Origin of the sequence: Pseudomonas sp. CAM1A (genome assembly GCF_047501685.1) — a bacterium.
Lineage (GTDB): Bacteria > Pseudomonadota > Gammaproteobacteria > Pseudomonadales > Pseudomonadaceae > Aquipseudomonas.
In genome coordinates this window covers 568811-626000 of the sequence record NZ_JBFNXP010000003.1, presented here as the reverse complement: position 1 = coordinate 626000, position 57190 = coordinate 568811, and the positions used below count along the sequence as shown (strand labels likewise).

The window sequence follows — 57190 nt, the reverse complement described above, 5'->3', positions numbered from 1 at the left end:
ACCGTCACGCAGCGCCTCGTCGCCACGCATACGCAATACGCCATGCACCAGGGCCGGCAGGGCCGGTTCGGTAACGTCGTCGCCCTCCGTGGCGACCGTGGCGAAGGCCGGCAACGCCGCCCGCAGGGTGGTGGTGACGGCCGCGTACAACTGGGCCAGTTCGCTCATGCTTGTGCTCCTTGAACGCTCGGTTCGACGAAGGCCCGGCACCCGGCTCAGAAGTGCCAGGTCCAGATGTCGATCGGCTTCTGGTCAGGGTTGATCTTGCGGATATGGCGATAGGTCGGCTGGAAGCCGAAGCGCGCCCACACCGGTTTCTCGTCGAGGATGGCGATGCTGCCGTTGGCCTGCAGGCGCAGCACCGCGCTGGCATGGCCGCCGGTGTGCGCATGCCACAGCACCGCGTTGCCGGCGCCGTACACCACCAGGTTGCCGTCGCCCTGGAACACTGCGCGCACGGCGCCCTTGCCTTGGGTACCGGCGTTCCAGGTGGCCGCGCCGTTCGGGCCATAGGCCACGAGATTGCCGTCGCCCTGGAACACCAGCTTGCTGGCGCCCGCGCCATACACCACGCCCTGTACCAGCTCGGTACCGGGCGCCAGCAGCAGCGAGTCCACCGCACCGGGCACCAGCGGGATGGCCGGCGTGCCGTTCCACAGCGCCAGGGAGTCGACCAGCACGATGTTGCCGTCGTCCTGCAGCACCAGGTGCGTGCGGTTCCACTGGTCGTTGCTGGTGAAGGTGCTGTTGTTGGTCAGCCACACCCGGCGCCGCGAGTAGTCATCGAGGAAGGCGCCGTACTGCACGTAGAAGGCCAGCGGGGCTTTCTTGTTGCGCAGGGGGATGCTCGAACTGAAGGGTTGCTGTTCATTGGCGACCCAGACGGTGGCGCCGTTGTCCTGGATCACCAGGTTGCCATCGCCCTGCAGCAGTAGCTTGAAGCGCTGGTTGGGCGACAGCAGGTACTGGCCCGCCGATAGGGTCTGGTAAGCGGGCAGCACCGAAGTGCCGACGCCGTTGAAAGGAATGCGGGTACGACCTGCCATGGTGTTTCTCCTACTGAATCGATTGAAGGGGAGCCGGGCTCTGCGGCCCGTCCTGATCGCTCGTCGGCACGTTGTCGAGGCCCGTGGCCTTCATGTGGTTCAAGGTCGCGCAACGCGAACACTTGATCTGGACCAGCGCCGACCCGCCGATGCGGGCCAGCAAGCGGTTGCATTTACCGCAGCGAAAATCGTTGAACATCCGCCTCTCTTCCTTGTTGCCATGTTCATTCTTCGTCCTGGCGCACAGCCGCGGGCTGTTCGCCCAATCCCAGCCGTCGAGCGGCCCAGCGCTCATAAAGGCCGATGGCCACGTCGGCGCCGGCCATGGCGGTGAGGCAGCCGAAGGCGCTGGCACTCCAGATCGACATGCCGCTGGCGTACAGCAGCATGACCGTCGACACCCCGCAGGCCATGCAGGCCCCGGAGCGCAGCGCCAGCCGCCTGAGCAGCCCCCAGCCGCGGGCACCGGCCTTGTCGGCGCGCCACATCTCGCCGGAAAGCCCGCCCAGCAATGCCAGGAGGATCACCAGCCAGAGCGGCATCTCCAGCAACGTCTGTTGCTCGTTCGTCACGTTCCTGTCTCCTGTGTGTTACCCGCCGGCGACAGGCCGGCGGATCGTGATTGGCTTGACTCGGCATTCCAAAAAGCCCGCCTTGCAGGCTTTTCAGTAATGCGCGGTGTAACCGCCGGCCACGACTGGTGACGCCGTGCGGTTGCGCTTCAAATTGGTGACTCCGACCGCGGCCGTCTGCCCGTCGGATAACTGATCGTGGTGCTTTACGCTGCACACCCGGGCCAGTTGCCAACCCTCTGAACAGTCGAGGCCTGTTCATCGCTGCCTGTATCTCAACCGGTTTGCGTCCGGCTTGGGATACATTTTATGCATTCATGCATATGCAGTCAATGCACAAATTCAAATTTTTATGCATCAGTTTTTGCTCCTATGCATGGAGGCCTGATCTGACGTGGGTGTAGGGGTTTTCTGAGGGCGAAAAAAAACCCGCCAAGGCGGGTTTTTATCGAGGGCCGGGGATCAACGGGCGTACATGCCCCACCAGAAGACGTGGCCGAGGAGGCTGATCTGCTCTTCCTGCATCTGCTGGAAGCTGTAGTCCTCGTCAGGGTGTTCGTCGCGGTTGAAGCTGCGCAGGCGAATGCCGGTAGGCAGGCGGTACACCTGTTTCACCCGCAGCTGGCCATTGTGGTTGATGGCGTAAAGGTCACCGTCGATGATGTCGCCGATGGTGCTTTTACCGGTATTGACCCCGACCGTGGCGCCATCGCGCAGTACCGGCAGCATGCTGTTGCCACGCACCGTCACGCACTTGGCGTTGTCGAACTGCACGCCATTGTGGCGCAGGCTGCGTTTGCCGAAGCGCAAGCGAGCATTCTCGCTTTCCTCGATGACGAATCTTCCTGATCCTGCTGCCAACTCGACCTCACGAAGAAAAGGAACGGAAACTTCGTCGTCCTCGACGGGGGTTTCATCGTCCCACAGGCTGATATCGCTCAGGGCCGCATGGCCCTGGGCGAGCGGGGCCGCGTCACGGGACTCGCCCAGTTCGACGCGGCCGCGCAACTGGTCGGTGCTCACGCCGAAGTATTCGGCGATCTTCGAAACGTGCTTGTCCGAAGGATCGACGATCTTCTCGCTGAGAATCCGCGACAGGGTGGATTGAGGCACGCCCGTGCGTCTATGCAGCTCTGTCGGGGACAGGCCGTGGCGGGCGAGCAGTTCTCTGAGTACGGAGGCTACGTTGCGTTTTTGCATAATGCGCATAATGCAACCGCGAAAGCGCAAATGCAATGGCCCTGCAACAGGAAAAGAAAGATTGCCCCGCCCCAGGGCCATCGCTATCGTCGCGGTTTCCTAATCAAGGATCGAAACAAGGCATGGACCTTTCGCCTCGACGCCGCTGGCCGACGCAACTGCTGACCTGGTTGATCGTGGTGGTCATGATCGCGTTGAACATCCAGGAATGGCCTTCCTTTGAACGGCCACGACGCGTGTTCACCCGGGGCTTCGTGATGTTCTGCGTGCTGGTCGTGATCATGGAGCTGATGTTCCTGAACCAGTTCTTCGGCCGCCCGCGCTGACCCCCGCCACAGGCAGCCTGCGCAAATCTGCCCCACCCATCCGGCCTGCGCCCACCGAAAAAAGCCTGTACCATTGACGGTTTCGAATTTTGCCACCAGACCACCCGCTGTAAGGCCCTGAATGTCTGATCTCTCCGCACACACCCCGATGATGCAGCAGTACTGGAAGCTGAAAAACCAGCACCCGGACCAGCTGATGTTCTACCGCATGGGCGACTTCTACGAGATCTTCTACGAAGATGCGAAGAAAGCCGCGAAACTGCTGGATATCACCCTGACCGCCCGCGGGCAGTCGGCGGGCCAGTCGATTCCCATGTGCGGGATTCCGTTCCACTCGCTCGAAGGCTACCTGGCCAAGCTGGTCAAGCTCGGCGAGTCGGTGGTGATCTGCGAGCAGATCGGCGACCCGGCCACCAGCAAGGGCCCGGTGGAGCGCCAGGTGGTGCGCATCATCACCCCAGGCACGATCAGCGACGAGGCGTTGCTCGACGAGCGCCGCGACAACCTGATTGCCGCCTTGCTCGGCGATGAGCGGCTGTTTGGCCTGGCGGTGCTGGACATCACCAGCGGCAATTTCACCGTGCAGGAGATCAAGGGCTGGGAGAACCTGCTGGCCGAGCTCGAGCGCATCAACCCAGTGGAGTTGCTGATCCCGGATGACTGGCCACAAGGCCTGCCGGCGGAGAAGCGCCGTGGCGCCCGACGCCGCGCCCCGTGGGACTTCGACCGTGATTCGGCACGCAAGAGCCTTTGCCAGCAGTTCGCCACCCAGGACCTCAAGGGCTTTGGCTGCGACAAGCTGACCCTGGCCATCGGCGCCGCCGGCTGCCTGCTGAGCTATGCCAAGGAAACCCAGCGCACCGCCCTGCCTCACCTGCGCAGCCTGCGCCACGAGCGCCTGGACGACACCGTCATCCTCGATGCCGCCAGCCGCCGCAACCTGGAGCTGGACATCAACCTGGCCGGTGGCCGCGACAACACCCTGCAATCGGTGATCGACCGCTGCCAGACCGCCATGGCCAGCCGTCTGCTGACCCGCTGGCTGAACCGCCCGCTGCGCGACCTGAAGGTGCTCAAGGCACGCCAGGACTCGATCCGCTGCCTGCTCGACGGCTACCGCTTCGAAAAGCTGCAGCCGCAGCTCAAGGAAATCGGCGACATCGAGCGGATCCTTGCGCGTATCGGCCTGCGCAACGCCCGCCCGCGTGACCTGGCGCGCCTGCGCGACGCCCTCGGCGCCTTGCCCGAGCTGCAGAACGCCATGGCCGAGCTGGAGGCGCCGCACCTGGCGCGCCTGGCCGCGATCACCGGTACCTACCCGGAGCTGGCCGGCCTGCTGGAGCGGGCGATCATCGACAACCCGCCGGCGGTGATCCGCGACGGTGGCGTGCTCAAGACCGGCTACGACAGCGAACTGGACGAACTGCTGTCGATCAGCGAGAACGCCGGCCAGTTCCTCATCGACCTGGAAGCCCGCGAGAAGGCCCGCACGGGCCTGGCCAACCTCAAGGTCGGCTACAACCGCGTGCATGGCTATTTCATCGAGCTGCCGACCAAGCAGGCCGAGCAGGCACCCGCCGACTATATCCGCCGGCAGACGCTCAAGGGCGCCGAACGTTTCATCACCCCCGAGCTGAAGACGTTCGAGGACAAGGCGCTGTCGGCCAAGAGCCGTGCCCTGGCCCGCGAGAAGATGCTCTACGATGCCTTGCTCGAAACCCTGATCGGGCACCTGGCGCCCCTGCAGGACAGCGCCGCGGCGCTGGCCGAGCTGGATGTGCTGAGCAACCTGGGCGAACGCGCCCTGAACCTGGACCTGAACTGCCCAAGCTTCGTCGACGAACCGTGCCTGCGCATCGAGCAGGGCCGCCACCCGGTGGTCGAGCAAGTGCTGACCACGCCGTTCGTGGCCAACGACCTGGGCCTGGACGACAGCACGCGCATGCTGATCATCACCGGCCCGAACATGGGCGGTAAGTCCACCTACATGCGCCAGACCGCGCTGATCGTGCTGCTGGCGCATATCGGCAGCTTCGTCCCGGCAGCCGCCTGCGAGCTGTCGCCGGTGGACCGTATCTTCACCCGTATCGGCTCCAGCGACGACCTGGCGGGCGGGCGCTCGACCTTCATGGTCGAGATGAGCGAAACCGCGAACATCCTGCACAACGCCACCGATCGCAGCCTGGTGCTGATGGACGAAGTCGGCCGCGGCACCAGCACCTTCGACGGCCTGTCGCTGGCCTGGGCCGCCGCCGAGCGCCTGGCCCAGTTGCGCGCCTACACATTGTTCGCCACCCACTACTTCGAACTGACTGTGCTGCCGGACAGCGAGCCGCTGGTGGCCAACGTGCACCTGAACGCCACCGAGCACAATGAACGCATTGTGTTCCTGCACCATGTGCTGCCGGGCCCCGCGAGCCAGAGCTACGGCCTGGCCGTGGCGCAACTGGCGGGCGTACCAGCGCCGGTGATCCAGCGTGCCCGCGAGCATCTGGGCCGGCTGGAGACCAGCAGCCTGCCCCATGAAGCGCCGCTTGCAACGCTGCGCGACAATACGCCTCACGTGCCGCACCAGAGCGATCTGTTCGCCAGCCTGCCACACCCGGCCATCGAGAAGCTGGGCAAGCTGGAGCTGGACGACATGACGCCGCGCCAAGCTATCGAAATGCTATATCAACTGAAAAACCTGTTATAACGGCCCACCGCGCAAGCTGGTAGAATCCGGCGCGGTTTGCGAGGGCTGCAGGTTATTAGCCTGGTCTGCAGCCAGCACCGTGAACCGCGCTGCCCTGGAAGGAAGGGCAAGCTGCCGTCGCCTGAGGAGAGAATTAGAAATGACCTTCGTCGTCACCGACAACTGCATCAAATGCAAGTACACCGACTGCGTGGAAGTCTGTCCGGTGGACTGCTTCTACGAAGGCCCGAACTTCCTGGTGATTCACCCGGACGAATGCATCGACTGTGCGCTGTGCGAGCCTGAGTGCCCGGCCCAGGCGATTTTCTCGGAAGACGAAGTGCCGTCCGGCATGGAGAACTTCATCGAGCTGAACGCCGAGCTGGCCGAGATCTGGCCGAACATCACCGAGAAGAAAGACGCCCTGGCGGACGCCGAAGAGTGGGATGGCAAGCCTGGCAAGATCGCCGATCTGGAGCGCTGACAGCGCCCAGGTACGAAAAAGGCCCGCGAGGGCCTTTTTTCATTTTCAGCGGGCAAAAAAAAGGGGCGGTTTGACCCGCCCACATTTTTTCCGTAGTCCCTGTATGTCCCAATCATCGTCCTGATGAATCGCGTCCCGCGATGTCCTTGGCCATCATCCTTGAGAGCCTGTGTCAGTCCGTAGACACAGTTCGAATACTAGCGATTCCCCGCCTTGGGACAAGCAGCGAATATCTCAGGATGATTCAGGCGCAACATCTTTTGATATGTATAAAAATTATATATTTCATGCATTTAGAAAAAGTATGCCACTGGAAACGACATTGATTTACTGATCCCTACAGCGATCACTTACATGATGAGTAAGCGAATGCTTACACGCGATACTACGAGGGTGGCGAAATAAACACTTTGCTGAGGGTGCCATGCACGCCTCCCGCCTCAATGTCGCCCTCGCCAACGGTCCAGCCCCAGCAGCACCAGCCCGATAGCCCAGAACCCGGCCAGCACCCCCACTGCATTCATCAGCACCTGCCCATAGCCAAGCCGCGCCACGTCGACGAACGGATAGGGATAGACGCCGATCTCATGCCCACGCAGCAGCACGAAGGCAAAATACAGCAGCGGATACAGCGCCCAGGCTGCCAGATGCCAGAGCCGCAGCCGCCCCTTGGGTACCTCGAACCACCAGTACAGGATGAACAGCAGCGGCATCACGTCGTGCAACAACTCGTCCGCCAGCCACTGCCAGCCCTGGGGTTGCCACAAGTGGCGCAGCAGCAGGCTGTAGGCCAGCGCCACCAGCACGATGCTGGCTGCTACGCACGAGCTGACCACCGGGGAAAGAAACCAGCGCCTGGCCGCCGAGTCGCGACCGAATGCGGCATGGCTGAGCACCGTGGCCACCAGGGTGTTGCTGAGCACGGTGAAATAGCAGAACAGGTTGACCAGCCCGCCGATCAGGCTGGCCTGTTCCTGCCAGCGCGCCAGCAGTACCAGGTATAGCTGGATCGCCAATCCCGCCCAGCCAACAACGGCCGCCAGGGCAAGCCAAGGCCGGCGCGGCATCAGCCTTTGCGCTGCAGCTTCACGTACAGCTGCTCGACCTTCTCCCGGGCCCAGGGGGTCTTGCGCAGGAAGGTCAGGCTCGACTTGATCGTCGGGTCGCTTTTGAAGCAGCGGATATCGATGCGTTCGGCCAGGCCCTGCCACTGATAGTGCGCTACCAGCTCGGTGAGGATCTGTTCGAGGGTCTTGCCGTGCAGCGCGTTATGGTTGGCCGTGCTCATGCAGTGCTCCAGGTTCGGGAAGGTGCGCACCTTACATGAGTGTAGGAGCGGATTCATCCGCGATGCGTTCGTCGACAAAACTGCGGCGTCCGGACAATCGAGCGCCGCCCACGCGGCGCATCGCGGATGAATCCGCTCCTACCTTCGTTGCAACGTGCCGAACCTGATGGGCCATGGTTGCCCGCCTCGATTCAGGGGCTCCCAAGCGGCACGACCGGCGTACTGGACAAAAACCACTGGCAAGCACGGGAAGCCTTGTGCTGAAATAGTGATGTTATATTGTAACAACACAAAGAATCTGCCAAGGAACGCCACATCGCCATGCGTCACATGCCGCTGCACCTCTCCCCCCTTGCCGTCGCGCTCTGGCTGGCCTCGACTTCCAGCCAGGCCGTGGAACTGCAACCCCAGGTGATCACCGCCAACCCGTTGGGCAACGCCCAGTTGGCCGCCCCCAGCACCGTCCTTGAAGGCGACAACCTGCTGCAGCAGCAACAGGGCAGCCTCGGCGAGACCCTCAACAAACAGCCTGGTGTCGCCTCCACCTGGTTCGGCCCCGGCGCCAGCCGCCCGGTGATCCGCGGCCTGGACGGCGACCGCATCCGCATCCTGCGCAACGGCGTCGGCGCCCTGGACGCCTCGTCGCTGTCCTACGACCACGCCGTGCCGCTGGACCCGGTGACCGTCGAGCGGGTCGAGATCGTCCGCGGCCCGGCCGCCCTGCTCTATGGCGGCAACGCCATCGGCGGGGTGGTCAACACCTTCGACAACCGCATCCCCGACGCGCCCATCGACGGTATCCATGGCGCCGGCGAGCTGCGCTACGGCGGCGCCGACACCACGCGCAGCAGTGCCGGCAAACTGGAGGCCGGCAACGGCGCCTTCGCCCTGCACCTGGATGCCAACAGCCGCCAGTTCAACGACCTGCGCATCCCCGGCTATGCCCGCAGCTCGAAGGTGCGCGACGCCGACGAGCCCGGCAGCAAGCACCGCCTGAAGAACAGCGACGGGCGCCAGGACGGCGGCGCGATCGGCGGTTCCTATCATTGGGATCACGGCTATACCGGCCTGTCCTACAGCCGCTATGACAGCAACTACGGCTCGGTAGCCGAGCCAGGCGTGCGCCTGGACATGCAGCAGGACCACTACGGCTTCGCCTCGGAGCTGCGCGATCTCGACGGACCGTTCAGCTCGGTGAAGGTCGACGCCGGCTACACCGACTACCAGCACCGTGAAATCGAAAGCGGTGAAGTGCACACCACCTTCAAGAACAAGGGCTACGAGGCACGCATCGAGGCCCGTCACCAGCCGCTGGGGCCGGTCGAGGGCGTGATCGGTGCACAGGTCAGCCGCAACGAGTTCTCCGCACTGGGCGAGGAAGCCTTTGTCCCGCACACCGATACCGACAGCCTGGCGCTGTTTCTGCTCGAGCAATGGCAGGCCACCGAGCGCCTGAACCTGAGCCTGGGCGCGCGCATGGAACACACCCGGGTCGATCCGGATGCCAAGGGCAACAAAACCTTTGCCGGCGCCGACAGCGCCAGCAGCTTCAATGCCTTCAGCCTGTCATCGGGTGCGGTGTACCAGCTCGACCCGATCTGGTCGCTGGCCGCCAACCTCGGCTACACCGAGCGTGCGCCTACCTTCTACGAGCTGTATGCCAACGGCGCCCACGTGGCCACCGGCGCTTACGAGATCGGTGACCCGAACCTGAACAAGGAAAAGGCCATCTCCGGCGACCTGGCCCTGCGCTTCGACAATGGCACCCACAAGGGCAGCGTCGGCGTGTTCTACAGCCATTTCCGCAACTATATCGGCCTGATTGGCACCGGCAACCTGCGTGAAGGCCATGATCACGACCATGGCGACGATCATGATCATGACCATGATCACGATCACGGTGATATCCCCGAGTATGCCTACCAGGGTGTGCGCGCACGCTTCTACGGTATCGAGGCCCAGGACCGCTGGAAGTTGCTGGAAAATCGTTACGGTAGCTTCGCCCTGGAACTGTCCGGCGACTACACCCGGGCCAAGAACCTCGACAGCGGCGAGCCGCTGCCGCGTATCGCACCGCTGCGCCTGAACAGCGGCCTGGTCTGGGAACTGGATCGTTGGCAGGCCCGGGTCGATGTGCAGCATGCCGCGTCGCAACGGCGCAAACCGGCCAACGAAACCAGCACCGACGGCTACACCACCCTTGGCGCAAGCGTGGGGTATCGCTTCGATATCGGCCAGAGTGAATGGCTGGCGTTCGTGCGCGGCGAGAACCTCACCGACCAGACCGTGCGCTATGCCAGCTCGATCCTGCGCGATATCGCGCCGGCGCCTGGGCGTAGTGTGCAGGTGGGGTTGCGTACCAGCTTCTGATTGCCGGGGGCGCTTTGCGCCCCTTTCGCCGGCTTTACCTGTAGGCGCCGGGTTACCGACGAATAGGCTGTGAAGCAGCCTCCCGCACCCTTACTGTTACCCCATCGGCAACAATCCCCTGCGACATTTTGTCTTTTTTTCTTACAACTTCCCCTATATCCTCCCCTCCGCAAGCTGAATCGCTTCATCGATCCTCAATCGCAGCCATTTCCCTTCGATGCTCCCAGGCCTCGTTGCGCTTGCCGTTTCTTCAACAATCAAAAGATAGCGCTATCTCATGTTCCAGCTGCCCACTACCCGCTACTCCGGCCTCGCCCTCGCCACCCTGCTCGGTGCCCTGTCCCCTACCACCAGTGCCAGCGAAATGTTCGCCAAGGACTCGAAGTGGATGCTTGGCGACTGGAGCGGTACCCGCAGTGAACTGCTGGAAAAGGGCTACGATTTCACCCTCGGCTACACCGGCGAGATGGGCAGCAACCTGCACGGTGGCTACAGCCATGACCGCGCGGCGCGCTACAGCGACCAGTTCACCTTCGGCGTGAACATGGACCTGCAGAAGATCCTCGGCTGGCGCGACACCGAGGTGCAGCTGACCGTCACCGAACGCCACGGCAACAACATCAGCAACGACCGCATCAACGACCCTCGCGTCGGCGGCTTCACCTCGGCCCAGGAAGTCTGGGGCCGCGGTGAAACCTGGCGGCTGACCCAGATGTGGATCAAGCAGAAGTACTTCGACGGCGCGCTGGACGTGAAATTCGGCCGCTTCGGCGAAGGCGAGGACTTCAACAGCTTCCCCTGCGACTTCCAGAACCTGGCCTTCTGCGGCTCGCAGGTGGGCAACTGGGTGGGCGGCATCTGGTACAACTGGCCCGTCAGCCAGTGGGCCCTGCGCGTGCGCTACAACCTGAATGACGAACTCTACGCCCAGGTCGGCGTGTTCGAGCAGAACCCCTCCAACCTCGAAAGCGGTAACGGCTTCAAGCTCAGCGGCAGCGGCACCCAAGGCGCGGTGATGCCGATCGAACTGGTCTGGAGCCCGCGGGTCAATGGCCTGAAAGGGGAATATCGCGCCGGCTACTACTACAGTAATGCCAAGGCTCAGGATGTACTCAAGGACAGCAACGGTACACCGGCTGCCATCAGCGGCGCCGCCTACCGCAGCAGCTCGAGCAAGCACGGCCTGTGGCTCGGCGCCCAGCAGCAGGTGACCGCCCTGGCCTCCGACCAGTCGCGTGGCCTGAGCCTGTTCGCCAACGCCACGATGCACGACAAGAAGACCAATGCCATCGACAACTATGTGCAGGCAGGTGTGGTTTACAAGGGGCCGTTCGATGCCCGCGCCAAGGACGACATCGGTTTCGCCCTGGCCCGCGTGCACGTCAACCCCGGCTACCGCAAGAACGCCCGCCTCAGCAACCAGGCCAACGGCCTGGACGACTACGACAACCCTGGCTTCCTGCCCGTGCAGGACACCGAGTACAGCGCCGAACTCTATTACGGCATCCACCTGGCCGACTGGCTCACCGTGCGCCCGAACCTGCAGTACATCCGTCATCCGGGCGGCGTGTCGCAGGTCGACGATGCGTTGATCGGCGGCCTGAAGATTCAGAGCAGTTTCTAACCCGACCCTTTCACACTACGGAGAACAGACGATGAGCACTGACGGTGCCAAGAATGGAACCCGCTGGCTACCGCGCCTGATGGGCGTGCTGTTGCTGCTGATGGGCCTGGCCCTGCTGGCCGGCGGCATCAAGCTGAGCCAGCTGGGCGGCTCGCTTTACTACCTGATTGCCGGTATCGGCTTCGCCCTGTCCGGCATCCTGCTGCTGGCCAAGCGGCGCATCGCCCTGGGCCTGTATGGCCTGGTACTGCTGGGCAGCACCGCGTGGGCGCTGCTCGAAGTGGGCCTGGACTGGTGGCAGCTGGTGCCGCGCCTGGCCATCTGGTTCGCCATCGGCGTGGTCCTGCTGCTGCCGTGGGCGCGCCGCCCGCTGGTCGGCCCTGCATCGAAGGTCAACACCGCCCTGCTCAGCGTCGCCGTGGTCGCCTCCGGCGCCACCGCCTTGGCCAGCCAGTTCACTCACCCGGGCGAAATCCGTGGCGAGTTCACCCGCGACAACAGCGAGATGGGCAGCGCCGCCCCGGCCATGCCCGACGGTGAATGGCAGGCTTACGGCCGCACCGAGCACGGCGACCGCTACTCGCCGCTGCGCCAGATCACCCCGCAGAACGCCTACCGCCTGGAAGAGGCCTGGCGCATCCGCACCGGCGACCTGCCGAGCGAGAACGACCCAGTGGAGCTGACCAACCAGAACACCCCGCTGAAGGTCAACGGCATGCTCTATGCCTGCACCGCCCACAGCCGCCTGCTGGCGCTGGACCCGGACACCGGCGCCGAGATCTGGCGCTACGACCCACAGGTCAAGAGCCCCACCGGCACCTTCAAGGGTTTCGCCCACATGACTTGCCGCGGCGTCTCGTACTATGACGAGAACAGCTACGTCAGCCGCGATGGCAGCCCCGCGCCGAAGATCACCGACGCAGGCCAGGCTGTGGCCCAAGCCTGCCCGCGCCGCCTCTACCTGCCTACTGCCGACGCCCGCCTGATCGCCATCAACGCCGACACCGGCAAGGTCTGCGAAGGTTTCGCCAACCAGGGCGTGATCGACCTGACCCGTGGCATCGGCCCGTTCACTGCCGGTGGCTACTACTCCACCTCGCCGGCCGCGATCACCCGCAGCCTGGTGATCATCGGCGGCCACGTCACCGACAACGAGTCGACCAACGAGCCATCCGGCGTGATCCGCGCCTACGACGTGCACGACGGCCACCTGGTGTGGAACTGGGACAGCAACAACCCCGACGACACCAAGCCCCTGGCCGACGGCAAGTTCTACAGCCGCAACTCGGCCAACATGTGGTCGATCGCCAGCGTCGACGAAGACCTCGGCATGATCTACCTGCCGCTGGGCAACCAGACCCCTGACCAGTGGGGCGCCGACCGCACCCCGGGCGCCGAGAAGTACAGCGCCGGCATCGTCGCCCTGGACCTGACCACCGGCAAGGCGCGCTGGAACTACCAGTTCACCCACCACGACCTGTGGGACATGGACGTCGGCAGCCAGCCCACCCTGGTGCACCTGAAGACCGACGACGGCGTCAAGCCGGCGGTCATCGTGCCGACCAAGCAAGGCAGCCTGTACGTGCTCGACCGTCGCGACGGTACGCCGATCGTGCCGATCCGCGAGATCCCGGTACCCCAAGGCGCGGTCAAGGGCGACCACACCGCACCGACCCAGGCCCGTTCCGACCTCAACCTGCTCGGCCCTGACCTGACCGAACAGGCCATGTGGGGCGCCACGCCGTTCGACCAGATGCTCTGCCGCATCCAGTTCCGCAGCCTGCGCTACGAAGGCCAGTACACCCCGCCGTCCGAGCAGGGCAGCCTGGTCTACCCTGGCAACGTCGGCGTGTTCAACTGGGGCAGCGTCTCGGTCGACCCGGTGCGCCAGATCCTCTTCACCTCGCCGAACTACATGGCGTTCGTGTCGAAGATGGTCCCACGTGAGCAGGTCGCTGAAGGCAGCAAGCGCGAGAGCGAGACCAGCGGCGTTCAGCCGAACACCGGTGCGCCGTACGCCGTGACCATGCACCCGTTCATGTCGCCGCTGGGCATTCCGTGCCAAGCGCCGGCCTGGGGCTACGTGGCGGCCATCGACCTGTTCACCAACAAAGTGGTGTGGAAGCACAAGAACGGCACCACCCGTGACAGCACCCCGGTGCCGATCGGCATGCCGGTGGGCGTGCCAAGCATGGGTGGCTCGTTCGTCACCGCCGGCGGCGTCGGCTTCCTCAGCGGCACTCTGGACCAGTACCTGCGCGCCTACGACGTGAAGAACGGCCAGGAGTTGTGGAAAGCCCGCCTGCCGGCCGGCGGCCAGGCCACGCCGATGAGCTACACCGGCAAGGATGGCAAGCAGTACGTGCTGGTGACCGCGGGCGGCCATGGCTCGCTGGGCACGAAAATGGGCGACTACATCATCGCTTACAAATTGGCTGAGTAAGCGTCACGCCTGTCGCAGGGCCGGCCCGCTCCCACTCAGGGAGCGGGCTTGCCCCGCTATTGTTTCCCCCCGCAGTTCTCCCCCCTTCGTCTACCATTGAAACCTGCCAACCACCGCCCCATCTAAGCACCATAGCCATTCACGCAGGTGCCCCATGAGCGACCAGCAGGATTTCCCGGAACATCCCGACGAACACAGCGAAGTCGAACATCTCGATCCACAGGCCGCCCCCGGTCACCATCTCGCCCTGCCCGGCCAGCAGTTGCCGGACAAGGTCTACGTGATCCCGATCCACAACCGCCCGTTCTTCCCCGCGCAAGTGCTGCCGGTGATCGTCAACGAAGAACCCTGGGCCGAAACCCTCGACCTGGTCGCCAAGACCCCGCACCACTCCCTGGCGCTGTTCTTCATGGACACCCCGCCGGAAGACCACCGCCATTTCGACACCAAGGCCCTGCCCGAATACGGCACCCTGGTGAAGGTGCACCACGCCAGCCGCGAAGGCGGCAAGCTGCAGTTCGTCGCCCAGGGCCTGACCCGCGTGCGCATCCGCACCTGGCTCAAGCACCACCGCCCGCCCTACCTGGTGGAGGTCGACTACCCGCGCCAGCCGGCGGAGCCCACCGACGAGGTGAAGGCCTACGGCATGGCCCTGATCAACGCGATCAAGGAGCTGCTGCCGCTCAACCCGCTGTACAGCGAAGAGCTGAAGAACTACCTCAACCGTTTCAGCCCAAACGATCCGTCACCACTGACCGACTTCGCCGCTGCCCTCACCTCAGCCACCGGCAACCAGCTGCAGGAAGTGCTCGACTGCGTGCCCATGCTCAAGCGCATGGAAAAGGTCCTGCCGATGCTGCGCAAGGAGGTCGAGGTCGCCCGCCTGCAGAACGAGATCTCCGCCGAGGTGAACCGCCAGATCGGCGAGCACCAGCGCGAATTCTTCCTCAAGGAACAGCTCAAGGTCATCCAGCAGGAGCTGGGCCTGACCAAGGACGACCGCAGTGCCGACGTGGAGCAGTTCCAGCAGCGCCTGGCGGGCAAGACCCTGCCCGAACAGGCGAAAAAACGCATCGACGAAGAAATGGGCAAGCTGGCGATCCTCGAGACCGGCTCGCCGGAGTATGCCGTCACCCGCAACTACCTGGAGTGGGCCACCGCCCTGCCCTGGGGTGTGTACGGCAAGGACAAGCTCGACCTCAAGCACGCGCGCAAGGTACTCGACCGCCACCACGCCGGGCTCGACGACATTAAGGAACGCATCCTCGAGTTCCTTGCCGTCGGCGCCTGGAAAGGCGAGATCAGCGGTTCCATCGTGCTGCTGGTGGGCCCGCCCGGGGTGGGCAAGACCAGCATCGGCAAGTCGATCGCCGAATCCCTGGGCCGGCCGTTCTACCGCTTCAGTGTCGGCGGCATGCGTGACGAGGCCGAGATCAAGGGCCACCGCCGCACCTACATCGGCGCCCAGCCGGGCAAGCTGGTGCAGGCGCTGAAGGAGGTCGAGGTGATGAACCCGGTGATCATGCTCGACGAGATCGACAAGATGGGCCAGAGCTACCAGGGCGACCCCGCCTCGGCGCTGCTGGAAACCCTCGACCCGGAACAGAACGTCGACTTCCTCGACCACTACCTGGACCTGCGCCTGGACTTGTCCAAGGTGCTGTTCGTCTGCACCGCCAACACCCTGGACTCGATCCCCGGCCCGTTGCTCGACCGCATGGAAGTGATCCGCCTGTCCGGCTATATCACCGAAGAAAAGCTGGCCATCGCCAAGCGCCACCTGTGGCCCAAGCAGCTGGACAAGGCCGGCGTTGCCAAGACCAGCCTGAGCATCAACGACGCCGCGCTGCGTGCGGTGATCGAGGGCTATGCCCGCGAAGCCGGTGTGCGTCAGCTGGAGAAACAGCTGGGCAAGTTGGTGCGCAAGTCGGTGGTCAAACTGCTGGAAGATCCGGACGCCAAGCTCAAGATCGCCGCCAAGGACCTCGAGGCTGCCCTCGGCATGCCGGTGTTCCGCAGCGAGCAGGTGCTGGCCGGCAAGGGCGTGATCACGGGCCTGGCCTGGACCAGCATGGGCGGCGCCACCCTGCCGATCGAGGCCACGCATATCCACAGCCTCAACCGCGGCCTCAAGCTCACCGGGCAACTGGGTGACGTGATGAAGGAATCGGCAGAGATCGCCTACAGCTACATCAGCTCGAACCTCAAGCAGTTCGGTGGCACGCCCGGCTACTTCAACGAGGCGTTCATCCACCTGCACGTACCCGAGGGCGCCACGCCCAAGGACGGCCCCAGCGCCGGGGTGACCATGGCCAGTGCATTGCTGTCGCTGGCCCGCGACCAGGCGCCGAAGAAAGGCGTGGCCATGACCGGCGAGCTGACCCTGACCGGCCAGGTGCTGCCGATCGGCGGGGTGCGCGAGAAAGTGATCGCGGCGCGGCGGCAGAAAATCTTCGAGTTGATCCTGCCCGAGGCCAACCGTGGCGATTTCGCCGAGTTGCCCGACTACCTCAAGGAAGGGCTGACCGTGCACTTCGCCAAGCGCTTTGCCGATGTGGCTAAAGTGTTGTTCTGATTGACCCCAATCGCGGGGCAAGCCCGCTCCCACGTTCTGAGCTGTCCTAAAGGGTTGGATGGGTGTCCAACCTCCAGGGGCAGTCCATTCGGTGTGGGAGCGGGCTTGCCCCGCGATGAGGCCGGCACAAGCGGCACAACTTCGGTTATCCTCAGGCCATTCCAGCCTCCGGAGCCAATATGAGCCTCCCTCGTCTGCTCGTTCCCCTGGGCCTCGCCCTGCTCACCGCCTGCGCCCAGCACCCGCAACGCACCGTCGAACTGGACGGCGAGAGCGAGTGCCCCAAGCGTCTGGTCGTCGGCCAGAGCATGACCCTCACCCTGCCCAGCAACCCCACCACCGGCTACCGCTGGCTGGTGCAGAACCCGGCTTCGGAGATCCTGCGCAGCCTTGGCCCCGAGGTCTACAGCTCTCCGGAGCAAGCCGGCATCGTCGGCAGCGGCGGCCTGTCCAGCTGGCGCTTCCAGGCCAAGGCCGCCGGTGAGGGCCACCTGATCCTGGTCTACCAGCAGCCCTGGGCCCCGGAAGTACGTCCGGTACAGACCTTCGATTGCGCCATTCGGGTCAACTGAGCGAACGGCGCCGGTCAGCCAGTCATGCAAGCTTGCCGTGGTTTGGCTAGAATGCCGCCCCTGTAGATTGCCAGCCGCCTGGACCCACCGTGAGCAAACAACCCGACCGCCTATTCGCCCAACCCCTGGAGCAGGTGCCCGACTTCGTCTTCAACGAAGACGTGGTGCAGGTGTTCCCGGACATGATCAAGCGCTCGGTGCCCGGTTACCCGACCATCGTCGAGAACCTCGGCGTGCTGGCCGCGCGCTTCGCCCAGCCGAACTCCGCGCTGTATGACCTCGGCGCCTCGCTGGGCGCGGTGACCCAAGCCCTGCGCCGCCATGTGCGCACGGACGGCTGCCGGGTGATCGCGGTGGACAACTCCGCGGCCATGGTCGAGCGCTGCCGCCAGTACCTCACCGCCCAGGACTCGATGTTCCAGGAGTTGCTGCCGGTGCAGGTGCTGGAGGCCGACATTCTCGCCCTGCCCTTCGAGCCGGCTTCGGTGGTGGCGATGAACTTCACCCTGCAGTTCGTCGCTCCCGAGCAGCGCCTGGACCTGCTTGCCCGCATCCGCCAGGCACTTTTGCCGGGCGGCGCGTTGATTCTCTCGGAGAAACTGCGCTTCACCGACGCCCAGGAGCAGGACCTGCTCAACGAACTGCACCTGGACTTCAAGCGTGCCAATGGCTACAGCGAACTGGAAATCGCCCAGAAGCGCAGCGCCATCGAGAACGTGATGAAACCCGACACCCTGGAAACCCATGAAGCGCGCCTGCGCGCCGCCGGCTTCTCCAAGGTCGTGCCCTGGTTCCAATGCCTCAACTTCGCCTCGCTGATAGCCCTGCCATGATTGATCTGTCTCCCCTCGTCCGCCGCCTGGCGGGCACGCCCCTTGCCAGCTGGTCCCAAGGCCTGCAGGCGCAACTCGAGAGCAAGCTGGAAAAAGGCCATGGCGACCTCGATCGCTGGCGCGGCGCCCTCGACGCACTGCCGCAGCTGACCCCGAGCGAAATCGACCTGGTCGACGGCCTGCGCCTGGACTGCGCCTGCGACGCCACCACCCGGGCGCAAATGCGCCAGGCGCTGATGGGCCTGTCGCCCTGGCGCAAGGGCCCGTTCGACCTGTTCGGCGTGCATGTGGATACCGAATGGCGCTCGGACTGGAAATGGTCGCGGGTCGGCCCGCACCTGGACCTCAAGGGCAAGCGTGTGCTCGACGTGGGTTGCGGTAACGGCTATTACCAGTGGCGCATGCTCGGCGCCGGCGCCGACATGGTCATCGGCGTCGACCCCAACTGGTTGTTCTTCTGCCAGTTCCAGGCCGTTCAGCAGTACCTGCCGGATTTACCGGCGTGGCACCTGCCGTTCGCCCTCGAAGAGCTGCCGGCCAACCTCGAAGGTTTCGACACCGTATTCTCCATGGGCGTGTTCTACCACCGCCGCTCGCCCATCGAGCATTTGCTGGCGCTGAAGGACTGCCTGGTCAAGGGTGGCGAGCTGGTGCTGGAAACCCTGGTGATCGAGGGCGACGAGAACCAGGTGCTGGTGCCCGAGGACCGCTACGCGCAGATGCGCAACGTCTGGTTCCTGCCGTCGGTGCCGGCCCTGGAGCGCTGGCTGCGCCGCGCCGGTTTCAGCGATGTGCGCTGTGTCGATGTCAGCGTCACCAGCGTCGAGGAACAACGCAGCACCGAGTGGATGCGCTACCAGTCACTGGGCGACTTCCTCGACCCGAACGACCACGGCAAGACCATCGAAGGCCTGCCGGCGCCACGCCGCGCCACATTGCTGGCGCGCAAGTAAAAAAAGGCGCCCGTTTGGGCGCCCAGGCTCACCTGCGCCGAGGAGCTGTGACGACGCAGGTGTGTGGAGCTCAATCCTTGGCCAGCTCGCGGGCCTTCTCTTCGGCCTTGCGCTCACGCTCGACCACGGCCTGCTGCTTGTCGCCATGCAGACGCGCCTGGTCCTCGCGGAAGGCTTGCCAGAACTGCTTCGAACGCTCCGCGCCACCTTCGGCGAAAGCGCTGGTGCTGCCCATGGCGAGGATCGCCAGCAGCAGGTATTTGGTCAGGTTCATCGTGCTTGCCTCGTGATAACCGTTTCGACAGGGCCATCATCGCAAGCGGCAGCTAACGCCAAGGTGAGGCGAACATTACAGTCCTGAAATCCCCGCAGAACCGCGTGGGAGCGGGCTTGCCCCGCGATTGCGACAAGCCTGTCGTCCATATGACCCACAGATTACAAATCAGCAATCCTTCTCTTATCGCCATTCGCATCCAGTAACATCCTCACCGCTTGACCCTGATGTCACTACAGGGTCGAGAATCGCCCCCTTTCCACACAGAGCCCGACCATGCGCCTACTGATCATCGAGGACGAACCCCGTACCGCTGACTACCTGCAGCAAGGCCTGCGCGAGAACGGCTATGTGGTCGACTGCGCCTACACCGGCACCGACGGCCTGCACCTGGCCCGCCAGCAGCCCTACGACCTGGTGATCCTCGACGTCAACCTTCCCGGGCTCGATGGTTGGGGCGTGCTGCAGCGCCTGCGCGCCGAATCGTCCACGCGGATCATGATGCTCACCGCCCACGGCCGTCTCGCCGATCGGGTCAAGGGGCTGGACCTGGGCGCCGACGACTACCTGCTCAAACCGTTCGAATTCCCCGAGCTGCTGGCGCGAATCCGCAGCCTGCTCCGGCGCAACGACCAGCGCCTGCAGCCAAGCACATTGAAGGTCGCCGACCTCGAGCTCGACCCCGGCCGCCACCGCGCCTGGCGCGATGGCCAGCGCATCGACCTGACCGCCAAGGAGTTCGCCCTGCTGCACCTGTTGATGCGCCAGAGCGGCGAGGTGCTGTCACGCACGCAGATCATCTCGCTGGTGTGGGACATGAACTTCGATTGCGACACCAACGTGGTGGAGGTGTCGATCCGCCGCCTGCGGGCGAAGATCGACGACCCCTTCGACGACAAGCTGATCCACACCCTGCGCGGCGTCGGCTACGTGCTCGAGGCGCGGACGTGAAGCGCCCCAGCCTGTCGTTGCGCCTGGGCCTGGGCGTCACCCTGCTGGGCGCGGCGCTGGTGCTGCTGCTGGCGTGCCTGGCGGTATTTGCCCTCGACCATGAACTGGACAGCCGGGCGCGCAAGGACCTGGCGCGCAAGATGCAGCAGGTCGAGCACAACCTGCGGGTGGACCTGCGCAGCGACGACCTCAGCGCCCGCGCCCACCCCCTGCTCGACCTGGTCATGGGCCATGACAACCTCAGCCTCAGCGTGCTGGCCGTCAATGGCCGCCATCCGGCGCTGCTCAGCCTTGGCCCGGCCATGCAGTCCCAGCACTTGCTGAACCTGGAAGCGGACGACCGGCTGACCTTCCATGCCTGGCGCGACGACGGCGATAATCAGATACTCACCGCCAGCCGCTTGATGCGCCTGCGCGACGACACCCCGGTCAAGGTGCTGATGTCGCTCAACCGCAGCGACGACAACAGCCTGCTGCAAGCCTATCTGCACTCGACGCTACTGGCCCTGCCTTTGCTGCTGGTGCTGATCGGCATCGCCGCCTGGAAGCTGGTGCAGCGCGGCCTGCGCCCGCTGCGGCATTTCCGCAGGATCGCCGGGCAGGTCTCGACCCAGGACCTGGAACATCGCCTGCCGGACGAGGGCCTGCCCGCCGAACTGGCAGACCTGGCCCGTGCCATCAACGTCATGCTCGACCGACTCGACCAGGGCGTGCGCCAACTGTCGCAGTTCTCCGACGACCTGGCCCACGAACTGCGCACACCCATCGGCAACCTGATGGGCAAGGCCCAGGTGACCCTGGCCCGCGAGCGTGACGGCGACAAGTACCGCGAAGCCCTCGAAGACAGCGTCGAGGAGCTGACCCGCCTCAACCGCATCATCAACGACATGCTGTTCCTGGCCCAGGTCAGCCAGCCACAGACCCAGGTGGCACTGGCGCCAGTGACGCTGGCGGACGAAGTGGCCCGGGTGAGCGAGCTGTTTGCCTTCAGCGCCGAGCTCAAGGGCATTTCCTTGCACCTGCAGGGTTGGGGAACGGCGCTGGCAGACAAACTGATGTTCCAGCGCGCACTGTCCAATCTGCTGAGTAATGCAATCCGCCATGGTCCGCAGGGCAAGCCGGTGGCCGTGGGTATCGAGCGGCTGGGCGACGAGATTGCCGTGTGGGTGCAGAACCAGGGCACAGGGATAGAGGAAACGCACCTGCCGCACCTGTTCGAACGCTTCTACCGGGCAGGCGCCGGGCGCTCACGGCTGGAGGGCGGAACCGGGCTGGGGTTGGCAATCGTCAAGTCAATCATGCAATTGCATGGTGGGCGGGTCGAGGTGAGGAGCAGCCCTTTGGGTCCTACCAGCTTCACTCTGGTGTTTCGAGCGGAGTAAGTGGTTGATGCCAACGGCCTCATCGCCGGCAAGCCGGCTCCCACACTGATCGCACTGGCCTTGAGTGCTACGCAGTACCTGTGGGAGCCGGCTTGCCGGCGATGAGGCCGGTGCAGGCGGTCAGAGAATCAGCGCGAAGCGGCGATTATCAGCGCCTTCATCTCCGCCACCGCGGCCTTGAAGCCGACGAACAACGCATGGGCCACCAGCGCATGGCCGATGTTCAGCTCGTTGATGCCCTTGATCGCGGCCACGGCCTCGACGTTGTGGTAATGCAGGCCATGACCGGCATTGACGATCAGGCCCTGGCCAACACCAAACGCCACGCCATCGACGATGCGCTTGAGCTCCTCGGCGACCTCGGTCGGCGTCTCGGCATCGGCGTAACGGCCGGTGTGCAGCTCGATAGCCGGCGCGCCGACACGGCGCGAGGCCTCGATCTGCCGCTCATCGGCATCGATGAACAGCGACACCTCAGCGCCGGTGCGCGACAGACGCTCGACCGCCGCCTTGATCCGCGCTTCCTGACCGGCCACATCGAGGCCGCCTTCGGTGGTCAGTTCCTGGCGGGTTTCCGGCACCAGGCAGATATGCGCCGGGCGGATCTTCTCGGCGAACATCATCATCTCTTCGGTGACGCCCATCTCGAAGTTCATGCGGGTCTGCAGCACGTCCTTGAGCAGCAGCACGTCGCGCTCCTGGATGTGCCGGCGGTCTTCGCGCAGGTGCACGGTGATGCCGTCGGCACCCGCTTCCTCGGCGTCCAGGGCGGCCTTGACCGGGTCCGGATAGCGGGTGCCCCGGGCCTGGCGCAGGGTCGCCACGTGGTCGATATTGACACCGAGAAGCATGCGGTTGCTGTGAGTCACGAAGGGGCACTCCTGAAAGTTGAGGGCCACAGCATACGTCGTGCTCAGCGCTTGCGAAACAGTTCCCGGCTGACCAATGGCTTGGGCCCCAGGTGAACCGCCAGTGCCTGGCGCATCAGGCGCTTGGCGGCGAGCAAGGCGCCGGGCGCCTCCCAGTCGGCCTGGGCCAGGGCCAGCAGCTCGCTGCCCTTGAACAACCCGGGCTGGAACAGCTCGACCCGCTCCAGGCCCGCGTCCACTTGTAGGCGATAAAGGCCTTCGGCGACCACAGGGCTGTCGTTGACGTCATGGTCCAGGGTGAAGGCATAACCCAGCTCATCCAGCAGGCGCCATTCGAAGGAGCGCAACAATGGCTCCAGCGCACGCCCGGCGGCCAGGGCTTGCAAGGTCAGGGTGTAGTGCTCGAATAGCGCCGGGTGCGGCGCCTCGGCGGGCAGCAGGCGCATTAGCAGCTCATTGAGGTACAACCCGCTGAACAGCGCGTCGCCGTGCAACCAGGCGGCAATGCCGACGGCATCCAGGCGGCCGACGTTCTTCAACTCGCCGCGCCCGCGCAGCTCCACCTCCAGCGGCACGAACGGCCGCACCAGGCTGCCGCCCTTGCCCCGCGCCCGGCGCAGCACCGCTCGCACCCGCCCCTGGGGGGTGAGGAAGTCCACCAGTGCGCTGGTTTCCTTGTAGGCGCGGCTATGCAGCACGTAGGCGGGTTGGGGGGTGGGTTGGTCCATTCGGATCTCTCGATACCAGAAATGCCTGTGGGAGCGGGCTTGCCCCGCGATCGCCATCGCGGGGCAAGCCCGCTCCCACAGGAGCAAAAGCAGGGTTTGAGGCTTACAGGTCGCCGTAGCCCAGCGAACGCAGGGCGCGCTCGTCGTCGGACCAGCCGCCTTTGACCTTGACCCACAGGTTGAGCATGACCTTGGAGTCGAACAGCACTTCCATGTCCTTGCGCGCCTCGGAGCCGATGCGCTTGATGCGCTCACCCTTGTCGCCAATGATGATCTTCTTCTGGCCGTCGCGTTCAACCAGGATCAGCGCATGGATGTGCAGCACATGACCCTGTTGCTTGAACTCCTCGATCTCCACGGTGATCTGGTACGGCAGCTCCGCACCGAGCTGACGCATGATCTTCTCGCGCACCAGCTCGGCGGCCAGGAAGCGGCTGCTACGGTCGGTGATCTGGTCTTCCGGGAAGAAGTGATCGTTCTCGGGCAGGTGCTTGGCGATCTGTGCTTCCAGCGCTTCAAGGTTGTGCCCCTGCTGCGCGGAAATCGGCATCACTTCGGCGTTCGGCAGCTGCTCTTGCAGCCACTGCAGGTGCGGGATCAGCTCGGCCTTCTCTTCCATGCGGTCGGTTTTGTTGACCGCGATGATCAGCGGGCCGGTCACGTACTGCACGCGCTCCAGCACCAACTGGTCTTCGTCGGTCCACTTGGTGCGGTCGACCACGAAGATCACCACGTCGACGTCCTTCAGGGCCGCCGAGGCGTTGCGGTTCATGTAGCGGTTCAGCGCCTTGTCGTTGGCCTTGTGCATGCCGGGGGTGTCGACGTAGATCGCCTGCACGTCACCCTCGGTCTTGATGCCGAGCATGTTGTGGCGGGTGGTCTGCGGCTTGCGCGAGGTGATCGCCAGCTTCTGGCCGAGGATGTGGTTGAGCAGCGTGGACTTGCCCACGTTGGGGCGACCGACGATGGCCACATAGCCGCAGCGGGTCGAAGTATTCTCAGTCATTGCCATTCTCCACGCCCAGGGCGATCAATGCGGCGGCGGCGGCGACCTGCTCGGCGATACGCCGGCTCACGCCCTGGCCGCGGCTTTTCTTGTTCAGCAGGACCACTTCGCATTCGACGAAGAAGGTCCGGCAGTGCGGTTCGCCCTGGATATCCACCACTTCGTAACGTGGCAACTCGCAGGCACGCGACTGCAGGAACTCCTGCAGGCGCGTCTTGGGGTCCTTGTTGGTGTCGACCAGGGTCAGGCCATCGAACTCGTCGGTCAGCCAGGCGAGGATCCGCTCGCGTGCGGTCTGCATGTCGGCGTCCTGGTAGATCGCACCGATCAGGGCCTCGAGGGCGTCAGCAAGAATCGACTCGCGACGGAAACCACCGCTCTTCAGCTCGCCCGAGCCCAGGCGCAGGTATTCGCCCAGGTCGAAGCCGCGGGCCAGCCGCGCCAGGGTCTCGCCCTTGACCAGGCGTGCGCGCAGGCGCGACAACTGGCCTTCACGCGCCTGCGGGAAACGCTCGAACAGCGCCTCGCCGACCACGAAGTTGAGGATGGCATCGCCAAGGAACTCCAGGCGCTCGTTATTGCGCCCGGCGTAACTGCGATGGGTCAGGGCCAGCAGCATCTGGTCCTGGTTCTTGAAGGTGTAGCCGAGCTTGCGCTCCAGGCGTGCAAGGGAACCACTCATGGGGCCACCCCGGCAATGTTCAACGCGTTGTTCAAATCAACATCCTGAAAGACGGTTTGACTGTGGTCAGACGCCGGCAACGGCGAAAGCCTCGTTCCCTGAGAACACAGCCTATGTCAGAAATGCAATCGGCGCCGTCCGTGGACAGCGCCGTCGTTACTCAATGGATCAGCCCGACCCGCGACAGGTTCGGGAAGTGGCTGAGTTTCGGCTCTGGCCAGCTCATCCAGACCGCGAAGGCCTTGCCGACGATGTTCCGATCCGGAACCATGCCGTGCAGTTCCTTGGGAATGTTCGGATCATCCCAGAAACGGCTGTCGTTGGAGTTGTCGCGGTTGTCACCCATCATGAAGTAGTGACCGGCCGGCACGGTCCATTGCTGGTCCGGCGGCATGCGATAGCGGGTCATTTCCTTGCGGATCAGGTGCTCGGCTTCACCGAGCTTCTCCTTGTACAGCTCGGCGCTGCCCAGGGTGCCCGGCTCGCTGCCGACCAGCTGCTCGGCAATCGCCTGGCCATTGACGAACAGGCGCTTGTCGGCGGTGTAGCGGATCACGTCGCCCGGCAGGCCAACCACACGCTTGATGTAGTTGACGTTGGGGTCGCTCGGGTAGCGGAACACCATCACATCCCCGCGCTGCGGATCACCCACCTCGATGACCTTCTTGTCGAGCACCGGCAGGCGAATGCCGTAGGAGAACTTGTTCACCAGGATGAAGTCGCCCACTTCCAGCGTCGGCTTCATCGACCCCGACGGGATCTGGAACGGCTCGACCAGGAACGAGCGCAGCACCAGCACGATGAACAGCACCGGGAAGAACGACTTGCCGTACTCAACCAGCAACGGCTCCTTGTTCAGGCGTTCGACCACGGCCATTTCGGGCTGGCTGACGCTGCCCTGATAGTTGGCGATCGCCGCTCGCCGGCGCGGGGCCAGGAACAGCAGGTCGATCAGACCCAACAGACCGCAGACGGCAACGGCGATGACGAGCAACAGCGGGAAATTTAGCGACATAGGACCTAGCTATCCAACCTGAGCACAGCGAGGAAGGCTTCCTGTGGAATCTCCACGTTACCCACCTGCTTCATGCGTTTCTTACCGGCCTTCTGCTTCTCCAGCAGCTTCTTCTTACGGCTGACGTCGCCACCGTAGCACTTGGCCAGTACGTTCTTTCTGAGCGCCTTGACGGTTGTCCGCGCGATGATCTGGCCGCCGATAGCTGCCTGGATCGCCACGTCGAACATCTGCCGAGGGATCAGTTCCTTCATCTTTTCGGTCAACGCACGGCCTTTGTAGGCGGCGTTGTCGCGGTGCACGATCAGGGCCAGGGCATCGACCTTGTCGCCGTTGATCAGCACGTCCAGCTTGACCAGGTTGGCCGACTGGTAGCGGTCGAAATGGTAGTCCAGCGACGCGTAGCCGCGGCTGGTGGACTTGAGCCGGTCGAAGAAGTCCAGGACCACTTCGTTCATCGGCATGTCGTAGCGCACCTGCACCTGGCTGCCGAGGAACTGCATGTCGCGCTGCACGCCACGCTTCTCGATGCACAGGGTGATGACGTTGCCCAGGTGCTCCTGCGGCACCAGGATGGTCGCGGTGACGATCGGCTCGCGGAAGTCGGTGACGGACGAGACGTCCGGCAGCTTCGATGGGTTGTCGACGACGATGGTCTCGCCGGTCTTGAGCTCGAGCTCGTAGATCACGCTTGGCGCGGTGGTGATCAGGTCCAGGTCGTATTCGCGCTCCAGGCGCTCCTGGATGATCTCCATGTGCAGCATGCCGAGGAAGCCGCAACGGAAGCCGAAGCCCAGGGCGTCGGAGCTTTCCGGCATGTATTGCAGCGACGAGTCGTTGAGCGTGAGCTTCTGCAGGGCGTCGCGGAAGTCCTCGAAATCGTCGGAGCTGACCGGGAACAAGCCTGCGTAAACCTGTGGCTGGATCTTCTTGAAGCCCGCCAGCATTTCGACTTCCGGGGTGCTGGACAGGGTCAGGGTGTCACCGACCGGCGCGCCGTGAATGTCCTTGATGCTGGCGATGATGAAGCCCACTTCACCGGCTTTCAGGTCAGCGGTCTGGGTGTGTTTCGGGGTGAACACACCGACGCTGTCGACCAGGTGCACCTTGCCGGTGGACTTGACCAGGATCTTGTCGCCCTTCTTGACCCGGCCCTGGCGCACACGCACCAGCGAGACCACGCCCAGGTAGTTGTCGAACCAGGAGTCGATGATCAGCGCCTGCAGCGGGGCGTCGATCTCGCCGGTCGGCGCGGGGATGGTGTGCACCAGGCGCTCGAGCACCTCGTCGACGCCCATGCCGCTCTTGGCACTGCAAGCCACGGCGTCGGTGGCGTCGATGCCGATGATCTTCTCGATCTCGTCCTTGACGCGGTCCGGGTCAGCCTGGGGCAGGTCCATCTTGTTCAGCACGGGCATGACTTCCAGGCCCTGCTCGATGGCGGTGTAGCAGTTGGCCACCGACTGCGCCTCGACGCCCTGGCCGGCATCGACCACCAGCAGCGCGCCCTCGCATGCCGCCAGCGAGCGCGAGACTTCATAGGTGAAGTCGACGTGGCCGGGGGTGTCGATGAAGTTCAGCTGGTAGGTTTTGCCATCCTGCGCCTTGTAGTGCAGCGTGACGCTGTGGGCCTTGATGGTGATACCGCGTTCGCGCTCAAGGTCCATGGAATCGAGGACCTGGGCTTCCATTTCGCGCGCCGACAGGCCACCGCACATCTGGATGAAACGGTCGGCCAGCGTCGACTTGCCATGGTCGATGTGGGCGATGATGGAGAAATTGCGGATATGACTCAAATCACTCACGGGTCAACACTCGAAAAGGCTGCGAGCCGGACGCCCGCCGAAAAATAGCCGGGAATTGTACCTCAAGCCGGAGGGATATGGGAGAACCCTTGTCACCTGCCTATCGGTTAGCGTGGGAGCGGGCTTGCCCCGCGATGGCGTCCGATCAGATGAAATTGCTTCCTGATCTGACAATATCGCGGGGCAAGCCCGCTCCCACGCAGGACCTTTACTCCTGCTTGCTCACGAAAAAGGGCAGCCGAAGCTGCCCTTTTCCTACCGTTCATCCAGCTTATTCAGCCAGCTTGAAGGTGATGAAGCTGGCACGCCCCTGGCGCAGCACGCGCATGGACACCGAACGGTTCTTCGGCAGGTCCTTGGCAATTTCGGTGAACTGCTTGGCCGAGGCGATAGCCTGATTGTTCAGGTGGCTGATCACGTCGCCTGGACGCAGGCCGATCATGGCTGCCGGGCCATCCTGGACTTCCTTGATGACCACGCCACCCTTGAGCTCCAGCGATTTCTTCTGCTCGGCGGTCAGGTCGGACACGGATACGCCCAAACGGTTGCTGCTGCGCTCGGCGCTGCCATCGGCACCCGCACCCATGCCAATGTCGGCGTCATCCTCGGGCAATGCGCCGATGGTCACATCCAGGTTCTGGCGCTTGCCATTGCGGATGATCTCAAGCTTGGCTTTCTCGCCATCCTTCAGGCTGCCCACCAGGTGTGGCAGGTCGGCGGACATGACGATCGGCTGGCCATTCATGCTCAAGATCACGTCGCCCACCTGCAGGCCACCCTTGGCTGCCGGGCCGTTTTCCAGGACCTGGGCCACCAGGGCGCCGGCCGGCTTGTCCAGGCCGAACGACTCGGCCAGGTCCTTGTTGACCTCCTGGATCACCACGCCCAGCCAGCCGCGGCTGACCTTGCCGTCTTTCTTCAGCTGGTTCGACACATCGATCGCCACGTCGATCGGGATGGCGAACGACAGGCCCATGAAGCCGCCGGAACGGGTGAAGATCTGCGAGTTGATACCCACCACCTCGCCCTTCATGTTGAACAGCGGGCCACCGGAGTTGCCCGGGTTGATGGCCACGTCGGTCTGTATGAACGGCACGTAGGTATCGTTGGGCAGCGTGCGGCCCTTGGCGCTGACGATACCCTTGGTCACCGAGTGGTCGAAGCCGAACGGCGAACCAATGGCCAACACCCATTCACCGACCTTGAGCTTTTCCGAATCGCCCAGTTTGACGGTCGGCAGGTTCTTGCCGTCGACCTTGAGCAAGGCCACGTCGGTGCGTGGGTCGGTGCCTACCAGCTTGGCCTGCAGCTCGCTGCGGTCGGACAGGCGGACGATGATCTCGTCGGCGTCGGCTACCACGTGATTATTAGTCAGCACGTAGCCGTCATTGGAAATGATGAAGCCCGACCCCAGCGACTGCGCTTCACGCTGGCGATCACCGCGGGGCGAGCGCGGCTGCTGCGGCATGTTGCGTTCGAAGAACTCGCGGAACATCGGCGGCAGGCCTTCCAGGTCCGGCATCTGCCCGGCGGCGACGCGGCGGTCCGGCAGTTTCTGCTTGGTACTGATGTTGACCACCGCCGGCGAGGCCTGCTCGACCAGGGTGGTGAAGTCCGGCAGGGACTCCTCGGCCTGGGCGCTGAGCACCTGGCCGAGCATCAGCACGGCAGCGAACATCGATAGGTAGGTTTTCAAGCGTGGTATTGACATACGGCTCCCGTCACAACGAGCGTAGTTAGCAGTAAGGTTCCCGCAGACGCAGGAAAGGCCAGACTCCGAGAAGCCTGACCTATAGAAAATTTGCGGCAGGATTGCAAATGACAATGCCTTAATTTCATGTCAGCTCTGTGTAACAAGAGCTGTCAGGGCACTGCGCCGTCATTGACGCGCCTGGGCATCCTGGGCCCGCATCGACAAGGCGACACGCTCGGCAGTGCCCAGCGGAATCTCGCCGACCACCGTGACCATCACCTTGCCCTTGGGCGTGGTCAGACGCCGCGACACTGCGACGGTAGGGCCGAGCTGGGCACGGGTATCGATACCGGACTCGTTGCCGATCGGCTCGAGGAACACCGAAAAACGGGCCAGGCCATCGTCATACATCAGGCTGCTGACGGTACTCTTGCGCTCGGGGTCGCGGCGTACCGAGCTGTTGACCAGCTCGAAACCCGGCGGCAGCCAGTCGGAGCGCCATCCGGCAACGCTTTCGGAGGTGCCGGACGCAATCTGCTCGACTGGCCGGCAGGCAGCGCCGGCGCTGAGGTCGGCGTCGGTCGGCACGGCGTCGGTGTCCAGGCGAGTCATCTGGAAGCGCTCGAGCAACTGGCCCTTGTCGTTGAGCATCAACGAGCGCAGGGGCAGCCCCGTACGACGGTCAAGGTGCAGTTCGAAGGCGTAACGGTGCTGGTCACGCGGGGTGAGCGAGACAACCACGGCGTCGCGCCCGGCGACGCGTGACTTGCCTGCCACGCTCAGGTCATACCAGCTCATCAGTTTCAGAGGATCAAGCACCCGCGCGGCATTGTCCGGCGGGGCGCTCACGCTGCTGACCAGGTTGCCACTGACGCACTGCACCTTGCCGTCCACCCGCACGATTTCCTGGGCCGAGCCGTCGAGCTGCAACAGCCGCTCGCTGACCTTGCCATCCTGGACGCGATGCCAGATATCGTGGGATGAGAAGCTGCCGTTACGTTCGTAGACGAAGGAACCCTGGTAACTCTGCTGTTGCTCGGCCCTTGCCAGCTTGTTCAGCCACTCGCTCGCCTCGGGCGAGGAGTTGGCGGCCAGGGCCTGTACCGTCAGGCTGCTGCCAAGCAGCAGCGACAGGAGAGGTAGCGCGCGCATGATCCTCCTTACTTAGCGGTTTTCCAGGCTGGCGGCGCGGGCGTAAGGCAGCGCGGTTTCGTTGCCCTTCAGCGCGGACTCCTGGGCGTGCTGGCGCAGGTAGCCTGGCAGGCGTTGATCCCAACCGGCCTGGTTCTGCAGCACACCGTTGGCCATCGGCCCGGTCGGTTGCTCGTTGCCTTCACTATAGCCTGCCAATACGGCCGGGCCTTGCACCTGCGGCATGCTCAGGCCTTGCTGGGCTGGCTGCTGGGCGGCCAACTGGGCGCCGCTGATCTCGTCCTGGTTGTAGAAACGCACGCCAGCGAGCACGGCAACGGTCACCGAAGCGGCCACGGCCAAGCGGCCGATGCTGCGCCACGGGCCCTGCTTGACCTTGGCCGGCACGGCCTCGTCGGCCAGCGCCGCAGAAACCGCCGAGGCGATGTCCAGCTTGGGCAGCAGCAGCTCCTTGTGCATGGCTGCACGGGCTACCTGGTAACGCGACCAGGTGGCACGGGTTTCGGCATCGTCGACGGCGTTCAGCACGCGACGCAGTTCCAGTTCGTCCGCTTCGTTATCCATCACCGCGGACAGCGATTCCTGCAAAGCTTCACGACTCATGGCGGTTCCTCTCTTGGCTGTCGCCGCTGTCTCAGGTTTCCTGCAACAAAGGTTGCAGGGCTTTGTCTATGGCCTCCCGAGCGCGGAAAATTCGAGAGCGCACGGTACCCACCGGACATTGCATGACACTGGCAATGTCTTCGTAACTCAGTCCATCGAACTCGCGCAGGGTCAGCGCCGTACGCAAATCTTCCGGCAGTTGCTGGATGGTTCGATGGACAGTGCCTTCGATTTCATCCCGCAACAACGCGCGCTCTGGGGACTCGAGATCCTTGAGACCATGATCGCCGTCGTAAAACTCCGCATCCTCGGAGCTCACATCGCTGTCTGGTGGCCGTCTTCCACGGGATACCAGGTAGTTCTTCGCCGTGTTGATGGCGATGCGGTACAGCCAGGTATAGAACGCACTGTCACCGCGAAAATTCCCAAGCGCACGGTATGCCTTGATGAAGGCTTCCTGCGCCACGTCCTGCGCTTCATGGGTGTCGTGTACGAAACGCACGATCAACCCGAGAATCTTGTGCTGATACTTCAGCACCAACAGATCGAACGCTCGCCTGTCGCCACGCTGCACGCGCTCGACAAGCTGCTGATCCTCTTCCTGGGTTAGCATGAACACTCCTCAGTGGTCTCGAAGGAGCGTTGCAACAGCCATCGTTCAGGCTTGCAACCATAGACTCGGGCTTTTCGCAAAAGTTCTCCCCTCCAAGCAAGTTTCCTGCGGCCCTTGGTCGGCTCGCACGGAAGACGCAACGCGGTCACGGCCGGCTGCGTCGATAATCAGTTTTCGTTACGCAGGTGCCAGCCCGGAACAGGGCCGGCGCCTTGCGTCGCCGCATCAATCTGTGACGTAGGGGCAGCCTGTATAGGATTTCCAGGGGTATCGGAAAGTTCCCACAAAGATCGCCACCCACCCGCAAGTGCCATTGGAAATCAGGCGCCCGAGGCTGCTATAAAGGCACCCCGACCCGGTTTCACGATAGTTTCACAATGCCATCGGCGCCCGACTATTGTGCCGCGCCCTCTCCAAAGATTACTAGTGTCCCGACATGAGCCAACAATTCCAACATGATGTCCTGGTGATCGGTAGCGGTGCCGCCGGTCTCAGCCTGGCACTGAACCTTCCCGGCCATCTGCGCATTGCCGTGCTGAGCAAGGGTGACCTGGCCAACGGCTCGACCTTCTGGGCCCAGGGCGGTGTCGCCGCGGTGCTCGATGACACCGATACCGTGCAGTCGCATGTCGAGGACACGCTCAACGCCGGCGGTGGCCTGTGCCATGAAGACGCCGTGCGCTTCACCGTCGAGCACAGCCGCGAAGCCATCCAGTGGTTGATCGAGCAAGGCGTGCCCTTTACCCGCGACGAGCACTACAGCGTCGACGACGGCGGTTTCGAGTTCCACCTGACCCGCGAAGGCGGCCATAGCCACCGGCGCATCATCCATGCCGCCGACGCCACCGGCGCCGCGATCTTCACCACATTGCTGGAGCAGGCGCGCAAGCGGCCGAACATCCAGCTGCTGGAACAGCGCGTGGCCGTCGACCTGATCACCGAGCGGCGCCTGGGACTGGACGGAGATCGCTGCCTGGGCGCCTACGTCCTGAACCGCAACACCGGCGAGGTGGACACCTTCGGTGCCCGTTTCACCGTGCTGGCCACCGGCGGCGCGGCCAAGGTCTACCTGTATACCAGCAATCCCGACGGTGCTTGCGGCGACGGGATCGCCATGGCCTGGCGCGCCGGCTGCCGGGTGGCCAACCTGGAGTTCAACCAGTTCCACCCGACCTGCCTGTACCATCCGCAGGCCAAGAGTTTCCTGATCACCGAGGCCCTGCGCGGCGAGGGTGCGCTGCTGCGCCTGCCCAACGGCGAGCGCTTCATGCCGCGCTTCGACCCACGTGAAGAGCTGGCGCCACGGGATATCGTCGCCCGCGCCATCGACCACGAAATGAAGCGCCTCGGGGTCGACTGCGTCTACCTGGACATCAGCCACAAGCCGGCCGACTTCATCAAGAGCCATTTCCCGACGGTCTACGAACGCTGCCTGACCTACGGTATCGACATCACCCGCCAGCCGATCCCGGTGGTGCCTGCGGCCCATTACACCTGTGGCGGGGTAATGATCGACGAGCATGGCCACAGCGACGTGCCCGGCCTGTACGCCATCGGCGAAACCAGCTTCACCGGCCTGCATGGCGCCAACCGCATGGCCAGCAACTCGCTACTCGAATGCTTCGTCTACGGCCGCGCCGCCGCCGCCGACATCGAGGCGCGCCTGGACCAGGTCGCCATGCCCCGCGCCCTGCCCTGCTGGGATGCCAGCCAGGTCACCGATTCGGACGAGGACGTGATCATCGCGCACAACTGGGACGAACTGCGGCGCTTCATGTGGGACTATGTCGGCATCGTGCGCACCAGCAAGCGCCTGCAACGGGCCGAGCACCGGGTGCGCATGCTGCTGGACGAAATCGACGAGTTCTACAGCAACTACAAGGTCAGCCGTGACCTGATCGAGCTGCGCAACCTGGCGCAGGTGGCCGAACTGATGATCCGCTCGGCCATGCAACGCAAGGAAAGCCGGGGCCTGCATTACACCCTGGATTATCCAGGGATGCTGCCTGAGGCCAGGGACACGATCCTGGTGCCGCCGAACCACGAGTAAGGCCTGGACAGGCGTGGGAGCGCCGATGCGGCGATCCGACTTGCACCGCGAAGGGATAACAGCCTCTGTATCACCATCGCGGGGCAAGCCCGCTCCCAAAGCGCCATCAAACTAGTGCTGGATCGATCACCAGCACCAGCTTCCCGGAAACCTGGTTGCTTGCCAGCTCCGCATACGCAGCTTCGGCAAATTCGACCGGGTAGGTATCGACCAGCTGTGGCGACAGTCTCCCCTCGGCGAACAACGGCCACACCTGCTGGCGCAATTCGCGCAACAATTCGGCCTTGAACCCGTCATCACGGTTGCGCAGCGTGGAGCCAGTGATTTCCAGGCGCTTGCCCAACACCACCGCCAGGTCCAGCTCGACCTTGCGCCCACCCATCAGTCCAATGATCACCCAACGCCCGTCACGGGCCAGCAGCTGAAGGTTGAGCGGCGCATAGCTGGCGCCCACCGGGTCCAGGATCACATCGAATGGACCGAGCTGTTCAAGGTCATCGAGGTTGCCATTGCGCACCACGCCACCTGCGGCCCCCAGCGCCTCACAGTAGGCCAGGCGCTCCGGCGAGCCAACGCTGACCCACACCGGGCTGCCGAATGCCTTGCACAGCTGGATCGCCGCCGAGCCCACGCCACTGGCCCCGGCATGCACCAGTACCTTCTCGCCAGCCTTCAATGCCCCCAGCTGGAAGATGTTCAGCCAGGCCGTGGCATACACCTCGGGAATCGCAGCGGCCTCGTGCAGGCTCAGCCCTTCGGGCACCGGCAGCACATGACGGGCGTCGACCACCACCTCCTCGGCCATGCCGCCACCGGCGAGCAATGCACAGACCCGGTCGCCCACACGCCAATCGGCACCCGCCCCGACTTCCGCGACGACACCGGCGCATTCCAGGCCCATATAAGGGCTGGCACCAGGAGGCGGCGGGTACAGCCCCGCACGCTGCAGCAGGTCGGCGCGGTTCAGGCCCGCGGCGGCCACACGGATACGTACCTGCCCGGCATCGCAGGCCGGGCGCTCGGCCTCGACCCACGCCACATGTCCGTCAACGCCTTGCAATGCCTTCACAGTGCCTCCATAGTTGAATCATATGACCGAGCCTGGGCACGCCAAGTCCCAGGCTTTTTGCAGTATGCGTCCGGCTCCGATGGAACCGGCGAACGGATAAGACGGCCTACTATGCGTGATCAATTGCCTCCACGTCGAATCAGCATGAAGCATTTCCTCCCCAGCACCGCCCTCGCCCTCATGATCGGCCTGGGCAGCCTCACGCTCGGTGGCAATGCGGCCGCCGCCAACAAGTGGGACAGTCTGCAGCCAGACCGCGACGAAGTGGTCGCCAGCCTCAACATCGTCGAGCTGCTCAAGCGTCACCACTACAGCAAGCCGCCGCTGGACGACGCCCGTTCGGTCATCATCTATGACAGCTACATCAAGCTGCTCGACCCGTCACGCAGCTACTTCACCGCGGCCGACATCGCCGAATTCGACAAATGGAAGACCCAGTTCGACGACTTCCTGAAAAGCGGCAACCTCGAGCCGGGCTTCACCATCTACAAGCGCTACCTGGACCGCGTGAAATCGCGCCTGGACTTCGCCCTGGCGGAGCTCGCCAAGGGTGCCGACAAGATCGACTTCACGGTGAAGGAAGACCTGCTGGTCGACCGCAAGGATGCCCCGTGGATGAAGAACCAGGCCGAGCTCGACGACCTGTGGCGCAAGCGCGTCAAGGACGAAGTGCTGCGTCAGAAGATCGCCGGCAAGGATCCCAAGCAGATCCAGGAAACCCTGACCAAGCGCTACAAGAACCAGCTGGCGCGCCTGGACCAGACCCGCGCGGAAGACATCTTCCAGGCCTACATCAACACCTTCGCCCAGTCCTACGACCCGCATACCAACTACCTGTCGCCGGACAACGCCGAGAACTTCGACATCAACATGAGCCTGTCGCTCGAAGGCATCGGCGCGGTGCTTCAGAGCGACAACGACCAGGTCAAGATCGTCCGCCTGGTGCCGGCCGGCCCTGCCGCCAAGACCAAGCAGGTGGCGCCGGCCGACAAGATCATCGGCGTGGCCCAGGGCAACAAGGAAATGGTCGACGTGGTCGGCTGGCGCCTTGACGAAGTGGTCAAGCTGATCCGCGGCCCGAAAGGCTCGGTGGTACGCCTGGAGGTCATCCCGGCCAGCAATGCGCCGAACGACCAGACCAGCAAGATCGTCTCGATCACCCGCGAAGCGGTCAAGCTCGAGGAGCAGGCGGCGAAGAAGTCGGTGCTCAAGCTCAAGCAGGATGGCCGCGACTACAAGCTCGGCATCATCGAGATCCCGGCCTTCTATCTGGACTTCAAGGCCTACCGCGCTGGCGATCCGGATTACAAGAGCACCACCCGCGACGTGAAGAAGCTGCTCACCGAGCTGCAGAAAGAGAAAGTCGACGGCGTGGTCATCGACCTACGCAACAACGGTGGCGGCTCGCTGCAGGAAGCCACCGAGCTGACCAGCCTGTTCATCGAGAAGGGCCCGACCGTGTTGGTGCGCAACAGCGACGGGCGCGTCGACGTGCTCGAGGACGAGAACCCCGGCGCCTTCTACAAAGGCCCGCTGGCCCTGCTGGTCAACCGCCTGTCGGCGTCCGCCTCGGAGATTTTCGCCGGAGCCATGCAGGACTACCACCGTGCGTTGATCATCGGTGGCCAGACCTTCGGCAAAGGCACCGTGCAGACCATCCAGCCGCTCAACCATGGCGAACTCAAGCTGACGCTGGCCAAGTTCTACCGGGTCTCCGGGCAGAGCACCCAGCACCAGGGCGTGCTGCCGGACATCGCCTACCCGTCGATCATCGACACCAAGGAAATCGGTGAAAGCGCGCTGCCTGAAGCCATGCCGTGGGACACCATCCGTCCAGTGGTCAAGCCTGCCTCCGATCCGTTCAAGCCGTTCCTGACCCAGCTCAAGGCGCAGCATGAGGCGCGCAGCGACAAGGATGCCGAGTTCGTCTACATCCGTGACCGCCTGGCACTGACCCAGAAGCTGATGAACGAGAAGACCGTCAGCCTCAACGAGCAGCAACGTCGCGCCCGTCACGACGAGATCGAAGCCAAGCAGCTGGCGCTGGAGAACATCCGGCGCAAGGCCAAGGGCGAAGAGCCGCTCAAGGAACTCAAGAAAGAGGACGAGGACGCCCTGCCTGCCGAGCCGGACGACACCAAACCCGAGGACGATGCCTACCTGTCCGAGACCGGTCGCATCCTGCTCGACTACCTGAGCCTCAGCACCTCGGTGGCCAAGCACTGAAGTGATGGCAAAATAATGTGAGCTGTCATCAAACAGTCACCGGACTGTCGTGAAATGGAAGGGCCGAACGTGCAAGCGTCCGGCCCTTTTCAATTCAGGAAGCAGTCCATGACCGTCACCGAACAGCTCAGCGCATTGAGTGCCATCCTGGCTCAACGCAGCATCCACTGTCTGTTCCAACCCATCGTCTGCCTCTCCGAACGGCGCATCCTCGGCTATGAGGCCCTGAGCCGTGGCCCCTCCAACAGCCCTTTGCACTCGCCCCTGAACCTGTTCGCCATCGCCCGTCAGGCCGGCCGCCTGGGTGAACTGGAGGTGCTGTGCCGGGAAACCGCCTGCCGACGCTTCAGCGAGCTGAACCTTGCGGGCCAGCTGTTTCTCAACGTCTCGCCCGAGTCCCTGGTGGAACCCAACTACCCTTCCGGGCGCACCCTGCAGATGCTCGAACAGGTCGGTCTGGCCCCCAGCCGAGTGGTCATCGAGCTGACCGAGCAGACGCCCACCGAAGACTTCCAGCTGCTGTACAACGCCCTGCACCACTACCGCGACATGGGTTTTTCCATCGCCCTGGATGACCTGGGTGCCGGTTACTCGAGCCTGCGCCTGTGGTCGGAACTGCGCCCGGACTATGTGAAGATCGACCGCCATTTCATCGATGGTATCCACCAGGACCCGCTCAAGCGTGAGTTCGTCGGTTCGATCCTGCAGATCGCACGCGCTTCCCGCGCTCAAGTAATCGCCGAAGGCATCGAACTGGCCGAGGAACTGGCCATACTGGGCGACATGGGCGTGGATCTGGTCCAGGGCTACCTGCTGGGGCGCCCCCAGGAGTTTCCCCCAGGTGACAGCCTCGGCCTGCTGCCCCCGGCGCCGGATACCGCCGTGGCGCTGGACGAAGACAGCAGCGATCTCAGCGCCCTGCTCATCCTGCAACCCTCGGTCACGCGCGATACCCCCATCCAGCAGGTGCTCGAGGCGTTCCACCGCCAGGCCAACCTCAATTCGCTCGCGGTGCTGGATGAGCGTGGCAAACCCTGTGGCATCGTCCACCGCCATTCACTTGCCGACGCCCTGCTCAAGCCATTTGGCACCGACCTGTTCGCCCGCAAGCCGATCAGCCGCTTGATGAGCCAGGACTTTCTCGCCGTCGAGCGCAGCCAGTCGCTGCAGCAGGTCAGCCGGCTGCTTACCAGCCGCGCGCGCCAGCGTATCGAGGAAGATTTCATCATCACCCAGAGTGGGCGTTACCTGGGCCTGGGGCGAGTGATCGACGTGCTCAAGCTGATCACCGAACAGAAGATCCAGCAGGCCAGGCACGCCAACCCACTCACCTTGCTGCCCGGCAACGTGCCGATCCAGCAGTGCCTGGCGCGGCTGCTGCTGCAACGGCGCGAGGCCGCCGTATGCTACGTGGACATCGACAACTTCAAACCCTTCAACGATATCTCTGGCTATGCCCGTGGCGACGAAGTGCTGTTGTGCCTGGCGCAGTGCCTGAGCGACTGCGTCGACCCAAGCAGGGATTTCGTCGGCCATATCGGTGGGGATGATTTCATGCTGGTACTGGGATCGGCAGACTGGCGAGCACGGCTTGAACTGCTGCTGGAGGCCTTCGTCCGGCAATGTCGACGCTTCTATCGCGGTGAACACCTGGAGGCCGGGTGCTTTATCGCCCACAACCGTCAGGGTCAACGGGAAACCTTCGAATTGCTGTCGCTGTCGATCGGGGTGGTCTGGCTCGCGCCTGGAAGCTGCGCAGGGCTGGATGCCGGCCAGCTGGCCGAGCTCGCCTCACAGGCGAAAAGAAAGGCCAAGGAAACCGGCGGGGCGAGCCTGAGCCTGATCGATACGACGGTACTGGAGTAAACCCTGGCAGCCCCGGCAACCGCTACCGCGCCAGGTAGCCATCTCCCCCGCTTTCAGGCCTCTTCCGGGTAGCGGTACTCGAACACCCGCACCACTTCCGAGGCATGCCAGGACGCCGCCTCCATGCCGTCCACCGGCCCGGAAAACCGCCCCAGGCGCTCGACACACTCGAAGAACCCGGTGCGTGGCAGGCGGCTGGCGCCTTGGCTGATCACCAGCGAACTGCGCAACGGCTGCTCGGCGCGGGCGTCGAGCACCGCCAGGTACTCAAGGGCCGCAGTCAAGGTCTGCATGGCCGGGCTGGGCAATTGCAAACGCTCGAGCAGTGCCCGGTAGGTCAGCAGATGGCGTTGCCGGCGGGCCAGGTCGAGCTCGCTCAGCAGGCCCTGCCATTGCTGACGGCTGATCCTGACCTGGCTCATGACGGCTCGCTCCAGCCGGCCACGCCCAGGTGCCACGCCAGGCTGCGCAGAATGGCCGCGTCGGGGCGGCGCTCCCCGGACTCGATCATGGCCAGGTATGCCGGGCTGATGCCGACGCTGCGGGCCAGCTGCTCCGGCGCCAGCCCCTTGGCCTGACGCAACGACGCCAGCTCATCCAGTGAGGACAGGCTGGCGCTTGCTTGAGTGCTGGCAACATTGCTGTCGGTGACGGGTGCGCTGGCCGGTGCCTGGCCTGCGGCGGCAAGCAACGCCTGATACTGCTCCCAGGGAACCACTGCGTACTCGGGCTGACCGTCCCGGCTGATGACCTGAATACCCATACAACCCCCTTGACGTTGGATTACGGCATGTAATCCGTAGGCATAACCCTTATGCCAATTATATTACCAACCTCGGGGGTCTGTGCGGAATCAGCTGCCAGGCCTTTCCAGGCGCAGCGCTTCGGGGGTATCCGGCAGCCGTTCGACCACGCGCAGCCGCTCCGGCGCCTGGCTGTCACGCCAGGCCTTGAAGCGGCCCAGCTCATCAGCCACGGTCTTGAGCACCCAGCCAAGCACGGCGATGTCATCGAGCAGGCCGACACCCAGCAGCCAGTCGGGGATGGCATCCAGTGGGCTGACGAAGTAGAGCAGCCCGGCGACGATGGTCACCAGTGCCTTGGGGCTGACAGCGCGGTACTCGCCACGCCACCAGGCCAGGCAAAGCGCCTGCATCAGGCGCAGGTCCTCGCGTAGCTGCCCCAGCCTCGGCCCTTTGCGGGCCACTGCGAACAGCAATGCCGGCAGCCGGCCGCGGCTGAGCAAGCGTTCGGCAAGGGGCAGGAAGCGGGCGAAATTCCAGGGTGCGCTCATGGGGCCTCCAGGGGAGCCGGAGGTTATCCACATTTATTGTGGATAACCTTGTGAACAGGGCGGCATTGACGCCGCGTGGTGCCCAGCGGGCAAGGGCCGGGTACGAATCGGGCGTTTTTTACACAACCGTTTCAACCGCGCAAACGTTTTGCGACAAAGGCACCTGTTTTCAGGCCGGACACTGCTTGCGACAGTGAATGACGCCAACGGTTCGCGTCAAGCACTGCTGAAAACGACGACGCCCCGTCGAAACGGGGCGTCTTCATGCAACACGACGGCTGTTACTTGGCCGGTGCGTCGCCAGCCTTGGCCGGGTCTTTGATGGCCAGCAGCTCCAGGTCGAACACCAGGACCGAGTTGGCCGGAATCAGCGGGCTCGGGCTCTGGGCGCCGTAGGCCAGTTCGGCCGGGATGTACAGCTTGTACTTCTCGCCGACATGCATCAGTTGCAGGCCTTCGACCCAACCCGGGATGACGCCGCTGACCGGCAGGTCGATCGGGCTGCCGCGCTCGACGGAGCTGTCGAATACCTTGCCGTCGGTCAGCTTGCCCTCGTAGTGGACGGTGACGACGTCGGTCGGCTTGGGTTGCGGGCCATCGGCCTTCTTCACCACTTCATACTGCAGGCCCGAGGCGGTGGTGATCACGCCAGGTTTCTTGCCGTTTTCCTCGAGGAACTTCTTGCCGGCGGCGGCTGCTTCCTCGCTGGCCTTGGTCAGGCGTTCTTCGGCGCGCTTCTGCAAGGCGGTGAAGGCTTCGACCAGCTCTTCGTCCTTGATGCGCTGTTCCTTCTTGCCAACAGCGTCCTCGATGCCTTGGGCGACGGCTTTCGAGTCGAGGTCGTCCATGCCTTCCTGGGCCAGGCTCTTGCCCATGTTCAGGCCGATACCGTAGGAGGCCTTCTGTGCTGGGGTCTTCAGCTCGACGCTGCTGGTCTGGGCGTCGCAACCGGCGAGGACCAGGCCTACCAGGGCAACCGCGGCCGCCAAACGATGCTGTTTCATGTAATTTCCTTGTTCATGCGCCATGAGGGCAATCAGGGTAAAGCCGCGAGCTTAGCAGGCGGCCGCGACCAATGGCTACCGGCATAAGAGCGGGTTGGGGGCTGGAAGTTCCTGGGTGAAAGGTTGTTCATGGTCGCGGATGCAGCCTTTGGCCAGTATTCACGCTGTTTCATGAGTCGTAGCACCCTTCTGAGGGTGAGGCTCGAGCCTTGCAATTGCTGTTGCGGCCTCTCGCCGGCAAGGCGGCTCCCACAGGGTCAATGCCAAATCTGAAAGCACCGCTGCCCCTGCAGGAACCGACTCAGGCGATCCCGACCTGATTACGCCCGCTGTTCTTGGCCAAGTACAGTCCCTTGTCCGCCGCCGAGATCAGCTGCCGGCAATGGCTGCCGACGCTCGGAGTCAGGGTCGCCAGGCCGATGCTCACGGTCAGGTGCGACGCCGCCTCGGGCACGGTATGGGCGATCTTCAGGCCCATGATGGTCTGGCGCAGCTTCTCGGCCACCAGGCGCGCACCGCCGGGCGAAGTGTTGGGCAGCACCAGGGCGAACTCCTCGCCGCCATAACGCGCCGGCAGGTCGGTGGGGCGCGAACAGCAGCCACGGATGGCCTCGGCCACCTGGCGCAGGGCCTCGTCACCGGCCAAGTGGCCGAAACTGTCGTTGAACGCCTTGAAATAGTCGACATCGATCATCAGCAGCGACAACTGCTGCTGCTCGCGAATCGCCCGGCGCCATTCCAGCTCCAGGTATTCGTCGAAGTGACGGCGGTTGGACAACCCGGTCAGGCCGTCCGAGTTCATCAGCCGCTGCAGCATCAGGTTGGTGTCGAGCAACTGCTGCTGGCTCACGCGTAGCGCGCGGTAGGCCTCGTCGCGCTGCAACAGGGTGAGGTAGGAGCGCGAGTGGTAGCGGATACGCGCCACCAGCTCGATGGTGTCCGGCAACTTGACCAGGTAGTCGTTGGCCCCGGCGGCGAAGGCCGCGCTCTTGACCAGCGGGTCCTCCTTGGTCGACAGGACGATGATCGGAATGTCCTGGGTGGCCGGGTTGTTGCGGTATTCGCGCACCAGGGTCAGGCCATCGAGGCCCGGCATGATCAGGTCCTGGAGGATCACCGTGGGCTTGATGCGCATGGCCTGGGCCACCGCCTGGTGCGGGTCGGCGCAGAAGTGGAAGTCGATGTTCTCTTCGTGGGCGAGGCCACGGCGCACCGCTTCGCCGATCATGGCCTGATCGTCGACCAGCAGGACCATCGCCGCACTTTCGTTGATGGTCGTGAAACCTTCGATCGGTAGATCATTCATGCGTAATCACCCGTCCACTGCCGGCCACGCGGCGCGACTCAATACATATCGTCATTTCGGAAAGATTTCCATCAGTCGTCCGGCGATTCGCTCCAGCGGACGTATTTCCACCGCCGCGTCGATCGCCGCGGCGGCCTTGGGCATGCCGTACACCGCGCTGCTCTGCTGGTCCTGGGCGATGGTCAGGAAGCCCTGCTGGCGCATCAGTTTCAGGCCTTGGGCGCCGTCGCGGCCCATGCCGGTGAGCAGCACGCCCACCGCATCGCCGGACCAGCAACGCGCCACGCTCTCGAAGAACACATCGATCGAGGGCCGGTAGATTTCGTTGACGGGCTCGGCAGTGTAGGCCAGCTCGCCATTCTTAAGGAGGCGGATATGGTGGTTGGTGCCGGCCAGCAGCACCTGTCCCGGCTGCGGCGGCTCACCCTCGCGGGCCAGGCGCACCGGCAGGCCGGAGGCGCTGCTGAGCCACTCGGCCATGCCGGCGGCGAATACCTGGTCAACATGCTGGACCAGCACGATGGCCGCCGGAAAACTGCGCGGCAGCCCCTTGAGCAGTACCTCCAGGGCGGCCGGCCCACCCGCGGACGAGCCGATGGCCACCAGTGCGCGGCGCTGCGAGGCCTCGCGCAGCGGCGCGCTAACCGCCCGAGGCGCACTGGGCCGCTGCTGGCCGATCAGCCAGCCGATATTGAGGATCTTGCGCAGCAGTGGCGCGGCCGCCTCGCGTGCATCGCCCGCGCCCAATGCCGGGGTGTCGACCACATCCAGGGCGCCATGGCCCATCGCCTCGAACACCCGGTGCACATTCTGCTTGCGGTCCACGGTGACGATGACGATGGCGCAGGGGGTTTCGGCCATGATGCGCCGGGTCGCTTCCACGCCGTCCATGACCGGCATGATCAGGTCCATGAGGATCAGGTCCGGCGTCTGCTCGGCGCACAGGCGCACCGCCTCGGCGCCGTTGCCGGCGACCCAGATCACCTGGTGCGCGGGCTCGAATGCCAACGCCCGGCGCAGGGCCTCGACGGCCATGGGCATGTCGTTGACAATGGCGATTCTCATCCCTGGGCACCTCCGATCAGCTCCTCGACCGCATCCAGCAACGCATCGTCATGGAAGCTGGCCTTGGCCAAATAATAGTCGGCACCGGCATCCAGTCCACGACGCCGGTCTTCTTCGCGATCCTTGTAGGACACCACCATCACCGGCAGCGATTGCAGGCGGTTGTCGCGCCGTACCAGGGTGACCAACTCGATCCCGTCCATGCGCGGCATGTCGATGTCGGTGATCAACAGGTCGAAATCATCGCTGCGCAGCGCGTTCCAGCCGTCCATGCCGTCCACGGCCACCGCCACTTCGTAGCCGCGGTGGCCCAGCAGCTTGCGTTGCAGCTCGCGCACGGTGAGCGAGTCGTCGACCACCAGGATGCGCTTGCGCACCGCCCCCTTGGCGCCCCGCCCACCGCGCTCGATACGCTCCAGGCGGCCGGTGCTGAGCAACTTGTCCACCGAGCGCAGCAAGTCCTCGACATCGACGATCAGCACCACCGAACCGTCGTCGAGCAAGGCCCCGGCGGAGATGTCCTGGACTTTGCCCAGGCGCGGGTCCAGCGGCATCACCACCAGCACCCGCTCGCCGATCAGCCGCTCGACGGCCACCCCATAGAGCTGCTCGCGCTCGCGGATCACCACCACCCGCAGGCTCTGTTCGTCGCCCTGGGCCGCTGGCCGGTTGAGCAGCTGGCTGGCGGCCACCAGGCCGATGTGTCGCCCTTCGTGCCAGAAGTGCTGTCGCCCCTCGATCTGCACGATGGCCTCGGCCGCCACGTCGACGGTGCGTTCGATATGCGCCAGCGGGAAGGCGTAGGCCTCGCCGCCCACCTCGACGACCAGGCTGCGAACCACCGACAAGGTCAACGGCACTTCCACATGGAAGCAACATCCCTGGCCGGCCACCTGGGTCAACTCGATGGAGCCGCGCAGTTCACGGACCATGTGCTGCACCGCATCCAGGCCGACACCGCGCCCGGACACTTCGGTGACCGTGTCGCGCAGGCTGAACCCCGGCAGGAACAGGAATGTCAGCAGCTCGGCCTCGCTCATCTGCGCCACCGTCTCGGCCGGCGACAATGCGCGCTCGACGATACTCTCGCGCAAGCGCGTTAGATCGATGCCAGCCCCGTCGTCGGACAACTCCAGGATCAGCAGCCCGGCCTGGTGCGAGGCGCGCAGGCGCACGGTGCCCTCGCTCGGTTTGCCGGCCAGCAAGCGCTGCTCGGGCAGTTCGATGCCATGATCGACCGCATTGCGCAGCAGGTGTGTCAGCGGTGCCTCGAGCTTTTCCAGCACGTCACGGTCGACCTGGGTCTTCTCGCCCTCGATCAACAGACGCACCGGCTTGTCCAGCGAGCGCCCGAGGTCGCGGACCATCCGGCTCTGGCCGGTGAGCACATCGGCGAATGGGCGCATGCGGCAAGCCAGCGCCGTGTCGTACAGCAGTTGCGCGCGCTGGCTGGCCTGCCAACCGAACTCATCGAGATCGGCCGCCTGCTGCAAGAGGATCTGCTGTGTTTCAGCCAGCAACTGCTGGGTCTGGGCCAGCGCTTCCAGCACCTCCGGCCCCTGCCCGCTCTCTTCCAGCTGGGCCTTCAGGCCATCGAGGCCGCGCATGCCCTGGCCATGCATGCGCTTCAGGCGCTGCAGGGTGGCCAGGTAGGGTTTCAGCCGCTGGGTCTCGACCAGCGACTTGCTCGACAGGTCCAGCAGGCTGTTCAGGCGGTCGGCAGTCACCCGCAATACCCGCTCTCCCCCCTCGCCACCGCGCTTGCCGGCCTTGCGGGCAGGCACGGGCTCAGCGTCGGGTTCAGGCTCCGTCGGGGCCTGGAACGTTGGCTCGGGTTCCGGCCGCGCCGGCAAGGCAGCGGGCGGTGCGCTTGGAATGCCAGCCTGCGCGATCACCGGCACGGGCGTCGAAGGGTCGAGCAGCGCTGTCATCTGCGCCAGGAACACCGCCACGGCGGCGTCGCCACCCTGATCTCCAGGGGTCGCGATGCGCATCAACAGGTCAGTGCCCTGCAACAAGGCGTCGATATGCTCCGGGCGCAGCAGCAGGCGACCTTCCTGGGCGGCCACCAGGCAGTCTTCCATGACGTGGGCGACGCTGACCCCGGCATCGATACCGACAATCCGCGCCGCCCCTTTGAGCGAGTGCGCCGCACGCATGCAGGCCTCGAGTTGATCGGGTTGCGCAGGGTTGCGCTCCAGCGCCATCAGGCCGGCGCTGAGCACCTGGGTCTGGGCCTCGGCCTCCAGGCTGAACAGCTCGAGCAGCGACGCATCGCGCATTTGCTCCGGGGTCATGACAGGCTCCGCTTCACGGCTGACATCAGGTGTTGTTCATCCAGCACACGCACGCTGCGCCCCCGCCACTGCAACACCGCGGCGGTGAAGTGCGCCGCATCGCGGCCGTGGTCCTGGCCGGCAAGGTCAAGACGATGGATGCCGTCGATCTCGTCCACCGGCACCACCACCGGCCCGCCCTCGGCCGCCAGGATCAGCATGCGCGGCATGCTCCGCCCGGTGCGCTCCGCGCCCGCCTGCGTCGGCACGCCCAGCAGGTCGGCGAGCGACAGGCAAGGCACCAGCGCACCGCGCACATTGGCGACGCCCTGCAGCACCCGCGAGCGCTGGTGCGGCAACGAATGCACCGGTTGCGCCGGGGCGATCTCGGCCAGGCAGGCGGTGGCCAGGGCCAGCCACTCCTCGCCCAGGCGGAACAGCAGCATCGAGCGACCGACCGCGAACTCCTCCACGATGGTCGTTTCGACCTGCTCGTCCTGGACCAGCGCATAGCGGTCCAGCAGGCGCGTGGCCGCGTCGGCATACACCTCGCAATTGCGGCAGTGCACATGCCGCTCCAGCAACGGGCACTGCTTGTCGCCATGCACGCCGATGCGGTTCCAGCAATCGTCGATGGGCTGGTCGTCATTGGCGATCAGTTGCATGTGGTATCCGCCGCTCATCGTTCAGACTCCCTGCCGGCCCGGGCGGCGCGCTCCTGCAGGCGTCGGGCACCGGCCTCGTCCCCCTGCGCGGCCAGGAGCATGGCCAGGTGCATCAGTGCCTCGGGGTGCTGCGGCTCGAGGTAGAGCGCCTTGCGATAATGGGTGATGGCCTGCGCGGCATCGCCTTCGGTGTCACTGAGCAACCCCAGCCAGTAATAGACCTGCGCCTTGGGGGCGAACTGGCGCAGATAGCGTTCGCAGTCCGCTCTGGCCTGCAGGTTTTCACCGGCATTGGCCTGCCGGGCAATGAGAGCCAGCAACTGCGCTTCGTCTTGCGCCGCTACCGGCGCCGTTGGCACGGCGCTCGACCTGGCGACTCGGGGCGGCAGTGCCACGACACGTGGCGGCAACGGCGCAGCGACCGGCTGGCGCGCAACCGGCAACGGCTTGGCAGCAGGCGGTGGGGCATCATCCTGGCGCACATAGGCGAACGACTGGGCAATGCCCAGCGGGCGCATGCCCAGGCGCGCCAGCAGGCTGCCCTCGGCGGGGCCGATGAACAGCACGCCTTGGGCGTGGATCAGGCGCTTGAGCACCTCGAACACCCGCTGTTGGGTCGGAACATCGAAGTAGATCAGCAAGTTGCGACAAAACACGAAATCGTACAGTCCTTCACGCGCCTTGAGCGCCGGGTCGAGCACGTTGCCCGCCTGCAGGCTTACTTGCTGGCGCACCCGCTCATCCAGGCGATGGGTATCGCCGCTTGGGCTGAAGTGCCGCTCGCGAAAGGCCAACTCGCTGCCGCGGAAGGAGTTGCGTCCGTACAGCGCCTGCTCGCCCTTGGCCACCGAACTGGGGCTGATATCGATACCATCGACGCGGAAAGCGCCCGGGCTCAGGCCACCGTCGAGCAAGGCCATGGCAATCGAGTAGGGTTCCTCGCCCGTCGAGCACGGCAGGCTGAGGATGCGCAGTGGCCGTGCGCCGGCAAGTTCTGCCGCACGCTTGTGCGCCAGCCCCGCCAGCGCGGTGAAGGATTCTGGGTAACGGAAGAACCAGGTCTCCGGAACGATGACCGCCTCGATCAGGGCCTGCTGCTCATCGCTGGACTGCTGCAAACGCAGCCAGTAGTCGTCGAGGTCCGCGGCCTGCACGAGCGTGCAGCGCTGACGCAAGGCACGCTCGACCATCGCCGTGCCGACCGACTCCACATCCAGCCCGATACGTTCCTGCAGGAAACGGAAGAAACGTTGCTCGCTCATGCTGGCACCTGCCCGGGCTCGACGGGGTACAGCAACTCACGCACCGCGTCCGACAACAGGTCGTCAACCCGGATGCGCTGCAACAAACCGCGGGCGTCCTGGCGCACAGGCCCGAGGTAGCGCGCGTCGGCATTGTCCAGGCCGTATGGCTGGAATTCCTCGGGCGCACAGCGCAGCGTATCGGTGGCCTGCTCCAGGATAAGCCCCAGTTGCAGGTCAGGACGGCGCGGGTCGGCGCGGTAGTGCACCAGCACCATCCGCGTACTGCTGCGCGACTGTGCCGGCGCGCCGAAGCTCAGCGCCGACAGGTCGATCACCGGTACCAGCGCACCACGATGGGCGAGCACGCCGGCCACCCAGCCCGGCGCCTGGGCGATGGGCTTGAGGACACGGCACGGCAGCACCTCGATCACCTCACGCACGTCCAGGGCGAAGCGCTGGTCGGCGATGCGAAATTGCAGGTACAGCACGCCCTTGCCGGCTGATTCGCGATCCTCGCGAGGGGACGGTTGGTTCATCGTCGTCAGACTTTGAACCGCGAAACACCGCCACGCAGCCCGGCGGCTACCTGGCTCAGTTCGTCGATGGCGAAGCTGGCCTGGCGCAGCGATTCCACGGTCTGGGTACTGGCATCGCTAAGCTGGGCCAGTGCCTGGTTGATCTGCTCGGCGCCAGTGGCCTGGGCCTGCATGCCCTCGTTGACCATCAGCACCCGTGGCGCCAGCGCCTGCACCTGATGGATGATCTGGCTGAGCTGCTCGCCCACCTGCTGCACCTCGAACATGCCGCGGCGCACCTCCTCGGAGAACTTGTCCATGCCCATCACCCCGGCCGACACCGCCGACTGGATCTCGCGCACCATCTGCTCGATATCGTAGGTGGCCACGGCGGTCTGGTCGGCCAGGCGGCGTACTTCGGTGGCGACCACGGCGAAACCGCGACCGTACTCACCGGCCTTCTCCGCCTCGATGGCGGCGTTGAGCGACAGCAGGTTGGTCTGGTCGGCAACCTTGACGATGGTCACCACCATCTGCGTGATATTGCTGGCCTTCTCGTTGAGGATCGCCAGCTTGGCGTTGACCAGGTCGGCGGCGCCCATCACCTGGTGCATGGTCTCCTCCATGCGCGCCAGGCCCTGCTGGCCGGCACCGGCAAGGCTCGAGGCCTGGTCGGCCGACGAGGTGACTTCGGTCATGGTGCGTACCAGGTCACGCGAGGTCGCGGCGATTTCCCGCGAGGTGGCGCCGATCTCGGTGGTGGTGGCGGCTGTTTCGGTGGCGGTGGCCTGCTGCTGCTTGGAGGTGGCGGCGATCTCGGTGACCGAGGTGGTCACCTGCACCGACGAGCGTTGGGCCTGCGACACCAGGTTGGCCAGCGACTCGGCCATTTCGTTGAAGCCGCCCTCGATCGCGCCGAACTCATCCTTGCGGTCCAGGCTCAGGCGCATGCTCAGGTCGCCCGAACGCAGGCCGTCGAGGGCATGCACGATGCGCTGCATGGGGGCGGTGATCGCGCGCATCAGCAGCAGGCCGCAAACACCGGCGGCGACGATTGCCAGCAGCAGCGAAACGATCATGCTGCCCTTGGCGGTGGTCACGGCGCCGACGATCTCGTTGGTGGCGTTGTCGGCGGATTCGCGGTTGCGCTCGATGACTTCGTTCAGGTGCAAGCGCCCCTCACGCCAGGCTGGCGTCAGCACCTCGGCAATCAGCCGCTGGGCTTCGGGGTAGTTCTTCTGCCGGTAGGTTTCCAGGACCTGGTCGACGATCTTGACGTACGCCTCTTCCTGGCGGGTGAAGTCGTCGAAGGCGGCCTGGTCGGCAGGGTCGCGGATGGTGCCCTGGTAGCTGGCCATATGCTGCTTGAGGCGGTCGTCGAAACTCTTGAACAGTTCGGCATCGGCAGTGGTGAACTCGCGGTGGTTCGACAGGCCGACCAGTTGCTGGCTGGTGACGTAGCTGTCGACCCAGGCACTGCGGATCATCGAGCTGTAGTAGAGGCCGGGAATGCTGTCGGACCCTACCGCCTCCTCGCTGGACTCGATCGCCACCAGCCGCGAGTAGGCGGCCACGATCATCAGCAGCATGATGGCGATGATCACGGCGAAACTTGCCAGGATCCGTTGGCGCAAGGTCCAGTTCTTCACATTCAGCCCTCAGGAATTCGATACGAGCGGGAAAAATCGCCGAAGTATAGCCCAGGCTTCCTACGTATTTGCGGCTGAATGCTGCTGTATTCAGGCCTCCGTGCCCATTGCTATGGCCAACTGCAAGCTCATTGACCCGCAGCAAGCCTGACCTGGTTCTCCAACTCCAGGCGCAAGGCAGGGTCCAGACGTAGCTGGCGCGCCAGTTCGTCGAGGTAGGCGCGCTCCATGAAGTTCTCCTGGTCGACCATCATCACGCTGGCCAGGTACATCTCGGCGGCCATTTCCGGGGTCTGCGCGGCACGGGCCACTTCGGCCGGATCCAGCGGTTTGTTCAGTTCGGCGTGCAGCCAGTGCTGCAATTCGCGGTCGCTGTCCAGGCGAGTGAACTCGCCTTCGATCAAGGCCCGCTCACGGTCATCGATATGGCCGTCGGACTTGGCTGCCGCCACCAATGCCCGCAGCACCGCCTGGCTGTGCTGCTCGACCTGGGCCGGGGGCAGGCGGTCCAGCGTCTGCGGCTGCTGATCGCCGGCTCCCTGGCGAGCCTGCCAGTTGCCATAAGCCTTGTAGGCCAGCACCCCGAGCGCGGCCAGGCCGCCGTAGGTCAGCGCCTTGCCACCATATTTGCGAGCCTTCTTGTTGCCCAACAGCAAGCCCATGGCGCCGGCTGCCAGAGCACCGCCGCCAGCACCGGACAACAGGCTGCCAAGATTCCCCGAACCTTTGTCGCTGACACCCTTGCCCTGCTGGTTCTGCAGCAGGGATTGACCGGTTTTCAAAAGCTGATCGAGCAGACCACGCGTGTTCATCTGACAGACCTCGCAAACATTCACTGTTGGGAAGGCCCCAGAGTAGGTCGCCAAGCTGAAGCCTCGCTTAACGCATTTGCATCCGGATGTTGCTCCTCGGTTTGTTGGTGTGGCCAGTCGCTTCTAATCTGTAGCCTCACCGCGGCACAGTGCGCTCGAGGACCACAAGGAGAACCGCTCCATGCAAACCCGAATGCTGATCAACGGTCACCTGGTGAACGGTGAAGGCCCGGCCTGGACCGTGCTCGACCCGGCCAAGGGCAGCGCCCTGGCGCAGATCAACGAAGCCACCGAGACCCAGGTCGACATCGCCGTGCGCGCCGCCGACCAAGCCTTCCGGCACTGGTCGCAGAGCACGCCCAAGGAACGCGCCAGCGCTTTGCTGGCCATTGCCGAGGTCATCGAACGACACGCAGAGGAACTGGCCCGGCTGGAGTCGGACAACTGCGGCAAGCCCTATGCCGCAGCGCTCGGCGACGAGATCCCGGCCATTGCCGACGTGTTCCGCTACTTCGCCGGCGCCGCACGTTGCCTGGGTGGCCTGGCGGCGGGCGAGTACCTGCCCGGGCACACCTCGATGATCCGCCGCGACCCGCTGGGCGTGGTCGCCTCCATCGCGCCATGGAACTACCCGCTGATGATGCTGGCCTGGAAGATCGCCCCCGCGTTGGCTGCCGGCAACACCGTGGTCATCAAGCCATCAGAGCTGACCCCGCTGACGGCCCTGCGCCTTGGTGAGCTGGTCCGTGAGCTGCTGCCGGCCGGCGTGCTCAATATCCTTTTCGGCCGTGGCCAGACCGTCGGCAACCCATTGGTCACCCATGCCAAGGTGCGCATGGTGTCGCTGACCGGCTCCATCCCCACCGGCGCGCACATCATTGGCGCCACCGCCGACAGCGTTAAGCGCATGCACATGGAATTGGGCGGCAAGGCACCGGTGCTGGTGTTCGACGATGCCGACCTCGACGCCGCCATCGACGGCATCCGCACCTTCGGTTTCTACAACGCCGGGCAGGACTGCACCGCCGCCTGCCGGCTGTACGTGCAGGACGGCATCTATGAACGCTTCGTCGAACGCTTGGGCGCGGCGGTGGCGAGCATCAAGCCAGGCCCGCAGCAGGCGGCCGACACCGAACTCGGCCCGTTGATCAGCGCCCAGCATCGCGACAAGGTGGCCGGCCTGGTGAACCGTGCCATCGCGCAACCGCACATCCGCCTGGTTACCGGTGGCAAGGCACTGCCCGGCGATGGCTTCTTCTTCGCACCGACCGTGCTGGCCGATGCGCTGCAGGACGACGAAATCGTCCGCCACGAGGTGTTCGGCCCGGTGGTATCGGTCACCCGCTTCACCGATGAGGCCCAGGCGCTGGAATGGGCCAACGACTCCGAATATGGCCTGGCCTCGTCGGTATGGACCCGTGACAGCGGTCGCGCCCACCGCCTCGCCGCCCGGCTGCAATATGGCTGCACCTGGGTCAACACGCACTTCATGCTGGTCAGCGAGATGCCGCACGGCGGGCAGAAGCATTCCGGCTATGGCAAGGACATGTCGATGTACGGGCTGGAGGACTACACCTGTGTGCGCCATGTGATGTTCAAGCACTGAGGCACGACCAGCCGGTGGGGGTAGAACACCCACCGGTTTTTACTGCAACGCACTGCGACATCCGCCAGGCCGCCTGCGGCTGAGTCAGTCGCGCAGGTCCGATTCGTGGATCGGGTTGGCCCGGCTTGTCGCGCGTTGGTATTGCGCCGGCCAGGTCGCCTTGTTGCCGCCCAGGTCGTCGTCGGCGTGCAATGGCCAGTAAGGGTCGCGCAACAGTTCGCGGGCCAGGAAGATCACATCGGCCTGGCCGGTACGCAGGATATGCTCGGCCTGGGCCGGCTCGGTGATCATGCCGACGGTGCCGGTGGCGATCTCCGACTCCTTGCGCACCCGTTCGGCGAAACGGGTCTGGTAGCCGGGGCCGGTGGGGATCTCGGCATTGACCGAAGTTCCTCCCGACGACACGTCGATCAGGTCGACGCCCAAGGCGCGCAGACGGCGGGCCAGCTCCACGGTCTCGTCCGGGTTCCAGCCATCCTCGACCCAGTCGGTGGCCGACACCCGCACCAACAGCGGCAACTCCTGTGGCCAGGCCTGGCGCACCGCCTCAGTGACTTGCAGGGTCAGGCGGATACGGTTTTCAAAGCAGCTGCCGTACTCGTCGCGGCGCTGGTTGCTCAGCGGCGAGAGGAACTGGTGCAGCAGGTAGCCGTGGGCGGCGTGGATTTCGACCACCTTGAAGCCGGCCTTCAACGCCCGCTCGGTGGCGGCGACGAACGCGCCAACGACCTCCTGGATCTCGTCCTTGCTGAGTTCATGGGGGACTGTGTGCTCAGGGTCGAAGGCAATCCTGGACGGCCCTACCGGCTGCCAGCCGCCATCTTCGAGCTTGACGCTGCCGTGCTTGCCCAGCCACGGCCGGTGGGTGCTGGCCTTGCGTCCGGCGTGGGCCAGCTGGATGCCGGGGACGGCGCCCTGGGCGGTGATGAAGCGAGTGATACGCTGCAGCGCGGGAATCTGCTCGTCGTTCCACAGGCCAAGGTCTTCCGCAGTGATGCGCCCATCGGCGGTGACCGCGACCGCTTCACTGATCACCAGGCCGGCGCCACCGACAGCGCGGCTGCCCAGGTGCACCAGGTGCCAGTCATTGGCCAGGCCGTCGACGGCGGAGTACTGGCACATGGGGGAAACGGCGATACGGTTGGGCAGGGTCAGCTGACGCAGGGTGTAGGGTTCGAGCAGCAGGCTCATGGCGTACCTCCCAGGGTCTCCAATGGTTGCCGGGCCGGCATTTGTAGTGGAACGTGGGCCGGTACCGGTAGGTTTCAGCCTAGACCATGGCTCCGAGGGGCGTTCGCCCATCGTCCTGCGCCACGCGTTCCTCCTCGCGCAAGGTCAGCACCTCGACGCCGCTCTGCGTCACCGCCACGGTGTGCTCCCATTGCGCCGACAGGCTCCGGTCACGGGTAATCACCGTCCAGCCATCGCGCAAACCGCGGGTCCCGCGCCCTCCCTGGTTGATCATCGGCTCGATGGTGAACACCATCCCCGGTTGCAGCTTCATGCCTGTGCCACGTTGGCCGTAGTGCAGCACCTCCGGCGCCTCGTGCATCTGCGTGCCGATGCCATGCCCGCAATATTCGCGCACCACGCTGTAGCCGGCGGCCTCGGCGTGGGCCTGGATGGCGTGGCCGATGTCACCGAGGGTCGCACCGGGGCGCACCTGCTCGATGCCCTTCCACAGCGCGGCATAGGTGGTGTCCACCAGCCGCCGGGCCTCTTCGCCGACCTGGCCGATGCTGTACATCTTCGACGAATCGGCGATATAGCCGCCCTGCTCCAGGGTGATGTCGACGTTGACGATCGAGCCCTCCTTCAGCACCTCGTCGGCCTTGGGCATGCCATGGCAGACCACGTGGTCCACCGACGTGTTCAGGGCAAAGGGAAAACCATACTGGCCCTTGCTCGCCGGCCGTGCCTTGAGGGTCTGGACGATGAAGGCCTCAGCGCGGTCGTTGATCTGCATGGTGGTCACGCCGGGGCGGATGAAACCGTCGAGGTCGGCGAACACCCGCGCCAGCAACTGGCCGGCACGGCGCATCAGTTCGAGCTGGGCGGCGTCCTTGAGGATGACCTTGCTCATTGCAGCAGTTCCTTGAGATTGGCCTGCTCCTGGCGCAGCAACTGGCGCAGCAGTTCCTGATAGGTGGCCTGCGGGTGCAACTCGGCCAGCATGCCGATGCGGATCCAGTGCTCGGCCTGGGCGTTGATCGAGCGCGACAGCGCGGCGCTGGCCACGCGCAGGTCTTCGTGGAGGTCGTCGGCGATCTTGACGATGCCCATGTGCGGTTACCTGTATATGAAACGCATGCGAATCATATATCCATAAGTCGGCCGACGCCATCCGCTGGTGCACCGCTCCCCATATCAGTGCGCCCCCCATGCCGGGTGAATCCCCTCACACCGCAGCGACGCGCCCCGCCGTGATATGGCCCGGGATTTGCTGTTCGCATGGCATCGAGGCCATCAACGCCGATGGTTCTCTCTCCACGACGAAGGCGCCGTGTTGCCCCGCTTGCCACTTGCAGGCCGGGCAGCCGGCGCTTTTGTCGTTTGGTCAGCAGGAGATCGTGATGAGCGGCAGTGAAGTGCGCAGTGTTTGCCCGTATTGCGGGGTCGGGTGCGGCATCGTCATGCACGTGAGCGAAGGCAAGATCGTCAAGGTCAGCGGCGACAAGCAGCACCCCAGTAACTTCGGGCGCCTGTGCACCAAAGGGCTGACCGCCCATGTGCCACTGTATGCCGGGCGCATGGCCAACGCGTTCGTCCGTGACCAGCGCAGCCAGCAGCCAGCCCGTCGCCCGCTGGAGACCGCCATCGCCGAGACGGCCAGGCGCCTGCGTACAATCATCGATACCCACGGTGCTGACGCCGTGGCCCTCTATGTCTCTGGGCAGATGTCGCTGGAGGCCCAATATCTGGCTAACAAGCTGGCCAAGGGCTTCATCCGCACCCGCCATATCGAGTCCAACTCACGCCTGTGCATGGCCAGTGCCGGCAGCGGCTACAAGCAATCGCTGGGCGCCGACGGCCCGCCCGGCAGCTATCAGGATTTCGAGCGCGCCGAGGTGTTCCTGGTGATTGGCGCGAACATGGCCGACTGCCACCCGATCCTGTTCCTGCGCCTGCTCGACCGGCTCAAGGCCGGTGCCAGGCTGATCGTCGTCGACCCCCGGCGCAGCGCCACTGCCGACAAGGCCGACCTGTTCCTGCAACTGCGTCCGGGTACCGACCTGGCCCTGCTCAATGGCCTGCTGCACCTGCTGCACGCCAATGGCCATACCGACGCGGATTTCATCGCCCGCCACACCGAGGGCTGGGAGGGCCTGCCGGCGTTTCTCGCGGACTACACCCCCGAACGTGTCGCAGCCATCACCGGGCTGGCCGAGGCCGACATCCGCGAAGCCGCCCGCCTGATCGGCGAGGCGGGCGAATGGATGAGCTGCTGGACCATGGGCCTGAACCAGAGCATCCACGGCACCTGGCACAGCAATGCCCTGTGCAACCTGCACTTGGCCACCGGCGCCATCTGCCGCCCCGGCAGCGGGCCGTTCTCGCTGACCGGCCAACCCAATGCCATGGGCGGCCGCGAGATGGGCTACATGGGGCCGGGCCTGCCGGGCCAGCGCTCGGCGCAGGTGGCGGCTGACCGCGCCTTCGTCGAAGCGCAATGGCAACTGCCCCCCGGCACCCTGCGCAGTGAAGCGGGCGAAGGCACCGTGGCGCTGTTCGAGCAACTCAAGCATGGCGAAGTGAAAGCCTGCTGGATCATCTGCAGCAACCCGGTGGCCAGCGTCGCCAACCGCCAGCAGGTGATCGACGGCCTGCGCCAGGCACAGCTGGTGATCAGCCAGGACGCCTTCCTCGACACCGAGACCAACCGCTACGCCGACATCCTGCTGCCGGCGACGCTGTGGGCCGAGGGCGAAGGGGTGATGATCAACAGCGAGCGCAACCTGACCTTGATGCCCCGCGCCGTCGAGGCGCCCGGCGAGAGCCTCGAGGACTGGCGCCTGATCGCACGCATCGCCTGTGCCCTGGGTTATGCGCACGCCTTCGACTACCCCGACGCCGGAGCGGTGTTCGATGAGATCCGCCGCTTCCACAACGCCGACACCGGCTACGATCTGCGCGGCATCGACTATGCCGACCTGCGCCAGGGCCCGCGGCAGTGGCCAAGCGCGCCGGGTCGCCAGGACGCTCGCAGCCCGCTGCGCTATGTCGCGCCAGACGCACCACAGGCGCCGGTGTTTCCGACGCCCACCGGCAAGGCTCGATTCTTCGCCCGCCCCTGGCTGCCGCCGGCGGAGCTACCCGACGATGCCTTCCCCTTCGTACTCAACACCGGCCGCGTCCAGCACCAGTGGCACACGCTGACCAAGACCGGCCAGGTACCCAGCCTGAACAAGCTGGAGCCCGGCCCTTTTGTCGAGATCCATCCCGACGACGCAAGGCGCCTGGGTATCGCGCCCAAGGACCAGGTGGCGATCCGCTCGCGCCGTGGCCAGGCCGTGCTGCCGGCGCGGCTCAGCGAGCGAGTGCTGCCGGGCAACTGTTTCGCCCCGTTTCACTGGAACGATCTGTACGGCGAGCAACTGGCAATCAACGCAGTGACCTGCGACGCGGTGGACCCAACCTCGCTGCAGCCGGCCTTCAAGCATTGTGCCGTGGCCCTGGAGCGGGTCGCCGGCGAGCGCATCGACACACTTGAACTGACGCTTCCCCCGGAGCCCATCGCCATGTCCACCGCCACCCTGTCCCGCCTGCTCGGCCTGGAGGCTTTGCCGGCGCCGGTTTTGGCCGAGGAAGA

At 64.7% G+C, this 57190-nt stretch carries 51 protein-coding genes (2 of these 51 cut by a window edge); 17 read left to right on the top strand and 34 right to left on the bottom strand.

What is annotated here, in order from left to right; all coding sequences use genetic code 11:
• The 5 genes from ABZO33_RS11285 to ABZO33_RS11265 all read right to left on the bottom strand — a co-directional run.
• Positions 1–168, bottom strand: the beginning of a protein-coding gene (locus tag ABZO33_RS11285) for a hypothetical protein (protein ID WP_414536088.1). 330 nt of this gene lie to the left of the window's left edge; the window shows 168 of its 498 coding nt (coding positions 1–168); it begins with the start codon at positions 166–168; its stop codon lies beyond the left edge, outside the window.
• A 47-nt stretch (positions 169–215) separates the two neighbouring features.
• Entirely contained in the window at positions 216–1046 is an 831-nt protein-coding gene (locus ABZO33_RS11280) for a putidacin L1 family lectin-like bacteriocin (RefSeq protein WP_414536087.1), read from the bottom strand.
• A 10-nt stretch (positions 1047–1056) separates the two neighbouring features.
• Complete coding sequence (locus ABZO33_RS11275) at positions 1057–1245, bottom strand: Com family DNA-binding transcriptional regulator (RefSeq protein WP_414536086.1); 189 nt, start codon at positions 1243–1245, stop codon at positions 1057–1059.
• A gap of 25 nt (positions 1246–1270) precedes the next feature.
• Positions 1271–1618: a phage holin family protein gene (locus ABZO33_RS11270; protein WP_198744646.1), complete on the bottom strand. Its 348-nt coding sequence runs from the start codon at positions 1616–1618 to the stop codon at positions 1271–1273.
• Between the two features lie 462 nt (positions 1619–2080).
• Positions 2081–2827 carry a helix-turn-helix transcriptional regulator gene (locus ABZO33_RS11265; RefSeq protein ID WP_082337656.1) on the bottom strand — a complete coding sequence of 249 codons (747 nt, stop codon included), beginning with the start codon at positions 2825–2827 and terminating at the stop codon, positions 2081–2083.
• Positions 2828–2940: 113 nt separating this feature from the next.
• Here ABZO33_RS11265 and ABZO33_RS11260 point away from each other — a divergent pair, with 113 nt between their 5' ends.
• The 3 genes from ABZO33_RS11260 to fdxA all read left to right on the top strand — a co-directional run bounded on the left by ABZO33_RS11260 (position 2941) and on the right by fdxA (position 6302).
• Complete coding sequence (locus tag ABZO33_RS11260; RefSeq protein ID WP_414536085.1) at positions 2941–3144, top strand: hypothetical protein; 204 nt, start codon at positions 2941–2943, stop codon at positions 3142–3144.
• Between the two features lie 121 nt (positions 3145–3265).
• Entirely contained in the window at positions 3266–5839 is a 2574-nt protein-coding gene (gene mutS, locus ABZO33_RS11255; protein WP_414536084.1) for a DNA mismatch repair protein MutS, read from the top strand.
• A 139-nt stretch (positions 5840–5978) separates the two neighbouring features.
• Complete coding sequence (gene fdxA / locus ABZO33_RS11250) at positions 5979–6302, top strand: ferredoxin FdxA (protein WP_023629582.1); 324 nt, start codon at positions 5979–5981, stop codon at positions 6300–6302.
• A 440-nt stretch (positions 6303–6742) separates the two neighbouring features.
• On the opposite strand, the gene ABZO33_RS11245 is transcribed toward fdxA, so the two are convergent.
• Both ABZO33_RS11245 and ABZO33_RS11240 read right to left on the bottom strand, forming a co-directional pair.
• Positions 6743–7369, bottom strand: coding sequence for a Pr6Pr family membrane protein (locus ABZO33_RS11245; RefSeq protein WP_414536083.1), 627 nt, complete (start codon positions 7367–7369; stop codon positions 6743–6745).
• Entirely contained in the window at positions 7369–7590 is a 222-nt protein-coding gene (locus tag ABZO33_RS11240; RefSeq protein ID WP_046856826.1) for a VF530 family DNA-binding protein, read from the bottom strand. Before ABZO33_RS11240 ends, ABZO33_RS11245 begins: the two co-directional genes overlap by 1 nt.
• A 321-nt stretch (positions 7591–7911) precedes the next feature.
• Between ABZO33_RS11240 and ABZO33_RS11235 the strand changes: the two genes are divergently transcribed.
• The 7 genes from ABZO33_RS11235 to cmoB all read left to right on the top strand — a co-directional run bounded on the left by ABZO33_RS11235 (position 7912) and on the right by cmoB (position 18960).
• A complete protein-coding gene (locus ABZO33_RS11235) occupies positions 7912–9960 on the top strand; it encodes a TonB-dependent receptor (protein ID WP_414536082.1) in 2049 nt (682 codons plus the stop codon).
• A gap of 277 nt (positions 9961–10237) precedes the next feature.
• Positions 10238–11584 carry a carbohydrate porin gene (locus ABZO33_RS11230; RefSeq protein WP_414536081.1) on the top strand — a complete coding sequence of 449 codons (1347 nt, stop codon included), beginning with the start codon at positions 10238–10240 and terminating at the stop codon, positions 11582–11584.
• 31 nt (positions 11585–11615) lie between these two features.
• Positions 11616–14027 carry a glucose/quinate/shikimate family membrane-bound PQQ-dependent dehydrogenase gene (locus tag ABZO33_RS11225; RefSeq protein ID WP_414536080.1) on the top strand — a complete coding sequence of 804 codons (2412 nt, stop codon included), beginning with the start codon at positions 11616–11618 and terminating at the stop codon, positions 14025–14027.
• 154 nt (positions 14028–14181) lie between these two features.
• Positions 14182–16602 carry an endopeptidase La gene (gene lon, locus ABZO33_RS11220; RefSeq protein WP_414536079.1) on the top strand — a complete coding sequence of 807 codons (2421 nt, stop codon included), beginning with the start codon at positions 14182–14184 and terminating at the stop codon, positions 16600–16602.
• 179 nt (positions 16603–16781) lie between these two features.
• Positions 16782–17174 (top strand): protease inhibitor I42 family protein, encoded by a 393-nt coding sequence (locus ABZO33_RS11215; protein ID WP_414536078.1) that lies wholly within the window; start codon positions 16782–16784, stop codon positions 17172–17174.
• 89 nt (positions 17175–17263) lie between these two features.
• Positions 17264–18007: a carboxy-S-adenosyl-L-methionine synthase CmoA gene (gene cmoA / locus ABZO33_RS11210; protein ID WP_414536077.1), complete on the top strand. Its 744-nt coding sequence runs from the start codon at positions 17264–17266 to the stop codon at positions 18005–18007.
• Positions 18004–18960 (top strand): tRNA 5-methoxyuridine(34)/uridine 5-oxyacetic acid(34) synthase CmoB, encoded by a 957-nt coding sequence (gene cmoB / locus ABZO33_RS11205; RefSeq protein ID WP_414536076.1) that lies wholly within the window; start codon positions 18004–18006, stop codon positions 18958–18960. The genes cmoA and cmoB overlap by 4 nt, the downstream gene beginning before the upstream one ends.
• A 70-nt stretch (positions 18961–19030) precedes the next feature.
• On the opposite strand, the gene ABZO33_RS11200 is transcribed toward cmoB, so the two are convergent.
• Positions 19031–19234, bottom strand: a complete 204-nt coding sequence (locus tag ABZO33_RS11200) for a hypothetical protein (RefSeq protein ID WP_414536075.1) — start codon at positions 19232–19234, stop codon at positions 19031–19033.
• Positions 19235–19510: 276 nt separating this feature from the next.
• Here ABZO33_RS11200 and ABZO33_RS11195 point away from each other — a divergent pair, with 276 nt between their 5' ends.
• Together ABZO33_RS11195 and ABZO33_RS11190 are read left to right on the top strand one after the other, a co-directional pair.
• A complete protein-coding gene (locus ABZO33_RS11195) occupies positions 19511–20185 on the top strand; it encodes a heavy metal response regulator transcription factor (protein ID WP_414536074.1) in 675 nt (224 codons plus the stop codon).
• A complete protein-coding gene (locus ABZO33_RS11190) occupies positions 20182–21567 on the top strand; it encodes a heavy metal sensor histidine kinase (RefSeq protein WP_414536073.1) in 1386 nt (461 codons plus the stop codon). Before ABZO33_RS11195 ends, ABZO33_RS11190 begins: the two co-directional genes overlap by 4 nt.
• A 128-nt stretch (positions 21568–21695) precedes the next feature.
• Here ABZO33_RS11190 and pdxJ read toward each other — a convergent pair whose 3' ends face one another.
• From pdxJ to rpoE, 10 genes are all read right to left on the bottom strand, one after another.
• Positions 21696–22418 (bottom strand): pyridoxine 5'-phosphate synthase, encoded by a 723-nt coding sequence (gene pdxJ, locus ABZO33_RS11185; RefSeq protein WP_414536342.1) that lies wholly within the window; start codon positions 22416–22418, stop codon positions 21696–21698.
• 62 nt (positions 22419–22480) lie between these two features.
• Positions 22481–23164: a DNA repair protein RecO gene (recO, locus tag ABZO33_RS11180; protein WP_414536072.1), complete on the bottom strand. Its 684-nt coding sequence runs from the start codon at positions 23162–23164 to the stop codon at positions 22481–22483.
• A 103-nt stretch (positions 23165–23267) separates the two neighbouring features.
• Positions 23268–24170 carry a GTPase Era gene (era, locus tag ABZO33_RS11175; protein ID WP_031315023.1) on the bottom strand — a complete coding sequence of 301 codons (903 nt, stop codon included), beginning with the start codon at positions 24168–24170 and terminating at the stop codon, positions 23268–23270.
• Entirely contained in the window at positions 24163–24852 is a 690-nt protein-coding gene (gene rnc, locus ABZO33_RS11170) for a ribonuclease III (protein WP_023630413.1), read from the bottom strand. The genes era and rnc overlap by 8 nt, the downstream gene beginning before the upstream one ends.
• A gap of 160 nt (positions 24853–25012) precedes the next feature.
• Entirely contained in the window at positions 25013–25867 is an 855-nt protein-coding gene (gene lepB / locus ABZO33_RS11165) for a signal peptidase I (RefSeq protein WP_414536071.1), read from the bottom strand.
• A 5-nt stretch (positions 25868–25872) separates the two neighbouring features.
• Positions 25873–27672, bottom strand: coding sequence for a translation elongation factor 4 (lepA, locus tag ABZO33_RS11160; protein ID WP_038705563.1), 1800 nt, complete (start codon positions 27670–27672; stop codon positions 25873–25875).
• 271 nt (positions 27673–27943) lie between these two features.
• Complete coding sequence (locus tag ABZO33_RS11155; RefSeq protein WP_414536341.1) at positions 27944–29350, bottom strand: DegQ family serine endoprotease; 1407 nt, start codon at positions 29348–29350, stop codon at positions 27944–27946.
• Between the two features lie 201 nt (positions 29351–29551).
• Entirely contained in the window at positions 29552–30517 is a 966-nt protein-coding gene (locus tag ABZO33_RS11150) for a MucB/RseB C-terminal domain-containing protein (protein ID WP_414536069.1), read from the bottom strand.
• A 12-nt stretch (positions 30518–30529) separates the two neighbouring features.
• A complete protein-coding gene (locus ABZO33_RS11145) occupies positions 30530–31120 on the bottom strand; it encodes a sigma-E factor negative regulatory protein (protein WP_401104423.1) in 591 nt (196 codons plus the stop codon).
• Between the two features lie 31 nt (positions 31121–31151).
• Positions 31152–31733 carry an RNA polymerase sigma factor RpoE gene (rpoE, locus tag ABZO33_RS11140; protein ID WP_010220971.1) on the bottom strand — a complete coding sequence of 194 codons (582 nt, stop codon included), beginning with the start codon at positions 31731–31733 and terminating at the stop codon, positions 31152–31154.
• 436 nt (positions 31734–32169) lie between these two features.
• On the opposite strand from rpoE, the gene nadB reads away from it, so the two are divergent.
• Positions 32170–33783: an L-aspartate oxidase gene (gene nadB / locus ABZO33_RS11135; protein ID WP_414536068.1), complete on the top strand. Its 1614-nt coding sequence runs from the start codon at positions 32170–32172 to the stop codon at positions 33781–33783.
• Positions 33784–33889: 106 nt separating this feature from the next.
• Here the strand turns inward: nadB and ABZO33_RS11130 are convergent, their stop codons facing one another.
• Positions 33890–34852, bottom strand: coding sequence for an NAD(P)H-quinone oxidoreductase (locus tag ABZO33_RS11130; protein ID WP_414536067.1), 963 nt, complete (start codon positions 34850–34852; stop codon positions 33890–33892).
• Between the two features lie 144 nt (positions 34853–34996).
• Between ABZO33_RS11130 and ABZO33_RS11125 the strand changes: the two genes are divergently transcribed.
• Positions 34997–37078 carry a carboxy terminal-processing peptidase gene (locus tag ABZO33_RS11125; protein WP_031314804.1) on the top strand — a complete coding sequence of 694 codons (2082 nt, stop codon included), beginning with the start codon at positions 34997–34999 and terminating at the stop codon, positions 37076–37078.
• Positions 37079–37186: 108 nt separating this feature from the next.
• Positions 37187–38944 (top strand): bifunctional diguanylate cyclase/phosphodiesterase, encoded by a 1758-nt coding sequence (locus ABZO33_RS11120; RefSeq protein WP_414536066.1) that lies wholly within the window; start codon positions 37187–37189, stop codon positions 38942–38944.
• Positions 38945–38997: 53 nt separating this feature from the next.
• Here the strand turns inward: ABZO33_RS11120 and ABZO33_RS11115 are convergent, their stop codons facing one another.
• The 12 genes from ABZO33_RS11115 to ABZO33_RS11060 all read right to left on the bottom strand — a co-directional run bounded on the left by ABZO33_RS11115 (position 38998) and on the right by ABZO33_RS11060 (position 50774).
• Positions 38998–39366 (bottom strand): hypothetical protein, encoded by a 369-nt coding sequence (locus tag ABZO33_RS11115; RefSeq protein WP_023629774.1) that lies wholly within the window; start codon positions 39364–39366, stop codon positions 38998–39000.
• Positions 39363–39707 carry a helix-turn-helix domain-containing protein gene (locus tag ABZO33_RS11110; protein WP_414536065.1) on the bottom strand — a complete coding sequence of 115 codons (345 nt, stop codon included), beginning with the start codon at positions 39705–39707 and terminating at the stop codon, positions 39363–39365. The genes ABZO33_RS11115 and ABZO33_RS11110 overlap by 4 nt, the downstream gene beginning before the upstream one ends.
• Before the next feature lie 90 nt (positions 39708–39797).
• Positions 39798–40238 (bottom strand): YkvA family protein, encoded by a 441-nt coding sequence (locus ABZO33_RS11105; RefSeq protein ID WP_367856915.1) that lies wholly within the window; start codon positions 40236–40238, stop codon positions 39798–39800.
• Positions 40239–40519: 281 nt separating this feature from the next.
• Complete coding sequence (locus ABZO33_RS11100; RefSeq protein ID WP_414536064.1) at positions 40520–41242, bottom strand: FKBP-type peptidyl-prolyl cis-trans isomerase; 723 nt, start codon at positions 41240–41242, stop codon at positions 40520–40522.
• A 301-nt stretch (positions 41243–41543) separates the two neighbouring features.
• Entirely contained in the window at positions 41544–42548 is a 1005-nt protein-coding gene (locus ABZO33_RS11095) for a response regulator (RefSeq protein ID WP_046856850.1), read from the bottom strand.
• A 51-nt stretch (positions 42549–42599) separates the two neighbouring features.
• Positions 42600–43613 carry a chemotaxis response regulator protein-glutamate methylesterase gene (locus tag ABZO33_RS11090; RefSeq protein WP_414536063.1) on the bottom strand — a complete coding sequence of 338 codons (1014 nt, stop codon included), beginning with the start codon at positions 43611–43613 and terminating at the stop codon, positions 42600–42602.
• A complete protein-coding gene (locus ABZO33_RS11085; protein ID WP_414536062.1) occupies positions 43610–45910 on the bottom strand; it encodes a hybrid sensor histidine kinase/response regulator in 2301 nt (766 codons plus the stop codon). The genes ABZO33_RS11090 and ABZO33_RS11085 overlap by 4 nt, the downstream gene beginning before the upstream one ends.
• Positions 45907–46572 carry a chemotaxis protein CheW gene (locus ABZO33_RS11080; protein WP_414536061.1) on the bottom strand — a complete coding sequence of 222 codons (666 nt, stop codon included), beginning with the start codon at positions 46570–46572 and terminating at the stop codon, positions 45907–45909. Before ABZO33_RS11080 ends, ABZO33_RS11085 begins: the two co-directional genes overlap by 4 nt.
• Positions 46569–47816: a CheR family methyltransferase gene (locus ABZO33_RS11075; protein WP_414536060.1), complete on the bottom strand. Its 1248-nt coding sequence runs from the start codon at positions 47814–47816 to the stop codon at positions 46569–46571. Before ABZO33_RS11075 ends, ABZO33_RS11080 begins: the two co-directional genes overlap by 4 nt.
• Positions 47813–48334: a chemotaxis protein CheW gene (locus tag ABZO33_RS11070; protein WP_414536059.1), complete on the bottom strand. Its 522-nt coding sequence runs from the start codon at positions 48332–48334 to the stop codon at positions 47813–47815. Before ABZO33_RS11070 ends, ABZO33_RS11075 begins: the two co-directional genes overlap by 4 nt.
• Before the next feature lie 5 nt (positions 48335–48339).
• Positions 48340–49962 carry a methyl-accepting chemotaxis protein gene (locus ABZO33_RS11065; RefSeq protein ID WP_414536058.1) on the bottom strand — a complete coding sequence of 541 codons (1623 nt, stop codon included), beginning with the start codon at positions 49960–49962 and terminating at the stop codon, positions 48340–48342.
• A 128-nt stretch (positions 49963–50090) separates the two neighbouring features.
• Complete coding sequence (locus ABZO33_RS11060; protein ID WP_414536057.1) at positions 50091–50774, bottom strand: tellurite resistance TerB family protein; 684 nt, start codon at positions 50772–50774, stop codon at positions 50091–50093.
• Between the two features lie 181 nt (positions 50775–50955).
• Here ABZO33_RS11060 and ABZO33_RS11055 point away from each other — a divergent pair, with 181 nt between their 5' ends.
• Positions 50956–52380: a gamma-aminobutyraldehyde dehydrogenase gene (locus ABZO33_RS11055; protein WP_414536056.1), complete on the top strand. Its 1425-nt coding sequence runs from the start codon at positions 50956–50958 to the stop codon at positions 52378–52380.
• A gap of 84 nt (positions 52381–52464) precedes the next feature.
• Here the strand turns inward: ABZO33_RS11055 and ABZO33_RS11050 are convergent, their stop codons facing one another.
• From ABZO33_RS11050 to ABZO33_RS11040, 3 genes are all read right to left on the bottom strand, one after another.
• On the bottom strand, positions 52465–53571 hold the full coding sequence (locus ABZO33_RS11050; RefSeq protein WP_414536055.1) for an NADH:flavin oxidoreductase/NADH oxidase: 1107 nt from the start codon (positions 53569–53571) through the stop codon (positions 52465–52467).
• 79 nt (positions 53572–53650) lie between these two features.
• Positions 53651–54463 (bottom strand): type I methionyl aminopeptidase, encoded by an 813-nt coding sequence (gene map, locus ABZO33_RS11045; protein ID WP_414536054.1) that lies wholly within the window; start codon positions 54461–54463, stop codon positions 53651–53653.
• Positions 54460–54663, bottom strand: coding sequence for a ParD-like family protein (locus tag ABZO33_RS11040; protein WP_046856862.1), 204 nt, complete (start codon positions 54661–54663; stop codon positions 54460–54462). The genes map and ABZO33_RS11040 overlap by 4 nt, the downstream gene beginning before the upstream one ends.
• Positions 54664–54953: 290 nt before the next feature.
• Between ABZO33_RS11040 and ABZO33_RS11035 the strand changes: the two genes are divergently transcribed.
• Positions 54954–57190, top strand: partial view of a molybdopterin-dependent oxidoreductase gene (locus ABZO33_RS11035; RefSeq protein ID WP_414536053.1) — the 5' portion only. 1741 nt of this gene lie beyond the right edge of the window; the window shows 2237 of its 3978 coding nt (coding positions 1–2237); its start codon is at positions 54954–54956; its stop codon lies beyond the right edge, outside the window.

Excerpts from the sequence above, each read along its gene's own strand:
- era (WP_031315023.1), bottom strand. The coding sequence starts at position 24,170 with ATGACTGAGAATACTTCGACCCGCTGCGGCTATGTGGCCATCGTCGGT.
- ABZO33_RS11125 (WP_031314804.1), top strand. The coding sequence starts at position 34,997 with ATGAAGCATTTCCTCCCCAGCACCGCCCTCGCCCTCATGATCGGCCTG.
- ABZO33_RS11275 (WP_414536086.1), bottom strand. The coding sequence starts at position 1,245 with ATGTTCAACGATTTTCGCTGCGGTAAATGCAACCGCTTGCTGGCCCGC.
- ABZO33_RS11155 (WP_414536341.1), bottom strand. The coding sequence starts at position 29,350 with ATGTTCGCTGCCGTGCTGATGCTCGGCCAGGTGCTCAGCGCCCAGGCC.
- ABZO33_RS11075 (WP_414536060.1), bottom strand. The coding sequence starts at position 47,816 with ATGAGCGAGCAACGTTTCTTCCGTTTCCTGCAGGAACGTATCGGGCTG.
- ABZO33_RS11240 (WP_046856826.1), bottom strand. The coding sequence starts at position 7,590 with ATGAGCACGGCCAACCATAACGCGCTGCACGGCAAGACCCTCGAACAG.
- ABZO33_RS11235 (WP_414536082.1), top strand. The coding sequence starts at position 7,912 with ATGCGTCACATGCCGCTGCACCTCTCCCCCCTTGCCGTCGCGCTCTGG.
- lon (WP_414536079.1), top strand. The coding sequence starts at position 14,182 with ATGAGCGACCAGCAGGATTTCCCGGAACATCCCGACGAACACAGCGAA.
- ABZO33_RS11265 (WP_082337656.1), bottom strand. The coding sequence starts at position 2,827 with ATGCGCATTATGCAAAAACGCAACGTAGCCTCCGTACTCAGAGAACTG.
- cmoB (WP_414536076.1), top strand. The coding sequence starts at position 18,004 with ATGATTGATCTGTCTCCCCTCGTCCGCCGCCTGGCGGGCACGCCCCTT.
- ABZO33_RS11150 (WP_414536069.1), bottom strand. The coding sequence starts at position 30,517 with ATGCGCGCGCTACCTCTCCTGTCGCTGCTGCTTGGCAGCAGCCTGACG.
- ABZO33_RS11120 (WP_414536066.1), top strand. The coding sequence starts at position 37,187 with ATGACCGTCACCGAACAGCTCAGCGCATTGAGTGCCATCCTGGCTCAA.
- ABZO33_RS11080 (WP_414536061.1), bottom strand. The coding sequence starts at position 46,572 with ATGAGCGGCGGATACCACATGCAACTGATCGCCAATGACGACCAGCCC.
- ABZO33_RS11090 (WP_414536063.1), bottom strand. The coding sequence starts at position 43,613 with ATGAGAATCGCCATTGTCAACGACATGCCCATGGCCGTCGAGGCCCTG.
- rnc (WP_023630413.1), bottom strand. The coding sequence starts at position 24,852 with ATGAGTGGTTCCCTTGCACGCCTGGAGCGCAAGCTCGGCTACACCTTC.
- ABZO33_RS11280 (WP_414536087.1), bottom strand. The coding sequence starts at position 1,046 with ATGGCAGGTCGTACCCGCATTCCTTTCAACGGCGTCGGCACTTCGGTG.
- ABZO33_RS11110 (WP_414536065.1), bottom strand. The coding sequence starts at position 39,707 with ATGGGTATTCAGGTCATCAGCCGGGACGGTCAGCCCGAGTACGCAGTG.
- ABZO33_RS11215 (WP_414536078.1), top strand. The coding sequence starts at position 16,782 with ATGAGCCTCCCTCGTCTGCTCGTTCCCCTGGGCCTCGCCCTGCTCACC.
- ABZO33_RS11245 (WP_414536083.1), bottom strand. The coding sequence starts at position 7,369 with ATGCCGCGCCGGCCTTGGCTTGCCCTGGCGGCCGTTGTTGGCTGGGCG.
- fdxA (WP_023629582.1), top strand. The coding sequence starts at position 5,979 with ATGACCTTCGTCGTCACCGACAACTGCATCAAATGCAAGTACACCGAC.
- ABZO33_RS11145 (WP_401104423.1), bottom strand. The coding sequence starts at position 31,120 with ATGAGTCGTGAAGCTTTGCAGGAATCGCTGTCCGCGGTGATGGATAAC.
- ABZO33_RS11105 (WP_367856915.1), bottom strand. The coding sequence starts at position 40,238 with ATGAGCGCACCCTGGAATTTCGCCCGCTTCCTGCCCCTTGCCGAACGC.
- ABZO33_RS11040 (WP_046856862.1), bottom strand. The coding sequence starts at position 54,663 with ATGGGCATCGTCAAGATCGCCGACGACCTCCACGAAGACCTGCGCGTG.
- ABZO33_RS11095 (WP_046856850.1), bottom strand. The coding sequence starts at position 42,548 with ATGAATGATCTACCGATCGAAGGTTTCACGACCATCAACGAAAGTGCG.
- rpoE (WP_010220971.1), bottom strand. The coding sequence starts at position 31,733 with ATGCTAACCCAGGAAGAGGATCAGCAGCTTGTCGAGCGCGTGCAGCGT.
- nadB (WP_414536068.1), top strand. The coding sequence starts at position 32,170 with ATGAGCCAACAATTCCAACATGATGTCCTGGTGATCGGTAGCGGTGCC.
- ABZO33_RS11085 (WP_414536062.1), bottom strand. The coding sequence starts at position 45,910 with ATGACCCCGGAGCAAATGCGCGATGCGTCGCTGCTCGAGCTGTTCAGC.
- map (WP_414536054.1), bottom strand. The coding sequence starts at position 54,463 with ATGAGCAAGGTCATCCTCAAGGACGCCGCCCAGCTCGAACTGATGCGC.
- ABZO33_RS11230 (WP_414536081.1), top strand. The coding sequence starts at position 10,238 with ATGTTCCAGCTGCCCACTACCCGCTACTCCGGCCTCGCCCTCGCCACC.
- ABZO33_RS11055 (WP_414536056.1), top strand. The coding sequence starts at position 50,956 with ATGCAAACCCGAATGCTGATCAACGGTCACCTGGTGAACGGTGAAGGC.
- recO (WP_414536072.1), bottom strand. The coding sequence starts at position 23,164 with ATGGACCAACCCACCCCCCAACCCGCCTACGTGCTGCATAGCCGCGCC.
- ABZO33_RS11260 (WP_414536085.1), top strand. The coding sequence starts at position 2,941 with ATGGACCTTTCGCCTCGACGCCGCTGGCCGACGCAACTGCTGACCTGG.
- lepB (WP_414536071.1), bottom strand. The coding sequence starts at position 25,867 with ATGTCGCTAAATTTCCCGCTGTTGCTCGTCATCGCCGTTGCCGTCTGC.
- pdxJ (WP_414536342.1), bottom strand. The coding sequence starts at position 22,418 with ATGCTTCTCGGTGTCAATATCGACCACGTGGCGACCCTGCGCCAGGCC.
- ABZO33_RS11100 (WP_414536064.1), bottom strand. The coding sequence starts at position 41,242 with ATGAAACAGCATCGTTTGGCGGCCGCGGTTGCCCTGGTAGGCCTGGTC.
- ABZO33_RS11200 (WP_414536075.1), bottom strand. The coding sequence starts at position 19,234 with ATGAACCTGACCAAATACCTGCTGCTGGCGATCCTCGCCATGGGCAGC.
- mutS (WP_414536084.1), top strand. The coding sequence starts at position 3,266 with ATGTCTGATCTCTCCGCACACACCCCGATGATGCAGCAGTACTGGAAG.
- ABZO33_RS11115 (WP_023629774.1), bottom strand. The coding sequence starts at position 39,366 with ATGAGCCAGGTCAGGATCAGCCGTCAGCAATGGCAGGGCCTGCTGAGC.
- ABZO33_RS11195 (WP_414536074.1), top strand. The coding sequence starts at position 19,511 with ATGCGCCTACTGATCATCGAGGACGAACCCCGTACCGCTGACTACCTG.
- ABZO33_RS11225 (WP_414536080.1), top strand. The coding sequence starts at position 11,616 with ATGAGCACTGACGGTGCCAAGAATGGAACCCGCTGGCTACCGCGCCTG.
- ABZO33_RS11060 (WP_414536057.1), bottom strand. The coding sequence starts at position 50,774 with ATGAACACGCGTGGTCTGCTCGATCAGCTTTTGAAAACCGGTCAATCC.
- ABZO33_RS11070 (WP_414536059.1), bottom strand. The coding sequence starts at position 48,334 with ATGAACCAACCGTCCCCTCGCGAGGATCGCGAATCAGCCGGCAAGGGC.
- ABZO33_RS11050 (WP_414536055.1), bottom strand. The coding sequence starts at position 53,571 with ATGAGCCTGCTGCTCGAACCCTACACCCTGCGTCAGCTGACCCTGCCC.